The 57,671-nt window shown below is 37.5% G+C and carries 58 protein-coding genes, 1 tRNA gene and 1 other annotated feature (1 of these 60 running past the window's edge); of the genes, 57 read left to right on the top strand and 2 right to left on the bottom strand.

Annotated features, from left to right (window positions below):
- From tyrS to VPHSUH08_RS03670, 8 genes are all read left to right on the top strand, one after another.
- Window positions 1-1,131 carry the 3' portion of a tyrosine--tRNA ligase gene (gene tyrS, locus VPHSUH08_RS03705; protein WP_105086757.1) on the top strand. 78 nt of this gene lie to the left of the window's left edge, so only the last 1,131 of its 1,209 coding nucleotides appear in the window; its start codon lies beyond the left edge, outside the window; its stop codon occupies window positions 1,129-1,131.
- A gap of 234 nt (window positions 1,132-1,365) precedes the next feature.
- The gene (locus VPHSUH08_RS03700; protein ID WP_105086756.1) at window positions 1,366-1,983 is read left to right on the top strand and encodes a CoA pyrophosphatase; all 618 of its coding nucleotides are present in this window, start codon (window positions 1,366-1,368) and stop codon (window positions 1,981-1,983) included.
- Entirely contained in the window at window positions 1,980-2,222 is a 243-nt protein-coding gene (locus tag VPHSUH08_RS03695) for a Zn-dependent protease with chaperone function (protein WP_105086755.1), read from the top strand. Before VPHSUH08_RS03700 ends, VPHSUH08_RS03695 begins: the two co-directional genes overlap by 4 nt.
- Before the next feature lie 3 nt (window positions 2,223-2,225).
- Entirely contained in the window at window positions 2,226-2,672 is a 447-nt protein-coding gene (locus VPHSUH08_RS03690) for a hypothetical protein (RefSeq protein ID WP_008601144.1), read from the top strand.
- 175 nt (window positions 2,673-2,847) lie between these two features.
- Window positions 2,848-5,229 (top strand): phosphoenolpyruvate synthase, encoded by a 2,382-nt coding sequence (gene ppsA, locus VPHSUH08_RS03685; RefSeq protein ID WP_105086754.1) that lies wholly within the window; start codon window positions 2,848-2,850, stop codon window positions 5,227-5,229.
- A 98-nt stretch (window positions 5,230-5,327) separates the two neighbouring features.
- The gene (locus VPHSUH08_RS03680) at window positions 5,328-5,957 is read left to right on the top strand and encodes a helix-turn-helix transcriptional regulator (protein WP_233189877.1); all 630 of its coding nucleotides are present in this window, start codon (window positions 5,328-5,330) and stop codon (window positions 5,955-5,957) included.
- 10 nt (window positions 5,958-5,967) lie between these two features.
- On the top strand, window positions 5,968-6,789 hold the full coding sequence (locus VPHSUH08_RS03675; RefSeq protein WP_105086752.1) for a pyruvate, water dikinase regulatory protein: 822 nt from the start codon (window positions 5,968-5,970) through the stop codon (window positions 6,787-6,789).
- On the top strand, window positions 6,786-7,775 hold the full coding sequence (locus VPHSUH08_RS03670; protein ID WP_105086751.1) for a deoxyguanosinetriphosphate triphosphohydrolase: 990 nt from the start codon (window positions 6,786-6,788) through the stop codon (window positions 7,773-7,775). Before VPHSUH08_RS03675 ends, VPHSUH08_RS03670 begins: the two co-directional genes overlap by 4 nt.
- Before the next feature lie 85 nt (window positions 7,776-7,860).
- Here VPHSUH08_RS03670 and rpmB read toward each other — a convergent pair whose 3' ends face one another.
- The gene (gene rpmB / locus VPHSUH08_RS03665; protein WP_008601135.1) at window positions 7,861-8,049 is read right to left on the bottom strand and encodes a 50S ribosomal protein L28; all 189 of its coding nucleotides are present in this window, start codon (window positions 8,047-8,049) and stop codon (window positions 7,861-7,863) included.
- 223 nt (window positions 8,050-8,272) lie between these two features.
- Here rpmB and recG point away from each other — a divergent pair, with 223 nt between their 5' ends.
- The 32 genes from recG (at window position 8,273) to VPHSUH08_RS03505 (ending at window position 38,040) form a co-directional block, all read left to right on the top strand.
- A complete protein-coding gene (gene recG, locus VPHSUH08_RS03660) occupies window positions 8,273-10,315 on the top strand; it encodes an ATP-dependent DNA helicase RecG (RefSeq protein ID WP_105086750.1) in 2,043 nt (680 codons plus the stop codon).
- A gap of 132 nt (window positions 10,316-10,447) precedes the next feature.
- Entirely contained in the window at window positions 10,448-10,633 is a 186-nt protein-coding gene (locus VPHSUH08_RS03655; RefSeq protein ID WP_004696087.1) for a 4-oxalocrotonate tautomerase, read from the top strand.
- A 76-nt stretch (window positions 10,634-10,709) separates the two neighbouring features.
- A complete protein-coding gene (gene guaB, locus VPHSUH08_RS03650) occupies window positions 10,710-12,164 on the top strand; it encodes an IMP dehydrogenase (protein ID WP_004696085.1) in 1,455 nt (484 codons plus the stop codon).
- A gap of 15 nt (window positions 12,165-12,179) precedes the next feature.
- A complete protein-coding gene (locus tag VPHSUH08_RS03645; protein WP_101928340.1) occupies window positions 12,180-12,902 on the top strand; it encodes a WecB/TagA/CpsF family glycosyltransferase in 723 nt (240 codons plus the stop codon).
- Window positions 12,903-12,916: 14 nt separating this feature from the next.
- Window positions 12,917-13,558, top strand: coding sequence for a phosphatidylserine decarboxylase family protein (locus VPHSUH08_RS03640; RefSeq protein ID WP_004696080.1), 642 nt, complete (start codon window positions 12,917-12,919; stop codon window positions 13,556-13,558).
- Window positions 13,551-14,222, top strand: coding sequence for a CDP-diacylglycerol--serine O-phosphatidyltransferase (gene pssA / locus VPHSUH08_RS03635; RefSeq protein ID WP_105086749.1), 672 nt, complete (start codon window positions 13,551-13,553; stop codon window positions 14,220-14,222). The genes VPHSUH08_RS03640 and pssA overlap by 8 nt, the downstream gene beginning before the upstream one ends.
- Before the next feature lie 19 nt (window positions 14,223-14,241).
- Entirely contained in the window at window positions 14,242-15,504 is a 1,263-nt protein-coding gene (locus VPHSUH08_RS03630; RefSeq protein WP_004697272.1) for a glycosyltransferase family 2 protein, read from the top strand.
- 17 nt (window positions 15,505-15,521) lie between these two features.
- On the top strand, window positions 15,522-16,283 hold the full coding sequence (gene surE, locus VPHSUH08_RS03625; RefSeq protein ID WP_004697320.1) for a 5'/3'-nucleotidase SurE: 762 nt from the start codon (window positions 15,522-15,524) through the stop codon (window positions 16,281-16,283).
- Between the two features lie 54 nt (window positions 16,284-16,337).
- Window positions 16,338-16,421, top strand: a tRNA-Leu gene (locus tag VPHSUH08_RS03620).
- Window positions 16,422-16,515: 94 nt separating this feature from the next.
- Window positions 16,516-17,307 carry a hypothetical protein gene (locus tag VPHSUH08_RS03615; protein WP_105086748.1) on the top strand — a complete coding sequence of 264 codons (792 nt, stop codon included), beginning with the start codon at window positions 16,516-16,518 and terminating at the stop codon, window positions 17,305-17,307.
- 68 nt (window positions 17,308-17,375) lie between these two features.
- Entirely contained in the window at window positions 17,376-17,747 is a 372-nt protein-coding gene (acpS, locus tag VPHSUH08_RS03610; RefSeq protein WP_105086747.1) for a holo-ACP synthase, read from the top strand.
- Window position 17,748: 1 nt separating this feature from the next.
- Complete coding sequence (locus VPHSUH08_RS03605; RefSeq protein ID WP_105086746.1) at window positions 17,749-19,326, top strand: NAD(P)H-hydrate dehydratase; 1,578 nt, start codon at window positions 17,749-17,751, stop codon at window positions 19,324-19,326.
- Window positions 19,323-20,267, top strand: a complete 945-nt coding sequence (locus VPHSUH08_RS03600) for a ComEC/Rec2 family competence protein (RefSeq protein ID WP_105086745.1) — start codon at window positions 19,323-19,325, stop codon at window positions 20,265-20,267. The genes VPHSUH08_RS03605 and VPHSUH08_RS03600 overlap by 4 nt, the downstream gene beginning before the upstream one ends.
- Window positions 20,268-20,510: 243 nt before the next feature.
- Complete coding sequence (locus VPHSUH08_RS03595; protein ID WP_105086744.1) at window positions 20,511-21,608, top strand: N-acetylmuramoyl-L-alanine amidase; 1,098 nt, start codon at window positions 20,511-20,513, stop codon at window positions 21,606-21,608.
- Between the two features lie 3 nt (window positions 21,609-21,611).
- On the top strand, window positions 21,612-22,172 hold the full coding sequence (locus tag VPHSUH08_RS03590; RefSeq protein ID WP_105086743.1) for a GerMN domain-containing protein: 561 nt from the start codon (window positions 21,612-21,614) through the stop codon (window positions 22,170-22,172).
- 112 nt (window positions 22,173-22,284) lie between these two features.
- Complete coding sequence (gene thiL / locus VPHSUH08_RS03585; protein WP_105086742.1) at window positions 22,285-23,265, top strand: thiamine-phosphate kinase; 981 nt, start codon at window positions 22,285-22,287, stop codon at window positions 23,263-23,265.
- Window positions 23,255-23,749 (top strand): tRNA (adenosine(37)-N6)-threonylcarbamoyltransferase complex ATPase subunit type 1 TsaE, encoded by a 495-nt coding sequence (gene tsaE / locus VPHSUH08_RS03580; RefSeq protein WP_012864458.1) that lies wholly within the window; start codon window positions 23,255-23,257, stop codon window positions 23,747-23,749. The genes thiL and tsaE overlap by 11 nt, the downstream gene beginning before the upstream one ends.
- Window positions 23,733-24,491, top strand: coding sequence for a tRNA (adenosine(37)-N6)-threonylcarbamoyltransferase complex dimerization subunit type 1 TsaB (gene tsaB, locus VPHSUH08_RS03575; RefSeq protein WP_105086741.1), 759 nt, complete (start codon window positions 23,733-23,735; stop codon window positions 24,489-24,491). Before tsaE ends, tsaB begins: the two co-directional genes overlap by 17 nt.
- The gene (gene rimI, locus VPHSUH08_RS03570) at window positions 24,491-24,940 is read left to right on the top strand and encodes a ribosomal protein S18-alanine N-acetyltransferase (RefSeq protein ID WP_012864456.1); all 450 of its coding nucleotides are present in this window, start codon (window positions 24,491-24,493) and stop codon (window positions 24,938-24,940) included. Before tsaB ends, rimI begins: the two co-directional genes overlap by 1 nt.
- A complete protein-coding gene (tsaD, locus tag VPHSUH08_RS03565) occupies window positions 24,937-25,968 on the top strand; it encodes a tRNA (adenosine(37)-N6)-threonylcarbamoyltransferase complex transferase subunit TsaD (protein WP_105086740.1) in 1,032 nt (343 codons plus the stop codon). Before rimI ends, tsaD begins: the two co-directional genes overlap by 4 nt.
- A 2-nt stretch (window positions 25,969-25,970) precedes the next feature.
- Window positions 25,971-27,362, top strand: coding sequence for a sensor histidine kinase (locus VPHSUH08_RS03560; RefSeq protein WP_012864454.1), 1,392 nt, complete (start codon window positions 25,971-25,973; stop codon window positions 27,360-27,362).
- Window positions 27,363-27,941: an ANTAR domain-containing response regulator gene (locus tag VPHSUH08_RS03555; protein WP_012864453.1), complete on the top strand. Its 579-nt coding sequence runs from the start codon at window positions 27,363-27,365 to the stop codon at window positions 27,939-27,941.
- Between the two features lie 130 nt (window positions 27,942-28,071).
- Window positions 28,072-28,353, top strand: coding sequence for a co-chaperone GroES (groES, locus tag VPHSUH08_RS03550; RefSeq protein WP_004696047.1), 282 nt, complete (start codon window positions 28,072-28,074; stop codon window positions 28,351-28,353).
- 112 nt (window positions 28,354-28,465) lie between these two features.
- Window positions 28,466-30,091, top strand: coding sequence for a chaperonin GroEL (groL, locus tag VPHSUH08_RS03545; protein WP_105086739.1), 1,626 nt, complete (start codon window positions 28,466-28,468; stop codon window positions 30,089-30,091).
- A 333-nt stretch (window positions 30,092-30,424) separates the two neighbouring features.
- Window positions 30,425-30,841 (top strand): DoxX family protein, encoded by a 417-nt coding sequence (locus VPHSUH08_RS03540; RefSeq protein ID WP_004696040.1) that lies wholly within the window; start codon window positions 30,425-30,427, stop codon window positions 30,839-30,841.
- A 63-nt stretch (window positions 30,842-30,904) separates the two neighbouring features.
- Window positions 30,905-32,161: a diaminopimelate decarboxylase gene (locus VPHSUH08_RS03535; protein ID WP_105086738.1), complete on the top strand. Its 1,257-nt coding sequence runs from the start codon at window positions 30,905-30,907 to the stop codon at window positions 32,159-32,161.
- Window positions 32,162-32,455: 294 nt separating this feature from the next.
- A complete protein-coding gene (gene sufC / locus VPHSUH08_RS03530) occupies window positions 32,456-33,199 on the top strand; it encodes a Fe-S cluster assembly ATPase SufC (RefSeq protein WP_004696035.1) in 744 nt (247 codons plus the stop codon).
- A gap of 8 nt (window positions 33,200-33,207) precedes the next feature.
- The gene (gene sufB, locus VPHSUH08_RS03525) at window positions 33,208-34,617 is read left to right on the top strand and encodes a Fe-S cluster assembly protein SufB (protein ID WP_004696034.1); all 1,410 of its coding nucleotides are present in this window, start codon (window positions 33,208-33,210) and stop codon (window positions 34,615-34,617) included.
- A gap of 9 nt (window positions 34,618-34,626) precedes the next feature.
- A complete protein-coding gene (locus VPHSUH08_RS03520; RefSeq protein WP_004696032.1) occupies window positions 34,627-35,673 on the top strand; it encodes a SufD family Fe-S cluster assembly protein in 1,047 nt (348 codons plus the stop codon).
- Between the two features lie 12 nt (window positions 35,674-35,685).
- The gene (locus VPHSUH08_RS03515; protein ID WP_105086737.1) at window positions 35,686-36,915 is read left to right on the top strand and encodes a SufS family cysteine desulfurase; all 1,230 of its coding nucleotides are present in this window, start codon (window positions 35,686-35,688) and stop codon (window positions 36,913-36,915) included.
- Window positions 36,916-36,929: 14 nt separating this feature from the next.
- Window positions 36,930-37,355: a Fe-S cluster assembly sulfur transfer protein SufU gene (gene sufU / locus VPHSUH08_RS03510; protein WP_004696027.1), complete on the top strand. Its 426-nt coding sequence runs from the start codon at window positions 36,930-36,932 to the stop codon at window positions 37,353-37,355.
- Between the two features lies 1 nt (window position 37,356).
- The gene (locus VPHSUH08_RS03505) at window positions 37,357-38,040 is read left to right on the top strand and encodes an HAD hydrolase-like protein (RefSeq protein WP_105086736.1); all 684 of its coding nucleotides are present in this window, start codon (window positions 37,357-37,359) and stop codon (window positions 38,038-38,040) included.
- An 80-nt stretch (window positions 38,041-38,120) separates the two neighbouring features.
- On the opposite strand, the gene VPHSUH08_RS03500 is transcribed toward VPHSUH08_RS03505, so the two are convergent.
- Window positions 38,121-38,627, bottom strand: a complete 507-nt coding sequence (locus VPHSUH08_RS03500; protein WP_105086735.1) for an S-adenosylmethionine decarboxylase family protein — start codon at window positions 38,625-38,627, stop codon at window positions 38,121-38,123.
- 213 nt (window positions 38,628-38,840) lie between these two features.
- On the opposite strand from VPHSUH08_RS03500, the gene VPHSUH08_RS03495 reads away from it, so the two are divergent.
- The 17 genes from VPHSUH08_RS03495 (at window position 38,841) to smpB (ending at window position 57,615) form a co-directional block, all read left to right on the top strand.
- The gene (locus VPHSUH08_RS03495) at window positions 38,841-39,320 is read left to right on the top strand and encodes a CtsR family transcriptional regulator (protein ID WP_004696020.1); all 480 of its coding nucleotides are present in this window, start codon (window positions 38,841-38,843) and stop codon (window positions 39,318-39,320) included.
- A gap of 6 nt (window positions 39,321-39,326) precedes the next feature.
- On the top strand, window positions 39,327-39,866 hold the full coding sequence (locus tag VPHSUH08_RS03490) for a UvrB/UvrC motif-containing protein (protein ID WP_012864447.1): 540 nt from the start codon (window positions 39,327-39,329) through the stop codon (window positions 39,864-39,866).
- A 9-nt stretch (window positions 39,867-39,875) separates the two neighbouring features.
- Window positions 39,876-40,937 (top strand): protein arginine kinase, encoded by a 1,062-nt coding sequence (locus tag VPHSUH08_RS03485; protein ID WP_101928330.1) that lies wholly within the window; start codon window positions 39,876-39,878, stop codon window positions 40,935-40,937.
- 234 nt (window positions 40,938-41,171) lie between these two features.
- Window positions 41,172-43,619 (top strand): ATP-dependent Clp protease ATP-binding subunit, encoded by a 2,448-nt coding sequence (locus VPHSUH08_RS03480; protein WP_101928329.1) that lies wholly within the window; start codon window positions 41,172-41,174, stop codon window positions 43,617-43,619.
- A 163-nt stretch (window positions 43,620-43,782) separates the two neighbouring features.
- Complete coding sequence (gene radA / locus VPHSUH08_RS03475; RefSeq protein ID WP_105086734.1) at window positions 43,783-45,156, top strand: DNA repair protein RadA; 1,374 nt, start codon at window positions 43,783-43,785, stop codon at window positions 45,154-45,156.
- A 15-nt stretch (window positions 45,157-45,171) separates the two neighbouring features.
- Window positions 45,172-46,323 carry a PIN/TRAM domain-containing protein gene (locus tag VPHSUH08_RS03470; protein ID WP_004696009.1) on the top strand — a complete coding sequence of 384 codons (1,152 nt, stop codon included), beginning with the start codon at window positions 45,172-45,174 and terminating at the stop codon, window positions 46,321-46,323.
- Window positions 46,307-47,482 carry a 2-C-methyl-D-erythritol 4-phosphate cytidylyltransferase gene (ispD, locus tag VPHSUH08_RS03465; RefSeq protein ID WP_105086733.1) on the top strand — a complete coding sequence of 392 codons (1,176 nt, stop codon included), beginning with the start codon at window positions 46,307-46,309 and terminating at the stop codon, window positions 47,480-47,482. Before VPHSUH08_RS03470 ends, ispD begins: the two co-directional genes overlap by 17 nt.
- Window positions 47,483-47,484: 2 nt before the next feature.
- Window positions 47,485-48,954: a glutamate--tRNA ligase gene (gene gltX, locus VPHSUH08_RS03460; RefSeq protein WP_105086732.1), complete on the top strand. Its 1,470-nt coding sequence runs from the start codon at window positions 47,485-47,487 to the stop codon at window positions 48,952-48,954.
- A gap of 136 nt (window positions 48,955-49,090) precedes the next feature.
- Window positions 49,091-50,044 carry a bile acid:sodium symporter family protein gene (locus VPHSUH08_RS03455; protein ID WP_233189875.1) on the top strand — a complete coding sequence of 318 codons (954 nt, stop codon included), beginning with the start codon at window positions 49,091-49,093 and terminating at the stop codon, window positions 50,042-50,044.
- A gap of 240 nt (window positions 50,045-50,284) precedes the next feature.
- Window positions 50,285-50,491 (top strand) — a binding site (T-box leader).
- Between the two features lie 49 nt (window positions 50,492-50,540).
- Window positions 50,541-51,989 (top strand): cysteine--tRNA ligase, encoded by a 1,449-nt coding sequence (gene cysS, locus VPHSUH08_RS03450; RefSeq protein ID WP_105086730.1) that lies wholly within the window; start codon window positions 50,541-50,543, stop codon window positions 51,987-51,989.
- Window positions 51,979-52,455 carry a Mini-ribonuclease 3 gene (locus tag VPHSUH08_RS03445; RefSeq protein WP_105086729.1) on the top strand — a complete coding sequence of 159 codons (477 nt, stop codon included), beginning with the start codon at window positions 51,979-51,981 and terminating at the stop codon, window positions 52,453-52,455. The genes cysS and VPHSUH08_RS03445 overlap by 11 nt, the downstream gene beginning before the upstream one ends.
- 1 nt (window position 52,456) lies before the next feature.
- Window positions 52,457-53,188 (top strand): 23S rRNA (guanosine(2251)-2'-O)-methyltransferase RlmB, encoded by a 732-nt coding sequence (rlmB, locus tag VPHSUH08_RS03440; RefSeq protein WP_008601068.1) that lies wholly within the window; start codon window positions 52,457-52,459, stop codon window positions 53,186-53,188.
- A gap of 2 nt (window positions 53,189-53,190) precedes the next feature.
- Window positions 53,191-53,724 (top strand): NYN domain-containing protein, encoded by a 534-nt coding sequence (locus VPHSUH08_RS03435; protein WP_004695995.1) that lies wholly within the window; start codon window positions 53,191-53,193, stop codon window positions 53,722-53,724.
- 73 nt (window positions 53,725-53,797) lie between these two features.
- The gene (gene sigH, locus VPHSUH08_RS03430) at window positions 53,798-54,472 is read left to right on the top strand and encodes an RNA polymerase sporulation sigma factor SigH (protein WP_105086728.1); all 675 of its coding nucleotides are present in this window, start codon (window positions 53,798-53,800) and stop codon (window positions 54,470-54,472) included.
- Between the two features lie 5 nt (window positions 54,473-54,477).
- Complete coding sequence (gene secG / locus VPHSUH08_RS03425) at window positions 54,478-54,714, top strand: preprotein translocase subunit SecG (RefSeq protein WP_004695991.1); 237 nt, start codon at window positions 54,478-54,480, stop codon at window positions 54,712-54,714.
- A gap of 58 nt (window positions 54,715-54,772) precedes the next feature.
- Window positions 54,773-57,136, top strand: a complete 2,364-nt coding sequence (rnr, locus tag VPHSUH08_RS03420) for a ribonuclease R (RefSeq protein ID WP_105086727.1) — start codon at window positions 54,773-54,775, stop codon at window positions 57,134-57,136.
- 8 nt (window positions 57,137-57,144) lie between these two features.
- Window positions 57,145-57,615, top strand: a complete 471-nt coding sequence (gene smpB, locus VPHSUH08_RS03415; RefSeq protein ID WP_105086726.1) for an SsrA-binding protein SmpB — start codon at window positions 57,145-57,147, stop codon at window positions 57,613-57,615.
- Window positions 57,616-57,671: the final 56 nt, after the last annotated feature.

Below are 57,671 nucleotides of genomic sequence, written 5' to 3'. Positions count from 1 at the left end.
AAAATAGAGAAATCCATTAAGGAAAATAAACCACTAGTTGTAAAACTAGGTTTGGATCCAACGGCTCCAGATATTCATTTGGGACATACTGTTCCTCTTCGCAAGCTGCGTTTATTCCAAGAATTTGGTCATCAAGTAGTGATCGTCATCGGTGGCTTTACTGCTCGTATTGGTGATCCTACTGGTAAAAGTGTTACTCGCCCACCATTAACAAAAGAAGAAGTATTGAAAAATGCTGAAACTTATAAAACACAAATCTTCAAGGTATTAGACCCAGAAAAAACAATCGTTCGTGACAATAGCGAATGGTTAGAATCTATGAACTTTGCTGACGTACTTCGTTTGGCTAGCTCCTATACAGTTGCCCGTATGATGGAACGCGATGATTTCAGCAAACGCTTTAAAGAAGGTCGTCCTATTGGCGTGCATGAGTTTATGTACCCATTGATGCAAGGTCACGATTCTGTTGCATTACATGCAGACGTTGAATTTGGTGGCACAGACCAAACTTTCAACCTGTTGATGGGGCGTCATTTACAAGAGTTAGAAGGTCAAGAGCCACAAGTTGTTATTACAATGCCATTGCTTGAAGGACTTGACGGCATTCAAAAAATGAGTAAATCTTTGGGCAATTATATCGGTATTGATGAAGAACCTAAAGAAATGTATGGTAAAGCGATGTCCATTCCTGATGAATTGATGATGCGTTATTTCATGCTCGTTACAGATATGTCTATCGAAGAGCAAGAGGACATGGCAAAACGTCTAGAATCCGGAGAGTTACATCCACGTGATGCTAAAATGCAATTGGCTCGTACCATTGTTCGCTTGTACCATGGTGAAGAAGCTGCTCTCGAAGCGGAAGAAGAATTTAAACGGGTGTTCCAACAACGCGCCATGCCTACAGATATTCCTGAGTACGCTATGGATGCACCAACAGAACCAATCTTTGTACCACAATTCTGCACAGATGCTGGTTTAACCGCGTCCAATGGTGAAGCACGTCGATCCATTAAAGCAGGTGCTTTCAAAGTAAACGGTGAAAAATACACGGAAGAAAACCTTAAGCTAGAAGATGGCATGATCGTTCAAGTTGGGAAACGTAAATTTGTAAAAATTAAATTTAACTAATAAAAAACTGTGATGAGGTTTAGATTTCTCATCACAGTTTTTTCTGTCTATTTTGTTTATAAGATTATTTATCTACTGAACCTGTTGTTTGTGAAGCAAGAAATTGACTTACAAGTTAATGTATAATGAATATACAAAGACAATATAAATATAAAAATAAAATACAAATTTGATACATAAAAGATTTTTACAAATATTGTATAAAATAGATTATAACTTGTGTGAGGACCATTTATGGACAAGAAATTAAGTAACCTTTTATCACAACGAGAACATTCTGTTCTTACAGATATTGATGTTATTACAGCTGCAGTAGCCGTGCCTCTATTAGAAATCGATGGAGAAGATCATGTGGTGTTTACCGTGCGTAGTAATACATTGCGACGTCAACCCGGTGAAATCAGTTTCCCTGGTGGGCACTGTGAACCTAATGATAAAAGTGGTGCTCATGCAGCCATGCGTGAATGCTCTGAGGAACTTGGTATAGACTTAGATCAAATTGAACTGCTAGGAAATTTAGACTGTTTAGTATCTGCTATTGGTGTAAAACTATATGCGGTCGTCGTGCGCCTACATACAAGTGATTTAAAACCAAATTCTGATGAAGTAGGTGAGGTATTTACAGTTCCCTTACAATATCTATTAGATATGGAACCGACCGTAGGTCACCTAGACATTGGAACTAAGCCGTTAAAAGATTTTCCATTTCATCTATTAGAAGGATATAATATCGACTGGAAAATTAGACAAAACTATTCCGTCTATTTCTATCCCTATAAACAATACACCATATGGGGGCTTACTGGACGAGTATTGAAGAATTTTTTAGATATATATAGGGTGGTTAAATGAAACCTGAATTTTTTTCATGGTTATGGATTATATATGTAGCGTATGTATTATATAAGAGACATAGAGAAAACAATCATTTAGAAAAATCTATACTTATACTAGCTAGTATAAGTTTAATTATTGTTAGTGGTGGTTTTTCTTTATTAACTTATTATAATCTTTCGCCTGAATTGCAGCTTATGTTAAATATATTAATTATAATAGTATTGTTTATAATGAAAACATTATTTGGAGTGTAGCAGATGGAAATAATACAGTTGTTTGGTTATACAATGATTCCTATTTGTATTATCATTTCAATATTATTAATGATATATGGAAAGACTAGACATATTAAATATTTGGATCCAAAGGTACCATTAGGACGTTTATTCTATTTTTTCGGCAATGCATTTTCATTTATGTGTTGTATTTTATTAATTAGTTTTGGTAGTTATGTAATACAATCTAAAGATATTGCTGAAGGGATTAAATATTTAATCTTAGGTTATTCTTTTGGCATTTATGGATTTACATTCTTTTTTATGACTGGTATGAGAAGAGCCTATGATATAGGATTTCCATTTTGGGTATATCCAATTTTTATAGCTTTAATACTTTTAAGTCTTTTTATCAATGATACTATTTTTGAATTCTTGATACTTGGAATGTATCTATTTTTATTACAGCCAGGTAGAAATAACAATTAAGTAATAACTACATGTTAAAAGATGATTGCCTAGTATTAGGCAATCATCTTTTAGTTTTTTATCATTTTTATTTGTATAATAATCCTCATATAAATTGACAGATTTTAAATTAAGGTATACTATTTATGTGTAAAAGGTTTAATGTGTTGCACTAATTAATCTAGGAGGTTCTCACATGAATCGCGAAACAGCATACGTACTTTGGTTTGATGAATTACAACGTGAAGATGTTAATTTAGTAGGTGGCAAGTCTTCTTCTTTAGGGGAATTGACATCCTCCACTAATGTACCTGTACCTTATGGCTTTGCAACAACTGCCCATGGTTATCGTGAGTTTATGAAAGCTACAGGTTTGGAAGATAAAATCCGGGCTGAGCTTGATGCTTTAGATGATGTAGAAAATTCTGCATTATTGCGCGAAGTGTGTGCTAAGATTCGCCGCATGATTTGTCAGGAAGAAATGCCAAAAGACTTGGCAGATGCTATCCGTCATGCTTATGAAGAACTTGGTAAAAAAGTGAACGAAGAAAATCCATTTGTGGCTGTTCGTTCTAGTGCAACAGCAGAAGATTTGCCAGATGCAAGCTTCGCAGGCCAACAAGATACATATTTAAATGTACGCGGTGCTGACGTAATTATCGAAAAAGTAAAAGAATGCTACGCATCTACATTCACAGATCGTGCAACATATTATCGTGTAAAACAAGGCTTCGATCATATGACAGTAGCATTGAGTGCTGCAGTTCAAATGATGGTATTCTCTAAAGCAGCTGGCGTAATGTTTACTGTTGACCTTGTAACAGGCAATGATAACAATATTCTTATTGAAGGCTCTTGGGGTCTTGGTGAATATGTTGTACAAGGTACGGTTACACCAGATAATTTTCGTGTGGATAAAGAAAAGATGGAAATTACGGACCGTATGATTAACGATAAACATGTCCGCCTTGTTCGTAAAGCCGATGGTGACTGTGTTGAAGAAGTGGTTCCAGCTGACGAAGCAAAACAACAAGTTATTACAGATGCTCAAGTTTTGGAACTTGCAGAATATGCAAAAGCAATTGAAAAGCATTATGGTTGCTATATGGATATGGAATGGGGCGTAGATGAACGCAATGACAAGATTTGGATCTTGCAAGCTCGTCCAGAAACAGTTTGGTCCCGCAAAGAAAAATCAGAAACGTCCGAAAAAGCTAGCACATTAGATGCAGGTAATCGCGATATTATTGTAAAAGGTTTGCCAGCATCCCCTGGTAATGCAGCAGGTAAAGCTCACGTTATCATCAATCCCGAGGATATCGATGAGTTCAAAGAAGGCGAAATCCTTGTTACAGCTATGACAGCTCCTGATTGGGTGCCAGCCATGAAAAAGGCAAAAGCAATTGTTACTGACGCTGGTGGTATGACTTGTCATGCGTCTATCGTTAGCCGTGAGCTTGGTATTCCTTGTATCGTAGGTACTAAGAGTCGTAGTCATGAAGCGACTACCTCTATTAAAGATGGTCAAATGATTACCGTTGATGCTACAAATGGTATTGTATACGATGGCGTATTAGAAGATATCGTTAAAAAGCCTGAAGCTCAAGTTTCTACAGGGGTAGCAGCTGAATATGTACCTGTAACAGGCACTAAGATTTATATGAACTTAGGTGATCCTGATTTGGCTCAAAAATATGGTGTACTACCATGTGATGGCATTGGTCTCATGCGCGAAGAGTTCATTTGGACAACCTTTATTCATGAACATCCATTGCACCTTATCGAAACAGGGCGCAGTGACTTCGCTGTAAATACATTGGCGGAAGGTATGCGTAAAGTATGCCAAGCATTAGCCCCTCGCCAAGTAGTAGTTCGTTTGAGCGACTTCAAATCTAGTGAATACCGTGACCTTAAAGGTGGCGATAAATATGAACCACATGAATCTAGTGCATTACTTGGCTGGCGTGGCGCATCTCGCTACTATGATCCTAAGTACACACCTGCTTTCAAATTAGAATTAGAAGCAATCAAAAAAGTACGTAACGAATTTGGTTTTAAAAATCTACAAGTTATGATTCCATTCTGCCGTACTGTGGAAGAAGCTGAATTAGTAACTAACTTAATGGCTCAAGAAGGTCTTGCACGCAGCAAAGACTTTAAAGTATGGCTCATGGCTGAGATTCCATCCAATATCATCTTAGCTGATCAATTTAATAAATACGTAGATGGTTATTCTATCGGTTCTAACGATTTGACTATGCTTGTACTCGGTTGTGACCGCGATAACGAAACAGTTCAACATATCTATGATGAACGTAATTTAGCGGTTCGCAGAGCAATTCGTCACCTCATTGAGGTGGCCCATAAAGATGGTAAGACTGTATCTATCTGTGGCCAAGCGCCAAGCGTATACCCTGAACTTTGCGAATTCCTTGTGAAGAGCGGTATCGACTCCATTTCTGTTAACCCAGATGCAGTAGTTAATACTAAGAAAATGGTGGCTCAAATCGAACAACGAATTATGCTCGATGCTATGACTGGTCGTGGTCGTCAAGAATCTGACGAACTAATTTGGTAATAATATAGTTATAGTGAAAGAGGAGGCCTGTGGGTCTCCTCTTTTTCTGAATGGTAACTTAGGATATAATACAAACAGAGATGAAAGGGGGTTACCGTGTGAAACTGTCGAAACGACAAGAACAAATTGCTCAAATCGTTCGCGAAGAAGGTCCTGTAACAGGTAGTGCCATTGCTGAACATTTAGAGGTCACAAGATCTGCGTTGCGCTCAGATTTATCTGTATTGACCATGTTAGGTGTGTTAGATGCACGTCCAAACGTAGGCTATTACTATGTAGGACTTTCAAAGGAAACACAAACGGCTGAGCGATTAAAGTCATTTCTGGTAAGTGATGTATTATCTCAAGCAGTTGTGGTCAATGGGGATACGAGTTTGTATGATACAATTGTCACATTATTTACAGAGGATGTAGGTACCATATTAGTGTGTGATGGTTCATACCTAGTAGGTGTGGTATCTCGAAAAGATTTACTACGCGCCTCTATGGGACAAACAGATTCGCATACCATGCCTATATCTATGATTATGACCCCTGTAAGCAAGGTTATAGCGGTGGAGCCTACCGATACTTTGGTAGAGGCTGCACAGAAAATGATAGATTATGAAGTAGATTGTTTACCTGTCGTCGCTCGTGAGGATATAGGTAACAAGAAGCGTTTAAAGGTTGTGGGCCGTGTATCAAAAACGACGGTAGCAAAAGTATTTTTAGAATGTAGCACACACTGAGGTTGATAGAATGGCAGAAAAAATTATTTATGCAATATCGGATTCCCTGGGGGAAACTGCTGAGGCTGTAGCGAGAGCTACGGCGAGTCAATATGATAAGGAGCAAATTGAAATTGTCCGTGTTCCTTATATTGATAGTGAAAGCCAAATTGATGAGGTTATAGACGACGCAAAATGTGGAAATCATGTTATTTGCCATACCATTGTATCTGCGTCTTTACGTAAGTATTTACATGAGAAGGTGGCTGAATATAATATTCCGGCTGTGGATATCATGGGCCCTGTTCTCGATGCAGTTGGTACTATCGCGACTACTAAACCTCGCATGACAGCAGGTATGGTTCATAAGCTCGACCAAGAGTATTTTAAAAAGGTTGAAGCTATTGAGTTTGCCGTGAAATATGACGATGGTAAAAATCCATCTGGTTTTGAAAAGGCCGACATAGTTATTATTGGTGTATCTAGAACTAGTAAGACACCATTGTCCATGTTCTTGGCGTACAAAAAGATTAAAGCCGCAAATTTGCCACTAGTTCCAGAGGTACCGTTGCCAGAGGAATTATTCAAAATTCCGGCAAAAAAAATCGTGGGCCTTATTATAGATCCATATAAATTAAATAATATTCGTAGTGAACGTTTACGCGCTATCGGTCTTGAAGACGAAGCAAATTATGCATCTATTGAGCGTATTCAATCTGAATTGGATTATGCTAAGGCTATTATGCGTCGTTTGCACTGCCAAGTGTTAGATGTTTCTAATAAATCTATTGAAGAAACAGCTTCCCTTGTTATGCAATTGATTGATAAAAATCGCGCGTCGGAGGGTAAATGAATATACGTGAACAAATAGAGGAGAGGGAGGCTTTGCTTCTGTCTCCCTATGCAGCTAAAAGCCGCGATGCAATCCGTGATATAGCAGAAAAGCCTGATCCACTTAGAACTGCGTTTCAACGCGATCGGGATCGCATCATTCATAGTAAATGTTTTAGACGGTTAAAGCATAAGACACAGGTATATATTGCGCCAGGTGACCATTATCGGACACGCATGACTCATACCCTTGAGGTAGGTCAAATCGGTCGTACTGTGGCTCGTGCATTACGTTTAAATGAAGATCTTGTGGAAGCTATTGCCATGGGCCATGATGTGGGGCATACACCATTTGGTCATGTAGGTGAATATGCATTGCGAGATATGGTAGGGCACTTTAATCATAATGAGCAAAGCTTGCGCATGGTTGAAGTATTAGAAAGACATGGTGATCATCAAGGTCTCAATTTAACCACCGTTGTTCGAGATGGCATCGTAGGTCATACAGGGGCTACAATTCCTGTAACTTTAGAGGGTCAAATTATTCGTATTGTAGACCGTATTGCGTATTTGTGCCATGATTTTGATGATGCACAGCGAGCAGGTATGTTGACGGCAGAGGTGTTGCCTTTTGAAGTGCGCGAACATTTTGGTATGACTCCATCCAGTATGATTACTGCAATGGTAGAGGATATGGTACGCGAATCCTTGGATAAGCCAGCTATATCTATGTCTGCTGATGTGGAAATGACGATGAATCTATTCCGTCAATTTATGTTTAAACATGTATATTTGGCACCAGCTTTAATTCCGGATCGCAAAAAGGCATCCCATGTGGTAAAAAATCTATTTACTCACTTCATGGAACACCCTGATGATATGGAAGGTTGTGAAATAGGTAAAGCGTTTTACTCTACACGTGATGTAGTTGATTATGTAGCAGGCTTAACAGATCAATATGCTATTAAGTTATTTAAGCAATATTATATTCCAAATATTACATTATAAATAACAAAAAAAGCAGTTAGTTCAAAATGAACTAACTGCTTTTTTTGGGGCTCTAGAACCCCAAAGAGTACATGTACTTTTTATTTTACGCGCGTGTAACTTTATTAGAACGAAGGCAACGAGTGCATACGTTTACTTTTTTAGTAGCACCGTCTACAACCGCCCGTACTCTTTGAATGTTCGGTTTCCAAGTTTTTCTTGTGCGAATGTGAGAATGACTCACGTTCATACCGCTAGATGTGGATTTACCACATACTTCGCAAAGGTTTGCCATAGTTTCCACCTCCAAGCTTAATCTATAACATAACAAAAGTATATTATCATAAAGAATAGCTTAAAGCAAGTATTTTTGTCGTATATATTGCTCTTTTTATGAAATATACTACAATATAAGGTATACTATATATCATATTCTAAGATATAAATGGACTTTTACACAAGGATATACAAAAATTGGATATATCTCATGTGTTTATCGTATATTTAAAGGAGTTTTTATGGATGAACGATTGACGACTATAAAGGGAATTGGTCCTGGTCGCGAGAAACAATTGCATAAATTGGGAATTACCAATGTTACATCCTTATTGACTTACTTTCCCAGAACCTATGAAGACCGGCGTACGATTTATAGAATTAGTGATTTAAAATCAGGTATGACAGGTGGTGTCGTAGGTACTGTTATTGCTGTACAAGAGAAACGCCCTCGCCCTCGATTGTCTATTTTAGAGGTAGTCATTGCAGATGGCACAGGACCTTTGAAGATTGTTTTGTTCAATCAAGGGTATAAAAAGAACTTTTACAAAAAAGGACAGCGTATATATGCATATGGTAAGGCTGAGTTTCAATATGGTTCCATGCAAATGAATACACCGCAAATGGAAAACTTAGGAGACGGTGGTGAACCAGATCGAGGTATCGTTCCTATTTACGCACTTGCTGATGGGGTATCTCAGTTTGTGGTTCGTTCATCTGTACGTAATTGGTTCGCGGCTAACCATGAATTACCAGAGATTTTACCTGTGGAGGTTCGTGAAGATCATCATTATATGAGTCGCTATGATGCTTTTAAGATGATGCATTTCCCAGACTCCTCAGAGCTCTATGAAAAGGCTCGTTATCAATTGGCTTATGAAGAGTTGTTCGTCATGCAAGCTGGCCTAGCTTTGTTGCGAAATAAAGAACAATGCCATAGAGGGCCTAAAATGGGACCAAATGGGGAACTAATGGCTCAGTGTATAGAGAATTTACCGTTTTCCTTAACAGGTGATCAACAACGAGCGTTAGAGGATATTCGTATTGATATGGAAGATGAACGACCTATGCAACGTTTGTTGCAGGGAGATGTAGGCTCTGGTAAAACTATTGTGGCTACCTTGAGTTTATTAAAAGCTATTGAAAATGGGTATCAGGGGGCATTGATGGCCCCTACGGAGATTCTAGCGGCTCAACATTACGAAGGGATACGAACTGTATGTGCTAATTTAGGTATTACCATAGAATTATTAACGGGATCCTCTACGAAAAAAGAGAAAGAATGCATCTATGAGGGCTTAGCAGATGGCAGAATCCAAATGATTATTGGAACGCATGCCCTTATCCAAGAGGGGGTTAATTTCCATAATTTAGGCCTTGTTATCATTGATGAGCAACATCGCTTTGGTGTAGATCAACGGGCGAGATTGCAACAGAAGGGAACATATCCTCATGTACTTATCATGACGGCTACACCAATCCCTCGTACCATGACATTATCCGTATATGGAGATTTAGCAGTATCTTTAATTAAAGAAATGCCACCAGGTCGAAAACCTGTTAAAACATATGCTGTAGATAGTTCTTATAAAGAGAGATTACGCACTTTCTTTGGTAAGGAAATGGCGGAAGGGCGTCAGGTCTATGTGGTGTGCCCTCTTGTAGAAGAATCCGAAAAATTAGACTTGCAAGCTGCTGAGGAATTGTATCTAGAATTAAAAGAGTACTTTTATAAGACCTATGAAGTGGGCCTCGTTCACGGTCGTATGAAGCCAAGTGAAAAAGATGAAGTGATGAATGCCTTCCATAGGGGTGAAATTTCATTACTTGTTTCTACAACAGTTATCGAAGTGGGGGTTAATGTGCCAAATGCGACCATTATGTGCGTTGAAGGGGCAGAGCGATTTGGTCTGTCTCAGCTACATCAGCTGAGGGGACGTGTAGGCCGTGGTGCTCATCAGTCCTATTGCATTCTTGTTAGTGATTCTAAAAATGATGTAAGTCAAGAGCGTTTAAAGTTGATGGAACAAATCCAGGATGGATTTGAGCTTGCAGAGCAAGATTTATTGATTCGTGGTTCAGGACAATTGTTTGGATTAGCTCAATCAGGACTACCTGATTTGCGTGTTGCTAATATCATCAAAGATATTGAGATTTTAGTAAAGGCTCGCAAGGATGTGCTAGATTTTGCAAATCAATTCGGAATAGAAAAATTAGAATCTATCATGAAAGAAGAATTAGAAAAAAGATTTGGTGAAAAATTTCTAAGAATATTGTATAATTAAGAGGTAGGATTAATAAGTATATAAGCATCGATAATATTAGATTTTATCTGGCTTTTTTCCTTGTTTATATGTCCTTCATACCGTATAATAGAACAAACAATTTATTTCATTTTTTCATCTATGGAGGTTAATATGCCAATTATTCATGTAGAGCTCGTCGAAGGGCGTACAAAAGAACAAAAGAAACAATTAGGTGAAGCAATTACAAAGGCTGCGGTTGATATCGTAAATGTTCCTGCTGATGCAGTAAAAGTTATCTTCGTAGATATGAAAAAAGACGATTATATGGAAGGCGGCATTTTGCGGTCTGAACGCTAAGGCTACGACTGACCGCCTAGTCCATAGGGACTAGGCGGGTCGTAGTTTTGTTTTATTATACGGAAAGGAAAGAAATATGAGAGACGATAAATTCGGTATGCGTGGACTAACTTTTGATGATGTATTATTAATACCAGCAGCTTCGGATATACTGCCTAATCAAGTAGAGTTAAAAACTCAATTAACTCGTGACATTACATTAAATATTCCTATGATTAGTTCTGGGATGGATACGGTTACTGAATCACGGATGGCGATTGCTATGGCTCGTGAAGGAGGTCTTGGCGTTATCCACAAAAATATGTCTATTGAAGAGCAAGCTCATGAAGTTGACAAGGTAAAACGCTCTGAACACGGTGTTATCGTTGATCCTATTTTCTTAAGCCCTCAAAATTTACTATCCGATGCAGCAGAACTTATGGAAAAATATAAAATTTCTGGTGTACCTATCACAGAACATGGTAAACTAGTAGGGATCATTACAAATCGCGATATGCGTTTTGAAACTGATTTAAGCCGACAAATTGGGGAATGTATGACAAAAGATTCCCTAGTTACTGCACCGGAAGGTACATCTCTTGAAGCGGCGAAAGCTATCTTAAGCGAACATCGTATTGAAAAATTACCTCTTGTAGATGGCGACGGTAACTTAAAAGGCTTAATTACGATTAAAGATATTGAAAAAGCGACTAAATATCCAAATGCAGCAAAGGATGGTAGTGGCCGATTATTAGTTGGTGCTGCAGTAGGTGTTTCTCAAGATTTGTATGATAGACTTGATGCGCTTGTATCTGCTAAAGCTGACGTAATTATTGTTGATACTGCCCATGGGCATTCTGCAGGTGTTCTTCGAACGTTGAAGGACATTAAACAAGCGTATCCTCACATTCCTGTAATTGCAGGTAATGTGGCAACTGCAGCAGGCACTGAGGCTCTTATCGAAGCTGGAGCTGATGCAGTTAAGGTTGGTATAGGACCTGGTTCTATTTGTACAACTCGTGTTATTGCTGGCATTGGGGTACCTCAAATTACAGCAGTCTATGAGTCTGCTCAAGTGGGGCGTCGTTATGGAGTTCCTATCATTGCTGATGGGGGTATTAAATATTCTGGAGATATTGCTAAAGCTATTGCGGCTGGTGCTAATGTAGTTATGATGGGTAATATTTTAGCGGGTACTGATGAAAGCCCTGGAGAAACAGTGATTTATCAAGGCCGTTCTTATAAAGTATATCGAGGCATGGGTAGTCTAGGGGCTATGAAACTCGGTAGTAAAGATCGATATTTCCAAACAGAAGCTAAGAAATTAGTTCCTGAAGGTATAGAAGGTCGTGTACCATATAAAGGTATGCTGGCCGATACAATTTTCCAAATGGTTGGTGGTTTGCGTGCAAGTATGGGGTATTGTGGATGTCATAACATCCAAGAAATGATTGAAAACACTCAATTCATTCAAATTACAGCGGCTGGTTTGAAAGAAAGTCATCCGCATGATGTAAGCATTACCGTTGAAGCACCAAATTATAGTGGTTGATAATGGAGTATTACATTGAATAAACGTATTTCTGTTTTATCTGTGCCTATCGATTGTGTCACAATGGATGAGGCAGTCCAACGTATTTTACAATTAACTGAACAGCCGGGGCTACATTTAGTAGCAACGGCTAATGCAGAAATGGTTATGTTGGCTAATGAAAATCCTACATTGCACTCCATATTGAATAATGCTAGTCTCGTCGTTCCCGATGGGGCTGGCATTTTGTGGGCTGCAGAGCGTCAAGGAGAACATGTGCCTGAACGCGTAACAGGTGTAGACGTAACTATGGAATTGTTTAAAGTTGCGGCGACTCATCAAATTCCTGTATACTGCTTGGGGGCGGCACCTGGTGTTGCTCAACGAGCGATTGATAATGTATCTGCTCAGGTAGGTGCATTAAATATAGCAGGAATTCATGACGGATTCTTTGATAGTGCAGAGGAACAAGAAATCATTAAATCTATAGCTGAATCTAAGGCAAAATTGGTATTTGTTGCCTTAGGTGTGCCAAAGCAAGAACAATGGATTGCAGAAAAGTTGAGTCACCTCGATGGCGTAGTTGCCATTGGAATTGGTGGTTCCTTTGATGTCTTGGCAGGTAATATTCCTCGGGCCCCAGAATGGATGCAACGAAATCGACTTGAATGGTTGTATCGATTATATTTAGAACCTCAACGGATTGGCCGTATGTTGGCTATTCCAAAGTTTATGTGGACCGTTATTAGAAATAAATAGAGGAGTGTTGAATCGTGCCTACAGGACCAATAATTAAGGAAGGGTTTCCTCTGATAGGAGCTATGCTCATTATCACTGTGGTGTTAGGATATTTAGGACATTATGTAATTGCGATTATTTCATTTATTCTGGCATTATTTTTCGTTAATTTCTTTAGAAATCCTAAACGTGTAATCCCTCAAGATCCAGATTTGATTTTATCCCCAGCGGACGGTAAAATCATGGATATTTCTGATGTATACGAAGATATTTACTTACATAAAGAGTGTAAAAAAGTAACTATTTTCTTATCTGTTTTTGACGTGCATGCTAATCGTGCGCCTATTGATGGTAAAATTACGTACCGTCACTATACGATGGGTAGTTTCCTACCAGCATTCAAAGATGATGTAGGTTTTGAAAATGAACGTCATACTATTTGTATTGAAAATGATCGTACTTCCGTATTAGTAACGCAAATTGCGGGCCTTTTAGCAAGACGTATCGTATCTTGGACAGACCTAGATAGTGTACTTGAACGCGGTCAGTTGTACGGGATGATTAAGTTCGGTTCCTGTACTGAGCTCTATATGGATAAGGATGTAGAGTTGTTCGTTGAAAAAGGTCAACATATTACAGGCGGTGATACTGTTATCGGGAGGTTACGACATGAATAAATCTATTATTCCAAATTTATTTACTAGTGCAAATTTAGCATTTGGTGTTCTTGGTATTACGTTGTCTGCTACAAATAATACCTTCTGCGCAGCTATATGTATATTATTGTCTCTAGTAGCAGATGGATTAGATGGGCGTGTAGCAAGAGCTTTAGGAGTTGCAGGACCAATGGGCCGGGAACTTGATTCTCTGTCTGATGTAGTGGGATTTGGTGTAGCGCCTGCGTATATGCTTTATATGAAAGAATTATATGGTTTAGGATGGATTGCATATGTGCCACTATTAGCCTTTGCAGTGCTTGGTGCATTTCGTTTAGCGCGATTTAATATTAAAACTGACGAAGTTCATGGCTATTTTGAAGGTTTACCAATTCCAGCCGCTGGATGTTTAGCGGCGACTTACGTATTGTGTGGCGTATCGGTACCTCAATTTGTGTTGGTAGTTTGTATGATTGGTATAGGTCTCCTTATGGTTAGTGAAGTTAAATATCCCGATTTTAAAGGTAAAAGTGAGATTTATATCAATAAACTTTCTATTGTACTCACAGCCATATTTGTTATAGCTTGTCTCGTGTATGATTGGCATACATGGGCCGTTATGATTTTTGCTGGCTATGTAATGTTTGGGCTTATTAACGGGGCTTTAAATATAGTACGTAAATAGATGTGTGGAGGAGAATAGTATGAATTACCTACTGGATCTATTACTGATTCCTATGCAGGTAATAATCGTAATTTATACGGTTTATTATTTTATACTCGCTGTCGTAGGTATGTGGCGATCGCGAGTACATAAAAATTATACCCCTAAAAATTCCTTTGCCATCGTTGTATGCGCTCATAATGAGGAAGCTGTTGTTGGTGAGTTAGTTAAAAACTTACGTGGCCTAGATTATCCTGATGATCTATACGATATTTTTGTAGTTGCCGATAACTGTACAGATAAGACTGCGGAAGTAGCAAGTGCTGCTGGCGCTAATGTACATGTACGTGAAAATAAACAAGAAATAGGTAAAGGTTATGCCATGGGGTGGATGTTTGATCGGGTAGAACAAATGGATCGGAAATATGATGCATTCCTGATTTTTGATGCCGATAATTTAGTACATCCTCAATTTATGTTAGAAATGAATGATCATCTTGAAAAAGGTGAGTCTGTAATTCAAGGTTACTTGAACTCTAAAAATCCAACTGACTCTTGGGTAGCCGGTACGTTCTCTATCGCCTTTTGGATGGTTAACCATATGTGGCATTTAGCAAAATATCGTCTTGGATTATCTACGGCTTTAGGTGGTACAGGCATGTGTATTCGTACATCTATTATTCGCGAATACGGTTGGGATTGCAATAGCTTAACCGAAGATATGGAATTTTCCATGAAACTATTGACTCATGGTATCCGTACTTGTTGGGGGCATGATGCTATCGTATACGATGAAAAGGTTACGACTATGATGGCTTCTTGCAGACAACGTTTACGATGGGCTCAGGGGCAATTTGACTGTGCGGGTCGATATATTCCTAAATTATTTGCTATTGGTATCAAAACAGGGAATATTATGATTTTGGATGGTATATTCCAAGTGAGTCAACCTTATTTCTTATTGTTGACAACCGTATACTTGGTGTTATCCTACATCAATGCGTATACTCCAATTTATACAAATATTTTGTATCAAATTATGCCTATGTCTGTATGGACAATTATAGGTGTTGGTCAATATCTATTCCCATTAATTGTATTGTTGAAAATCAAGGTACCACCAAAGATTTGGTTCTACTATTTACTATATCCATTATTTGTTTACTCTTGGATTCCAGTAAATATTTTAGGGTGGTTCCGCCGTCATAATAAGGTATGGTCTCATACAGTCCATACGAGAGCTGTGGGCTTAGATGATGTTAAATTAACACGTATGGGCAATATGAATAAGAATGAAAAATAGAATCTGTAGGAGTGACTATGCATATTTTAATGTGTAATGACGATGGCATTTTAGCAGATGGTTTACGTCATCTTGCATCGTATTTAAGTCAATATTATAGAATTACCGTTGTAGCACCTGCTAATGAGCAAAGTGCTAAATCCCATGCATTGACGACCGAGGTTCCATTGAAATTAGATGCTTGCAATGGCGAGGATGAAAATCCTCGCCTTTATGCTCTAACGGGAACGCCGTCCGATTGCATGAAGTTCGGTCTCAGTTATTTATTGACTGATGATATGCCAGATCTTGTAATTTCTGGAATTAATCATGGATTTAATTTAGGCTCTGATGTATTGTATTCCGGCACTGTTTCGGCAGCTATGGAAAGTGGTTTTTACGGTATTCCCGGTTTAGCATTATCTGTTGAGAGATATTCTGTTGAACGGGGAGACGAGATGCATCCATTTATACATGAATTGATTGAGAAAATTTATGTGGCGGGTCAGTTTAGCGGTTTACTAAATGTGAACTTCCCATTACGTGGCACATGTGATTGGGATCATTTTAAAATGGTGAGCCAAGGCTTACAAACCTACAGTAATATTATCGAAGCTCGCATTAATTCAAGAGGACAGGATTATTATTGGTTAGCTGGCGAGCTAGACTATGGTGCTGAAAGTGTTCCTACAGATGTAGAATTTGCCCGTAAAGGCTATATTACAGGTGTCGCACTTACATGGAAACAACAATGTGATACGGATATGAAAAGGGTTCAAAATATTTTAGATGAAATATAAAAAATATGTTGACATTGCTTAGGGATGTCTGTATAATAACAAATGTTCCGATACGCCGGAGTGGCGGAATGGCAGACGCACTTGACTCAAAATCAAGCGGGTAACACCGTGTGGGTTCAAGTCCCACCTCCGGCACCAACATTAGGCGGTAAGACTTTTGTCTTACCGCCTATTTTTATATTTATGAATTTATATACTATAATATACATTATTAATTTCGTGAGGTGACAGTATGGATCAAGGTATAATTGATTATATTACAAATATTTTTGATATTCCTAAACTTACTCAACAGGTTAGCGCTGTACAGATGCCATTGCCATTATCTCGCTTGGCAGAAATACCATTAGATGGATCTGTAAATCAGTGCCAAGGATTTTGTTATAATTCCAAAAAAGACGTTTTTGCTTTAGCTTGTATTAATTCAGATAATACGAAGCAAATTATTTATGAAATTAATCCAAAAACTTTTACTGTTGTTGCAAAATATGAGTATAGTTATAAAAGTTTATTAGGTCATATGAATACCTTAACTTATAATTCTGTCAATAATCGTTACTATACAACAAATGCTGTTGTAAATGGATATAACCTTACTCCTATTGAAGCGGATAGCATGATTGTTGAAGCACCGATTAAACTAAAAGAGAAAGTTTTTAATTTTGCATATGATAAAGTACGCAATGAATATGTATCAATTGTGCCTTTAACAAACTCTGAACGGACAATTAATTATTACGACTCCAATTTTAATCGTATTCGTTCTTATAAAATTGATGCTAATCATACAAACTTAAATAATAACGGTGCTTACGCAACTAATGGAAATACTTTATTTACGACGTTGACAACCTTTGTATACGTCGATGAAGAGGGAGTTGTTAAAAATATTAGCCCTTATGCTTCTGGAATGGAAGTAGAAGACATGGATTGTCGAAATGGTCAAATGTATATGGCGGTCAATCGCAAAGGTAAAGTTGAAATTTATAGTTTGTCTAGCCTACCATTTTCGGTAAATGTCTAGATACTACCTATGTTTTAATCCCCTTTATGAGTGTATAATAATAGTATTAGAGTATTTTAGGAGCTATTATGAAATTAGGGAATGATATTATAGAGATTGACCGTATACGTCAAGCTATAGAGAAATCAAGTTCATTTAAAGTGCGCGTTTATACGATTCATGAGATTGAATATTGTAAAAGTCGGAATAAAGGATGCTACGAATCCTTTGCAGGTATATATGCTGCAAAAGAGGCTTTTATTAAAGCTTTAGGTATAGGGATGAGGTATGGATCATGGCAAGATATAGAGATTTATCATGATGAATGGGGCGCACCCTTAATTCGTTTACAAGATACTTTCAAAGATATTTACGAAACATCAGGTTATACTGATATTCATGTATCGATTAGTCATTGCAAGGATTATGCAATGAGTACAGTTATACTTGAAGGAGCATAAGATGAATATTTTAACTACAGAAGATGCTCGATTTATAGATCGAGAGGTTCCTAAGCAATTAGGAATTTCTTTAGAAATCCTCATGGAAAATGCTGGACGTGGTATCGTAGATGCCTTATGGGGAGAGTACGATTTATTTTCCCTGAATAATGGCCGTTCCATAAATAGTTTTGTTTTATTTATATGTGGTACGGGTAATAATGGGGCAGATGGCCTTGTAGCGGCTCGCCATTTGATGGAGCAAGGCGTACCAGCACAAATTGTACTAGTAGGAGATATAAACAAGTGTAGTGATCTTTTTGCAGTGCAAATTGAGCGCTGCAAAGCTATGGGCTGTAGCATCGATATGTATGATGAATTCAATGATTGGTCCAACGTAGCCATCGCTGTGGAAGGCATCATGGGAACGGGCTTTACTGGAAGGTTAAGAGAGGTGACCATCGATATATTGAATGATATTGATACTATGCGTAGTCAGTATAATTTTGATTTGTGGGCTATTGATGTACCTGCAGGTTTGGATGCTACTACTGGTCATGTAGCAGAAGGCACACTGACCTATGATTATACTGTTACTTTTGGAGCTATCAAACAAGGTTTGTTATTATATCCCGGAAAGGCTGTAGGAGGAACCGCTGTGGTTGCTCCATTGGGTGCTCCTTGGCAGCAGGTACTGGGTGAACGTGTTAGAACTATAACCATTGATTCTGATTTAGCAGAAAAAATTATCAACTATCGTACTCCAATGGCGCATAAAGGTGTCAATGGAAACACTTTAATTATTGGTGGTTCAAATGATATGATAGGAGCCCCTATTTTGGCTGCTGAAGCGGCAGTTCATAGTGGTGCTGGTAAAGTAACATTAGCTGTACCCAAAATAATTAAACAGATTGTACAAAGCCGTGTCATACCTGAGGTGATGGTTACTTCCACAGAGACTAATAAAGAACTTTTTGATTGTCGTCAAGTTGTTGCTATGGGACCTGGTTTAGGTCGCACCCGTGAAATCTGTGATTTAGTGGATCATATCTTAGATGCTTACGAAGGAGCATTAGTACTAGATGCTGATGCTTTGTATGCAGTGGGACATGTTGGTTGTGTTAATAAAGATGCTTTGCGAGATGGTGATATTGAGTCTGCATATACAGTGGAAAGAGAACTTCCATATTGTGTTATGACACCGCATTTAGGTGAATTTAGTAGACTTATTGATTTACCTATTAAATGGATTGAGCGTCATTATATCACGTTGGCTAGAGAATTTGCTAAGGCTCATCAAGTTATTCTTGTACTAAAAGGAATTCCTTCAATTGTGGCATTCCCTGATGGAACGGTGTATGTAAATACTATCGGTAATGCGGGCATGGGTACTGGCGGTATGGGAGATGTGCTGACTGGTGTAATTGCTGGTTTTATAAGTCAGGGTTATTCACTACAAGATAGTGCTATTCTCGGTGTTTATGTACATAGTCGTAGTGCAGATATTCTGAATGAAACAAAGAGTTGGGGTTATACTCCGAGTGATGTCAGTGCTTCTTTAGGCTTCGTGGTTAGTGAATTATTGGGAGATTATGAATGACAAATAGAATACAACGCTTTATAGCTTTCTTGTTGGTATTATGTATTCCTATCTTCGCCATTGCAGGCTGCACAAATAATGATGTAGCAAACGCAGCAAATCGAGTAACTACTAACGCTAATGGGACTTACTCAATCGATACTAAAACGACTACCCCTGAAGGTAAGCTAGATGTATATATGCTAGATATTGGTCAGGGGGATGCTATATTACTTAAGGTAGGCGATGAGTATAGCATGATCGATACTGGTGACATAGAACATCGTGAAAATATTGTAGCTCAACTTAAAACTATGGGTGTAACAAAGCTAAAAAATATTATTATCACGCATCCTCATGCTGATCATATGGGTGGTTTCTATGCTATTGCAAAGGCTATGCCTATTGAACATGTATATGATGATGGTATTGCCGTTGATAATAATATGTACAAAACTTATGAAAAGTGGATTGAGAAAAATAAAATTCAACGAACTACTTTGAGAAATGGAGATGTAGTTGATTTTGGACATGGTGCTGTCTTTGTAGTATATGCTCCTTGGGTTGAACCTTTAACTGATAAAAAAGGGGAGACAGATCTTAATAATAATTCTATTGTAGGTAAATTAATCTTTGGTAAATTTTCTATGCTCTTCACGGGTGATGCTGAATGGCAAGAAGAGAAAAAACTTATAAAAGAGCAGAATTCCAGATTGTTTGCTCGTATTCTTAAGGTAGGTCATCACGGTTCACGTACAAGTAGCTCTGAAGATTTTTTGAAATCTATTAAGCCTGAAAGTGCATTAATTTCAAATGGCATGTATAATAAGTATGGTCATCCTCACGATGTGACATTACGACGCTTGCAGGAAAATAATATTGCTATTTACCGTACAGATACGATGGGACGTATTCATATTAGTACGGATGGGAATAAATGGCAAATTACAACTGAACGTTAGTTTTGATTGCTTATACAAAAAATAATTTTATGAAACTGTTTTTGTGTATTCTGAATAAGGTCTTTATATAGTAATATGTGTAATCGGCATACTAATCTTCATGTTTGTATGAAATAATCTATTTATAATCTAACATTAGTTTATGGATAGATTGGAACGATGAGATTTTGATAGATAAAAATATCATCGACTCATCTCTATGGTTTGGACACTATGTATGTCAGTTAGATTGGAGTGAATGTATTGCGTAAACTATTTTTAATGTGCCTTGCAGTCTTGATGGCGATACCTTTATTATTGACTCAAGCAAAGGCAGCTAATTTGGAAGATGCTCGATGGGTGACTAGAACAGATGCACCTGTACCATATGTTCGTATTGTTATGGACTTATCGGCACCTATAAAGGCATCTGCATCAATTAGCAAAGATGGGAAAACTACGACTGTTACTTTAAAGAATACAAAGCTAAAGACGGCTAAAGAGAACATTTCTATGGACTCAGCTATTGCTAGCTCTGCTAAACTTTCACAAGATGGCAGAGACGTTAAAGTAACAATCAAGACACCTTCATCTATTGATACTAGTGATGTAAAGGTTTTTTCCTTGAAAAAAGATACGGTTAATAAGAAACCGTATCGTATCGTTGTTGATGTTCAGAAAAAAGGTGCTGTAGCTAAGCCTGCTTACTATGGTAAAAAGCCATCTCAATCTGCACATCCAGCAAAAAATGTACCTACAGGATCTGGTAAATACTCTACTAGTGGCGGTTTATCTGGCAAAACAATTACTATTGACCCAGGACATGGTGGTAGTGATTCTGGTGCTATTGGACCTCACGGTGTACAAGAGAAAAACATTACACTACCAATTTCTATGTATTTGAAAAAATCTTTAGAAAATCGTGGTGCTAAAGTACTTTTGACTCGTACTACCGATGTAGATGTATATGGTCCTAATGCAAGTGGTGTTGATGAATTGGGGGCTCGTGTTAACGTGGCTAACCGTAGTAATTCTGATGTTCTTGTGAGCGTTCATATCAACGCATTTAATAATCCTAGCGTTGGTGGTATTGCAACATATTACTATAGCAAAACTGGTAACGATGCTCGATTAGCACAAAAGGTACAATCTCAAATTGCTAACACACCTGGTTTCAATGGTGATCGTGGCATTCAAGAGGGTAACTTATACGTGTTGAGACATTCTAATATGCCTGCAATTCTTGTAGAGCTTGGTTTTATCTCTAACCCTAATGAGGAACGTGTGCTACAATCTCCTCAAACTCAAGAAGACTTTGCTAACCGCATTGCAAATGGTATTGCTAATTACTTTGGAGGTTAATCGATGAAATTACGTAAACAAGTTCTATCGATTCTCTGTGTAGGTATGCTGGCATTTGTAGTGGGTTGTACACATGAACAAGCTCCTACAACAGGTAAAAGTGAACCTACGCAAGAGACGAAAGTCAATAAGGATGCAGAAACAAGTAAAGTATCTCAAGAAAAGGTTAAGATGGCCTTCTTTGTTCCTACGGAGGATGGTTCTGGGGTAAAACAAACTACCGTTGAGATAGAGGCGAATAAAGTTACGCCTAAAGCAGCTCTTTTAGCGATGTTAAATGTTGATAGAGCACAAAAATATCCAGTCTTCTCTAAGGATATTGAAATTACATCTGTTACTGTAAAAGATGGTATTGCTTCTGTTGAAGTAAATGATGCATTCGTAAAGGGTAATGGCGGAGACTTAACTGTTAAGTTACAAATGGCTGCTATTGTAAATACATTGACATCCTTTGATAATATTAATGGTGTTCTATTCGTCAATAATGGTAAAAAGGTGCCAACTGTAGGTTCCTTTGATACTAAAGAACCTGTTAAGAGAATGACGAATCTAATTAAAAAATAATTCTTTTAAGGACATTTATAGCAGATAGTTGATATATCAACTATCTGCTATTTTTGTTGTCTTTTATATATGTTACAATACAATAAGTAATAATCGGAAATTAGGTGATCAGATGCAATTAAAAGATGTAGGGGAATTTAATTTCATTCGTCAAATTCAAGATAACACGATTTATAATCCTAATACTGTAGTGTACGGTATTGGTGATGATTGTGCTATTTATAAAGCAGATCAAAATACAGAGCAATTGATAAGCACTGACACAATGGTGGAAGGTGTTCATTTTAACTTTCACTATATGATGCCCTATGATGTAGGGTATCGCCTTATGACGGCTAATTTAAGTGATGTTGCGGCTATGGGTGGTATACCTAGACAAATTGTATTATCTGTAGCCGCACCAGACCATGTTGATACAGTCATTCTTGATGAAATTTATAGGGGAATTAAAGATCAGTGTATGAGATATCAACTCAATATATTGGGTGGAGATACGGTACGTACGGAAGGCCCCATGGTTTGGACTGTAACAATTATCGGAGAGGTTCCTAAAGGCACTGCGGTTATGCGAAGTGGTGCGAAAGTAGGAGATGTTGTAGGTGTTACAAACTATGTAGGTTATGCAGCTACAGGTTTAGGAGCATTATCTTATAATTTAGTAGGCTATGATATGACCAAAGTGGGGCATCAACGTCCTGAACCACAGATTGAATTGGGGCAAAAATTGCGACGACTTGGTATTCATAGTATGAATGATATTAGCGATGGACTAGGTAGTGAATTGAATGAAATCGCTGTAGCTAGTAATGTTTCCATTGTATTTGAAGAACAAGCAATCCCTTTACACGAGGAGACTTACGAATTAGCTAAGCATTTACAAACTAATCCAGTAGATTATGCTTTGTATGGTGGAGAAGACTTTCAGTTAGTCTTTACAGCGCCAAAATCACTACTTTCGGAATTGGAAAAGCTAGCAGGCATTACGTTGATTGGGGAAGTTTTATCTGGCCCTCCTCGGGTTCAAATGGTAACACTTGATAAAACGATTAAGACCATAGAAGCGAAAGGATATAATCATTTTCATGAAGGATAAGGTACAGGTTCATTTAAAGACTCATACAGTAGAAGACACACAACAATTTGGCCAATTATTAGGCGAATGGGTTAAACATAATGGGCATCCTCTTTGTATAGCACTCATTGGTGACTTGGGGACAGGAAAAACACATTTGTCGCAAGGCATTGCAAAGGGCTTTGGAGTTACTGAAGAAATTACAAGTCCCACCTTTGCCATCATGAATACCTATGATGTGAATAGAACTCATTTATATCATTTTGACGTATATCGCTTGGAAGATATTAGTGAACTGGAAAATATTGGATTTTATGAATATACAGAAGACTGCGTATCCATTGTAGAATGGGCAGATAAATTCGTTCATGAATTGCCTGATGAAACGCTATGGATTCATTTAACACGTATTGATGATACAAGTCGTTCCATTACATTAACTAGTGATTACCTTACAACGGGTGATTTAGTAGAAATAGGAGGCCCATATGTGGTTGGGGATTGAGACGAGCTCTCTCGTGTCGAGTGTGGCTTTAATAGATGAAAGTTGCCTAATTGGGGAATTGACCATTCAAGCTGGATTGACTCATTCTGAGCAGTTGGTACCTCATATTGATATGCTATTACGAGCTTCTCAAGTTGAAAAAAGTGAATTAAAAGGTATTATGGTTAGCATTGGACCTGGTTCTTTTACAGGCTTACGTATTGGTATGGGGACAGCTAAAGCTATGGCTTATGCCTTACAAATTCCTTTATATGGCGTAATGACCATGGACAGTTTAGCTCGTAATGTAGCTTATACGGACCGCACGATTTGTACCGTTATCGATGCTCAGAAAAAACATGTCTATGCAGGTATCTACAAATATGATGGTAATGAATTGGTCTGCAAAGAGGAGCCTTTTGTCATTGCTGCTAATGATTTATTAGATCGACTCCGAGCCTCTGAAGAATATGTAGTGTTCCTTGGGGATGGCGTTAAGCGAATAGAGAAGCTACTAGATGAAAGTGATACAAATTTAACGATTTTAGATATATCGCAACGTATTCCAAAAGCTAGTTCTCTATTACTAGCTGGCCGTAGATTGGTAGGCTCTGAAGAGAGTTCTGACCCTATGGATATGGTTCCTTATTATATTCGACGATCAGAAGCAGAAGTGTTATGGGAAGAACGCCATAAAAATAATCCTGAAATGTTGAAACAAAATCCTACAGTTGTAGTTACTGAGGCAGCAGGAGTCGAATAATGGAGATTCGTTTGGCTACAATAGATGATGCTCAAGCTATCTATGCTATTGAACAACAGTCTTTTTCTGTTCCTTGGAGTTTAGAATCTGTTCTCGTTGAGTTAGAAGGGGCATCAAATAAATTATATATGGTAATTTGTGAGGAGAACAAAATTGTTGGATATGCAGGTGCTTGGCTTGTATACGATGAAGGTCAAATTACGAATATCGCCATTATTCCTTCCGCACGAGGTAAGGGATACGGATCAAAACTTACAAAACAATTAATAGATGAATGTCTTATGAGAGGTATGAAAGAAATTTTCTTAGAGGTGCGCATATCTAATCTTGCAGCATTGGCTATGTATAGAAATTTAGGATTTTCTGTAAAAGGAATTCGTAAAGATTATTATTCAGAGCCTACGGAAGATGCTTATATTATGTCTCTCGTTTCAGAGGAAATAGAATGAGTATATACACATTAGCCTTGGAAAGTAGTTGTGACGAAACCTCTGCTTCTGTCCTTAAGGACGGGCGCACTGTTTTGTCTAATGTTATTTCAAGCCAAGTGCCAATACATAGAAAATTTGGTGGCGTTGTACCTGAAATTGCATCACGTCATCATATAGAACAAGTGATACCCGTAATAGACCAAGCATTACGTGATGCAAATGTGACTTTACAAGATATCAATCATATTGGTGTTACGTATGGTCCCGGTCTTGTAGGGGCCTTATTAGTTGGTGTAGCTGCTGCAAAAGGGTTATCCTTTGCTACCGGGATACCCTTGGTGCCAGTGCACCATATGGAAGGTCATATTTTTGCAAACTTTTTAGCTAATCCAGAACTGGAGCCTCCATTTTTAAGTCTCGTTGTCTCTGGTGGTCATACCATGTTAGTACATGTAAAAGGATATGAAGAATTTGATGTTCTTGGTCAAACACGAGATGACGCAGCTGGCGAGGCTTTTGATAAGATTGCACGGGTCATGGGATTCCCTTATCCAGGGGGCCCTCATATCGATGCCCTTGCCACTGAAGGGAATCCAGAGGCTATTGAATTTCCAAAGGCTTTAAGTGAACCAGGTAATTTTGAATTTAGCTTTAGTGGTTTAAAGTCTGCCGTTTTAAACTATTTAAATAGTAAGCAACAAAAGAATGAACCTATCAATCAATCTGATGTGGCTGCATCATTCCAGAAGGCCATCGTTGATGTGTTGGTAGAAAAGACGAAAGATGCCGCACATACTTTAGGTGAAAGTCGTATTACTATTGCTGGTGGTGTATCAGCCAATAAAGGATTACAAAAGGCTTTAGAAGCTATGTGTGTAGAAGAAGGTTTTACTTATTACAAACCACATAAAATTTTGTCTACTGACAATGCGGCCATGATTGGATGCCGAGCTTATTATATGGCGCAGGCCGGTAAATTTGGCGATTTAACATTGAATGCAAAGCCTAGTGTTGAAATTGGATACGTATCTTGGAAAGAGGATTAATCGTGGATATTGGTCAAGATATTTTAAATAGAACACCATTAGGACCATTACAAACCTCATTACTTGAGCATATTAGTAAACTCATATCCTTTGGCGAGTCTTTAACTCGTCAAAGGATACAGATTTTTACACCCCTACTAGAGACAGGACAAGGTGAGAGATCACAACAATGTGCAGATATGCTATGCATAGAACGCAGTGATCAAGGGATTACTACACGTCAATTAAAAGGCAGTCATACGTGGCATACTATGATGAAAGATGGTCAGCCACTTATCGGGTTAGATGACGAGCAGCGTCAACATGTCTTTCCTATCGTAGACAACGGAGGTCGTATTATTGGGGGGATATCTTTTACATTATCACCATCTATTAAGGCAGAACAATATGAGCAAGAATACGTTTTGTCTGATACGATGCAACGTCTTATGCTGACAGCTACTGATGAACAAATATTGTCTTACGAACCCATGTCCTATTTTGATGGTTTAATTATTTTCGACGACACTTATAAAATACTGTATGCTAACGATGCAGCTATGAAGTTAGTAGATATATTAGGCTTTGACCGTCGCTTGGTTGGTTCATCAATTTTTAGCAGTACCTTAAAGATGTCCGCTATACAGCAGGTATTATCAGATAGAAATATACTTACAAATGAAGAAATCTATCAAGATATGGTAATTCGTCAGCATATGATTCCTATTGCTATGGGGCGCAATGAAACGAGGTGCTTTTTAGTTCTTCATGATTGTACTCGTGAAAGTAAACAGCAACAAGAATTATTAGTTAAAAATTCCATTATCAAAGAGGTTCATCACCGTGTAAAAAATAACTTACAAACAGTAGCAGGTTTATTGCGCATGGAGGCGAGACGCTCTAGCTTGCCAGAGGTAAAACAAGCACTCCAAGAGGGAATTAATCGCATCGAGAGTATGGCTCTAGTTCACGATATAGTATCTCATTACGATGAGGATTATATCGGTATACGATCGATTTATGATGAATTATGTCGATTGTTGCGTATGAGTATGGTGCGACAAGACCAAGAGGTTACTTTTATTTACAGTGGCGAAGACATATTAATCTCCTCGCATATGGCAAGTTATGTATCTCTTATTATTAATGAGTTGATTACAAATAGCTTAGAACATGGGTTAGACGGTAGAAATGGTCAAATTCATTTGACTGTAACGGATATAAACGGGAGTATCGAACTAATCTTTTGGGATAATGGTAAAGGATTGCCTAGCAATTTTTCTTTCACATCTAATAAACGTTTAGGTCTAACTATTATTAATAATTTAGTGGCCCACGAGTTGAAAGGTAGTTTATCCATAGAAAATACTGGTACAGGTGTATTGGTGACGATACATATGAAGAAGGAGGCATAAATGCGCGTTTTAATCGTGGATGATGAATCTCTAATACGTATGGACTTACGGGATATTATTGAGTCTTGTGGTCATGAAGTCGTTGCAGAAGGTACAAATGGTGTTGAAGCTTTAGAACTTTGTAAAAAACATAAGCCAGATATTATATTGATGGATGTTAAAATGCCAGAATTAGATGGTATTGAGGCGGCACGTCAAATTGGCTTTCACCATGAAGCACCTGTAGTATTATTAACAAGTTATAGCCAGCAAGATTTAATCGATAAGGCTCGAGATTCTGGTGTATATGGCTATTTAATTAAACCAGTACGGGAGGAACAGTTAGTTCCTTCCTTAGAGATGGCTTTAGGTCGCTATAAAAGTGATGCTCAGTTGCGCGAAAAGATGGCTGAGCTAGAACAGTCATTAGAAGATCGTAAAATCATTCAAAAGGGAACTGGTATATTAATGGAACTATATTCTATATCTGAAGCGGAAGCGTATAATCGCATTCGCACCTTAAGTATGAATAAACAAATATCTATTATAGAAACATGTAATCTCATCATTAAACAGTCTAATAAGTCAAATAACATCTAAAAAGTCAAAAAATCAAAATTAGTACTTGCAATTATTTTAACTTCGGTTATAATAATACTTGTAATTAGCACTCAATGAGTTAGAGTGCTAATAAATTATGGAGATTAACTAGAAAAAGGAGTGACATTATATGTTAAAACCATTAGCTGACCGCGTTCTTATCCGTCTAGAAGCAAAAGAAGAAAAAACTAAAAGTGGTATCTTCCTTCCTGATACAGCAAAAGAAAAACCTCAAGAAGGTGTAGTTGTAGCTGTAGGTGCTGGTAAAGTATATGACAATGGTCAACGTGTAGCTCCAGAAGTTAAAGTTGGCGACACTGTTATGTTCGCAAAATATGCTGGTAGCGAATTAGAAATTGATGGTGCTACTCATTTGATTATTAGCGAACGCGATATTTTAGCAGTATTATAATCGCTAATTTATAGTCTACATGACTATAAAAACTGATGATACATCCTATATTGCCTAAGGGTATATATATTTCGTTACATTGGATAGTGTTACTATTTAGGAGGTAATACATATGGCAAAAGAAATCTTGTTTAATGAAGAAGCTCGTCGTGCTTTAGGTCGTGGCGTAGATCAATTAGCAAATGCTGTAAAAGTTACATTAGGTCCAAAAGGTCGTAATGTTGTGTTGGATAAAAAATTTGGTTCCCCAACAATTACAAATGATGGTGTAACTATTGCTCGCGATATCGAACTTCCAGATCCATTTGAAAACATGGGTGCTCAGTTGGTAAAAGAAGTTGCTACTAAAACTAACGACGTAGCAGGTGATGGTACTACTACTGCCACAGTATTGGCACAAGCTATGATTCAAGAAGGTATGCGCAATGTAGCAGCTGGTGCTAACCCAATGATTTTGAAAAAAGGTATTGAAACAGCAGTAAAAACTTTAGTTGAAGAAATCAAAAAACGCTCTATTAAAGTTTCTGGTAAAGCTGAAATTGCTCAAGTTGCAAGTGTATCTGCTGCTGACGAAGAAATCGGTGGTTTGATTGCTGAAGCTATGGAAAAGGTTGGTAATGACGGTGTTATTACTGTTGAAGAATCCAAAGGTTTGCAAACTGCATTAAATGTAGTAGAAGGTATGCAATTTGATCGTGGTTACATTTCCCCTTACATGGTAACTGACCCTGATCGTATGGAAGCTGTTATGGATAACCCATATATCTTGATTACTGATCGTAAAATCAGTGCTATCGCAGATATGTTGCCAACACTTGAAAAAGTAGTAAAAGTAGGCAAAGAACTTCTTATTATCGCTGAAGATGTAGAAGGGGAAGCGTTGGCTACATTAGTAGTAAACCGTTTGCGTGGTACATTCAAAGCTGTAGCCGTTAAAGCTCCTGGCTTCGGTGATCGTCGTAAAGCTATGCTTGAAGATATCGCTATCTTAACAGGCGGTACTGTTATTACTGAAGATATGGGTCGTAAGCTTGATTCTGTAGAGCTTGAAGATCTTGGTACAGCTCGTCAAGTTCGCATCACTAAAGATGAAACTACAATCATCGATGGCGCAGGTGATAAAGATGTAATTGCTAAACGCGTTAATCAAATCCGTGCACAAGTTGAAGAAACATCTTCTGATTTCGACCGTGAAAAATTACAAGAACGTCTAGCTAAATTGTCCGGTGGTGTTGCAGTTATCGAAGTAGGTGCTGCTACAGAAGTTGAAATGAAAGATAAGAAACTTCGCATTGAAGATGCATTGAATGCGACTCGTGCAGCTGTTGAAGAAGGTATTGTAGCTGGTGGTGGTACTACATTTATCGATATCATCCCTGCATTGAATACATTGGAAGCTACTGGTGACGTTCAAACTGGTATTAACCTTGTAAAACGCGCTGTAGAAGAACCACTTCGTCAAATCGCATACAACGCAGGTCTCGAAGGTTCTGTAGTAGTAGAAAAAGTTAAAAATACTGAAGCTGGTGTAGGTTTCAATGCCTTGACTGAAGAATACATCGATATGGTTAAAGCTGGTATTGTTGACCCTGCAAAAGTTACTCGTTCTGCTCTTCAAAATGCCGCATCTATCGCATCTCTTGTATTAACTACTGAAACAATCGTAGCTGATAAGGTAGATGAAAATGCAGCAGTTCCTGCAATGCCTCCAATGGGTGGTATGAGCGGTATGATGTAATCAGCTGCTTAGAATTAATTTTATAAGAAATATAATAATCCTAATGAATTGAGAATTACATTTTTCATATTCATTAGGATTATTTTTTACTGATAAATTAATCTATTGTAAGGGTGTAATATTTTAAATAAGATATTATTATATTCAAGCTGACCAGATTTAAAGTGACTAGATTATGTTGATTACATCGATAAAATTGATTTTGTATACAATGTATGATATAATTCTATAGAATTTAATAGTGAGTCTTATTGACATAGTTATTCTCTAATAGTATAATTAATGTATCGAATTTATTCGATTTGTTATATTTGAATTGAAAGAAGGATCACTATGTTGAACTTTATTTTTAAAAGTAAACCTAATTATGTAAATTTTGGCTTATTGATTTATCGCCTTGCATTGGGCATTTCCATGTTTTATCATGGTTATTTAAAATGGCTTAGCGGAGCTGAAGGGCTCTACAAAGTAGGGACTATGTTAGCACCTTTAGGTGTATCCGGTGGTTATGAGATGCTAGGCACTATGGCAGCACTTGCAGAAATGATTGGTGGTATTCTCATTGCAGTAGGATTATTTACACGTATTGGTGCTATTCTAGTTGTAGGTACTTTAGCAACTGCGACTATTGTGAGTTTGAATGGTAGTTTCTTTAGCTGGGACTACCCATCTCAATTAGGCTTTGGTGCACTTATGTTATTCTTTGCTGGTGCTGGTCGCTTTAGTTTAGATAAAGCTTTATTTAAATAATTAGGAAATTAGAATAAAAGACTCATCGGCTGATGAGTCTTTTATTTATGTAGAAAGGTTATCATGAACAAAAAAACAGTTCCATTCACGTCAGAACAATTAGAAAATATTATTGCTCAGTATCCAACTCCATTCCATATTTATGATGAAGAAGGAATTATTGAGAATATGAAATCTTTCATCAATGCATTCTCTTGGAATAAGGGATTTAAGCAATATTTTGCAGTTAAAGCAACTCCAAATCCGTATATCATGCGTTTGTTACAAAAGCTCGGGATTGGCGCAGACTGTTCTTCCTTAGCGGAACTACTTTTATGTGAAAAAGTGGGTATTACGGGCCATGATATTATGTTCACATCTAATGATACACCATATGTGGAGTATAAAAAAGCACTTGAAATGGGTGCAATCATCAATCTTGATGATATTACACATATCGAATATTTAGAAAAAAATCATGGCTCTTTGCCAGATACATTCTGCGTGCGTTATAATCCGGGTTCTTTAAAGGAAGGGGGCAATACAATTATTGGCCTTCCTGAAGAAGCTAAATATGGTATGACACGCGAACAAATATTTGAAGCGTATAAACAATTACAAGCTAAAGGTGTAAAACACTTTGGTATTCATACAATGGTTGTTTCTAACGAACTTGATATTGACGGTTTAGTTGGTACAGCAGAGCTTTGCTTTAATCTTGCTGTAGATATTAAAAAAGAACTTGGTATCACTATTGAATTTATTGATTTAGGTGGAGGTGTAGGTGTAGCTTATAAACCAGAACAAACACCAGTAGACTTCCGCGTATTAAGCAAGGGTGTAGAAGAAGCGTATAATCGGATTTTAGTAGCTAATGGACTTATTGATGTAGCATTGGCTTATGAATGTGGGCGTATGGTAACAGGTCCATTTGGTTACCTTGTTTCTACTGCTATTCATAAAAAAGATATTTATCGTCATTACATCGGTTTAGATGCTTGTATGGCAAATCTTATGCGTCCGGCGTTGTATGGCTCTTATCATCATATTACCGTAATGGGGAAAGAAAATGCTCCCAAGGATCATGTATATGATGTAACAGGCTCCTTATGTGAAAATAATGATAAATTTGCTATTCAACGAGAGCTGCCAAAAATTGATATTGGAGATCGTGTCATCATTCACGATGCTGGTGCACATGGACATTCTATGGGTTTCAATTATAATGGTAAATTACGTTCTGCAGAGTTATTGCTACATAAAGATGGCTCTGTTACACAAATTCGTCGTGCTGAAACATACGATGATTTATTTGGAACTCTTGATTTTTCAAACCTATAATTTAATATTGAGAATCGAATAGGATGAGAATTAATATTAATAAAAACCTATCAATATATGTAATACTTGATATTCTTTTAATTCCTGTATATTTTAGTAGGAATATCTTGCTATCATTTAGATAAGAATGTATAATGAGTGTAGATTGTTATGCACATACTTGCTAAGTTGGCGAGAATTACGGCGGTATTCACGTTAGTGCGTACCGCCTTTTTATATGTGTCAGTATATACGTTTTATATATAACGAGTGTATGTTTCTTATGGTTACATACAAATAAAAGGAGTGAACATTTTGGCTGAATTACTTCAGATAAAAGATTTAAAGGTATCTGTTGAAGAGAAACAAATCTTGAAAGGTATTGATTTAACAATTAATAAAGGTGAAATTCATGTTGTGATGGGGACAAATGGTGCTGGTAAATCTACACTTGCTAATGCAATCATGGGTAACTCTACATATACAGTAGATAGTGGTTCTATCATTTTTGATGGTAAGGATATTACGGAAGATGCAGTAAACGATCGTGCAAAAGCGGGTATTTTTATGTCCTTCCAAAATCCAATTTCTATTCCTGGTATTACTGTAGAAAACTTCATTCGTACAGCTAAATCCACAATTACTGGTGAAAATGTACGTGCATTATCTTTCAAAAAAGAATTGAAAGAAAAAATGGATGAATTGTCCTTTGATTTATCTTATGCGCAACGTTATGTAAATGAAGGCTTCTCTGGTGGTGAACGCAAGAAGAATGAAATTCTTCAAATGTCCATTTTGAATCCTAAATTGGCTATTCTTGATGAAACTGATTCTGGCCTTGACGTAGATGCGGTTCGTATCGTATCTGAAGGTGTACAACGTTTCCATAACGAAGAAAATGCTGTATTAATCATTACTCATCATAACCAAATCTTGCAAAAACTAAAACCAGACTATGTTCATGTGTTGATCAATGGCAAGATTGTTAAAACTGGTGATGCTTCTCTTGTACGTGAAATCGAAGAAAAAGGTTATGACGCATACAAAGCATTAGCATAGGAGGCATAATGGAAGAAAGAAAGAAAACCCAAGTTGCGGATATGGACCGTGGCGTCTATGATATAAAGAACGAATTTGAATATTCTTATATCTCTGATGCCGGTTTAACAGAAGATATTATCCGTGAGATTTGGTCTAATAAAAATGAACCAGAATGGATGCTCGATTTCCGTTTAAAGTCTTTGGAAATCTATAATCGCATGGGCATTCCGAATTGGATTCCTGATATCTCGGGCTTAGATATGGCAAATATTCATACATATGTTAAGCCTAAAGTAGATATGAAAGAAAACTGGGATGAAGTTCCAGAAGAAATTAAAAGTACTTTTGATCGCTTAGGTATTCCAGAAGCGGAAAAAACATCTCTAGCTGGTGTTGGTGCTCAATATGATTCTGAGGTTGTTTACCACAGTATTCAAGAAGATCTTGTTAAGCAAGGTGTTATCTATACTGATATCGAAACAGCATTACATGAACATGAAGAAATCGTAAAAAAATACTGGATGACATTAATTCCACCTACAGACCATAAATGGGCTGCCCTTCATGGTGCCGTTTGGTCTGGTGGTTCCTTCGTATACGTTCCTGCCGGTGTACAAGTAGAGATTCCATTGCAATCTTACTTCCGTTTGAATGCACCAGGTGCTGGTCAGTTCGAACATACGATGATTATCGTAGAAGAAGGGGCTAAATTGCACTTTATCGAAGGTTGTTCTGCTCCTAAGTATGATGTGTCTAACCTTCATGCAGGCGCTGTTGAACTGTTCGTTAAAGATAATGCTACATTGCGTTATTCTACAATTGAAAACTGGTCTAAAAACATGTACAACCTTAACACAAAACGTTGTGTAGTAGGTAAAAATGGTACAATTGAGTGGGTATCTGGTTCCTTTGGCTCCAAAGTTTCTTGTTTGTACCCAATGAGTATTCTCAACGGTGAAGGTGCACATGCTGAATTTACAGGTGTAACATTCGCAGGTGAAGGACAATTCCTCGATACAGGTTGTAAAGTGGTACATAATGCACCATATACAACAAGTAATGTAAACTCTAAATCCATTTCTAAATCCGGTGGCGCTGCAATTTATCGTGGCCTTTTGAAGATTGGCCCTAAAGCTGAACATTCCAAAGCAACAGTTTCTTGTGAATCCTTGATGCTTGATGCTGAGTCTCAATCTGATACAATTCCGGCTATTATCGTAGAAAATGACAATGTGGATTTAGGTCATGAAGCTAAAATCGGTCGTATTTCCGACGAAGCAATTTTCTATCTTATGACTCGTGGTATTAGCGAAGAAGAAGCTCGTGCGATGTTAGTTCGTGGTTTCGTAGAGCCAATCTCTAAAGAATTGCCACTTGAATATGCAGTAGAAATGAACAATCTAATCAATCTTGAATTAGAAGGTTCTATCGGTTAAGGAGGAATTATGAGCGAATTACTATTTAATGAACTCCCTAGACCGACATTCAGATGGTTGCGCGTTAATCATACTGTAAGCTCTCTAGCTGGAGAAGATACAGCGGTACAATCCATCGCTGTGGAAGCTAATAAAGATATACTTTCACCATTACCTGTTGGTACAGCATTACTAGATGGTAATTATGAAGGTGCTAATAAAGAAGCTGTTCATGTATTAGTTGAAAAAGCGGAAGGCTATGCTATCAATGTGCCTCCTAAGGCGAAAGAAGTTGTAGGCATCCGCATTGATGCTAATGCTCGTGTGGCAAACCGTTTCCAATTTATCGTTGGTGAAGGTGCTGAGCTAGAAGTACAATTCTATGTAACTGGTTCTGGCGATGCATTGACAAATGTTAGCTATTTAAACGAATACGATGTGAAAGAAGCTGGTAAGGTTGTAGTAAAAAAGGTAAATCTTTTGCCTGAACATGTACAACATATCGAGCATCGATACACTAAATTAGAAGAAAAAGCAGATGTAGAATACATCAATATTGAAATTGGTGGCAGTGAAAACATCTTGAATTACTATCATGATTTAGTAGGTCAAGAATCCCGTATGGTTCATGACATTGCTTATCTTGGTAATAAAGAGCAAAAATTTGATATTTCTATGGTTATGAGTCATGGTGGTAAAAAATCATTTAGTGATATTCATACCTTAGGTGCTCTTAGCGGCAATTCTAAAAAATCCTTTAGAGGGACCCTTGATTTCCTTAATGGAGCAACAGCTTCTGAAGGTGCGGAAGAAGATACTTGCTTATTGTTAGATCCAACTGTAAAATCTGTTTCGTTACCACTTTTATTGTGTAAAGAAGATAATGTAGTTGGTAATCATGCAGCAAGTGCAGGCCAAATTGATCATAATAAATTGTTCTATATCATGAGCCGTGGCTTTAGTGAGGTAGAGGCAAAACATATCATTGTTGAATCTATGATTCGACCTATTATTGATCGCATTGGTGATGAAACGATTGAAGAAGCAGCGTTAGCAGCTGTACGTAATAAAATTTAAAGAGGCGTTTTTATGAGACCAATTGCAGAAGCATACAAAGACTTTCCTATATTACATAAAGAGCATAATGGGCATCGTGTTATCTATTTAGATAGCGGTGCTACTGCTCAAATTCCACAGTCCGTAATTGACCGTGTTGTGGAACATATGACACAACGTAATGGTAACCCACATCGTGGTTCTCATATTTTAGCCATTGAAGCATCTGAAGACTATGAAAATGCGCGGGATCGCGTAGTTGAATTTATCAATGCTCGCGAACGAGAAGAGGTTATATTTACACGTAATAGTACGGAGTCAATGAACTTGATTGCCCACAGCTATGGCCTTCATAATGTGAAAAAAGGTGACAAGATTGTCATTACTGTTGCTGAACATCATGCGAATCTTGTAACATGGCAATATGTGGCAGAACAGACGGGGGCAACCTTAGAATACATGTATCTTGATGAACATGGGCACTTAAAAGATGGTGAAATCAATAAAATTGATGAAAAGACTAAAATTGTTGCTTTCGCTCATGTTAGTAACGTGCTTGGTATGGAATTCCCAGTAAAAGAATTAACTGAGAAGGCTCACTCTGTAAGTGCTATTGTTGTTCTAGACGGTGCTCAATCTACACCTCATAAAAAAATTGACGTACAAGCATTGGATTGCGATTTTTTCGTATTCTCTGGCCATAAAATGTGTGCATCTCAAGGGATTGGTGTACTATACGGTAAACGTGATTTATTAGAAACTATGCCTCCATTCCTATTGGGTGGCGATATGATTGAGTATGTAAAAGAGCAAACTGCTACATTCAATGAGCTTCCATATAAGTTTGAGGCAGGTACTCCAAATGCTGATGGTGCCGTTTCCTTGCATGCAGCTATTGACTATTTGGAATCCTTTGGAATGGATGCTATAGAAGCCTATGAAGAGGAGTTAGTAGCTTATATTCTTCCTAAGATTGTTGAATTGCCACATGTCCATGTTATTGGTTCTCAAAATCCTAAGGAAAAACATGGCGTTATTGCGTTCACTGTAGATGATGTACATCCTCATGACGTAGCTACAATTTTGGATTCTAAGGGAATCTGCGTTCGTTCCGGTCACCATTGTGCACAACCATTAGGTGCGTTCTACAATGTATCTGCATCTACTCGTTTAAGTATGTACTTATACACTCGCAAGGAAGATTTAGACGCATTCCTTGAAGTATTAAAGACTGTTCGTTCAGTAATGGGTTTTAAAGATTAGGAGAATTACCACTAATGGAAATGGATCAATTATATACGGAACTTATTTTGGAACATAACCAAGATAAACGTAATAAGCATGAATTATCTGAATTTACAAATTCTGAACATGGACATAACCCTAGTTGTGGTGATGATCTAACATTACAACTCAATGTAGTAGATGGTATCATTAAAGATGCTGCATATACAGGTTCTGGTTGTGCTATTAGCCAAGCATCTGCATCTATGATGATTGATATCATTAAAGGCAAATCTGTTGAAGAAGCGCTTCGTTTGGTAGAAATTTTCTTAGGTATGATTAAAAAAGAAATTACCGATGAAAATGAGTTAGAAGAATTGGAAGATGCTATGGCATTACAAAATATTTCTAATATGCCAGCACGTGTGAAATGTGCAGTTCTTGCATGGCATACATTGAAAGAGGCTTTAAAGAAATAATATGAAGAAAACGATATTATTTGATTTAGATGGAACCTTAACTGACTCTCAAGAAGGTATTCTTAAAAGCATTAAATTTGCATTGGAACATTTCGGTTATACTGTACCTGATGAAGAAACATTACAATTGTTCTTAGGACCACCATTGGTAGATGCTTTCCAAGAATATTGTGGTCTGACCTTTGAGCAAGCGGAAGAAACATACTTTAAATTCCGTGAACGTTATGGTACCATTGGTAAATTTGAAAATATTGTATATCCGAATATTGTAGACTTATTGGCTAAATGCAAAACTGAACAATATACTATAGCTGTAGCTACTGCAAAACCAGAACATTATGCTAAAGATATTCTTGATCACTTTGAATTGACACCATACTTTGATGTTATTGTTGGTGCTAATTACGAAGCGGGATTGTTACACAAAAAAGAAATTCTTGAAAAAGCTCTCACGCTATGTGGTAACCCATTAACTGATGAAAATGGTCGTCGATTGACATTCATGGTTGGAGATCGTAAGTACGATGTAGAAGCAGCTAATGAACTTGGCTGTATCTCCATCGGTGTTACCTATGGTTACGGTACAGAATCTGAGTTAAAAGAAGCGGATGCTGAATATATCTGTGATGATGTTGATGAAATTGCTGATGTTCTCAATCTTGAAGAAATGATGGTTCGTAGATAAGCTATATAAATAGAATTACATATCAACCCAAATAAAAAGCTAGAGGAACTCCTCTAGCTTTTTTGCATTTTCATTTTATGTTATTTTTTTAGGCCACTCTTTTTAGCTAATGTTTTGATAACCTTAGCACTTTGTTTTTTCAACTTCCCTCCTGTTTGTTTGAGTTGGATGCGTGTACGAGAAACACGACCACGTGTAGTAATCTTAGTTTTGCGACGTGGCTTCATATCACGTTCGTTACCAAAGTCGCCACGTTGCACACTTGTTGCCTTTACTTTTTCAGCTCTAAAAGATTTACGTAAGGCTTTCATAATTAATGTAAGCGGTAATGTTTGCTCGAAGGAATACAAATCAACTGCTACATAACCAAGTGCAGGATATGTGTGCAATGTAAAGTGAAAACCTGGTGCGACAGAAAGGAGGGCGATTTCCTCGTCCATAACCTGACAACTGATTTCATCTACATCAAGTTCAGCTAAGTCAAATGCGGTTGCTACACTTTCCTGTACAGCTGTAGCGGATGAAATTGCGTCTTCATCGCAGGAATATAAATCAATTAACAGTTCTTGTCCTAATGCTTCTGCCATAACAACACCTTCCTTCAGAAAATAATATCTCATTTATTATACATAGATTTAAGCATTAAGTCCAATTATATGAGAATACATTAAAAGTCAAACGTTATTTTTATGAAATTTGACTTTTATGTTGACTAAGGTCAAAAAGTCAAATATAATAAAGTTATGCTAAAGAACAAATAGTCAAAACTATAGTAAATAAACTTTAAAGGGGTGTTTTTTATGAGTATGATAGCTGATAAAATAGAAAAATTTATATTAGACCGTATGCGTGAAGAACAAGAAAAGCTAATTTTAAAGCGTAATGAATTGGCTGATGAATTAGATTGTGCGCCATCCCAAATTAGTTACGTGTTAAGTACGCGTTTTTCTAATGAGCGCGGTTTTGATGTTGAGTCAAGACGTGGCTTGGGTGGATATATTCGAATCAAAAAAATTAACCCAGAAAGTTCAGATTCTTTACCTGCTGTTACAACTTATCGGATTTATGAAGGTCCAAATACGGTAGAACGATTAATTGATATGCGAGATGTAGATCAATCATTATTTCAATTATTACAATCTGAAAAGATTACCCGTCGTGAAGCTCAATTGATGCATAATTCTTTTGCTACATTAATTGAAAATGTAGACGTAGAAGAACGTAATGATGCTGTTCGTCAATTATATGCATCAATGGTGGACACTTTACGGAAGGAGTGATGATTTGTGTTATGTGATCATTGCCATAAAAATGAAGCTACTATCCATATGACTAATATCATAAATAATCAAAAGACTGAGCAACATCTTTGCAGTGCTTGTGCCACCGAGTTACAACAAGCTGGGAAATTATCTCCTTATAGTTCTTTTATGAATGATATGTGGGATAATAACTTTTTTACTAATGATTTTTTTAAGAATATGGTGTATCCAGATAACTTATTAAAAGCTCATCAATCTAAGAGATGCCCTCAGTGTGGTATTACTTATGATGAATTCAATCGGGTAGGTAAGTTTGGCTGTGGTCAATGTTATGAGACTTTTAATAGTGAAATAAATCCATTATTAGAACGAATACAAGGTAGTTCTGAGTATGAAGGGGCTATACCTAGTCGTGGTACTAATGTATTTAAAGCAAAGTATGAAGTAAAGCAATTGCGCCGTCAATTAGATACAGCTATTCAAGCTGAAAACTTTGAAGAAGCCGCAATTTTGAGAGATAAAATTAAAAATCTAGAAGTTATCATCGATGGTGATAATGAATAGGAGGTTCTTATGTTAGATACTATATTGGACTCTCCGCTAAGTCAGTGGCTGTGTCAGGATACAGAGGCGACAGACCACATTGTAATTTCAAGTCGTATACGATTGGCGAGAAATTTTGATGATATATTGTTTACGAATCGTGAAGATACAGTTTCCTTAGAAAAAGTGAATACAATCTCTCGAGGCCTATTGCCAATATTAAAAAAGGCTGATGAGCATCAATATACAAATATTAGCCTTGAGCAATTAAGTCAACGTGAACGTGCTGTCTTAGTTGAAAAACATTTAATGAGTCCTGCTTTAGAGGAAAAATTACTGTATCGTAATTTGATCGTATCTGATGATGCTTCTATCGCAATTATGGTAAATGAAGAAGATCATTTACGTATTCAATCTATGGCTCCAGGACTTAAATTGCAACAAGCTTATAATCATGCAGTTCAAATTGATAAAGCTATCGAAGCAAAATACCCTTATGCCTTTGATGAGCGATTTGGTTATTTAACTGCTTGCCCCACTAATGTGGGTACAGGTTTACGGGCCTCTGTTATGTTACACTTACCCGCATTGACGTTATCTGGTCGTATTACGAGACTCATTCGTAACATAATACAATTAGGTTACTCTGTACGAGGGTTGTATGGGGAAGGTTCCGAAGCTTTAGGTTGTATTTACCAGATTTCTAATCAACGAACGATGGGTATTAGTGAAGAAGCAACTATTGAGCAATTGATTAAAATCGTAGAAGGAATTATTGCAGAAGAACGAAAGTCTCGGCAATCTTTATTACACAATGATAAAGAAGGTTTGGAAGATATACTTTGGCGATCCTATGGAGTTTTACAATATGCACGACGTGTAAGCGGTAAAGAGGCACTTAGTAAGATTAGTGATATTCAATTAGGTGTAGATTTAGAAATATTACCATTCTGGGGGAAAGATACTTTTAATGAGCTTGTTGCTATAACTAGACCAAACTTCCTCTCTAAATACTTAGGTAGTGAAAATTTGACAGATACCGATCGCGACAGCTATCGTGCAAAGGTGATACGTCAAAAAATTTCAAATTAATATAAGTACATAAATAATTAATGCATGATTATTTATTTTGTATAGATTGATTTATATAATTTTCTTAGTTTACTGTTAAGAGATTTGTAAAAAATAGTAAATATTAATACTAGATAGCATAATAGATTAATAGAGTTTAATAATATTTTTGATATTCCAATGGTTATTTCACCATTGTTTACATATATTTGAAAAGAAATAATTACAATTTACATAGATAGATGAGGTGATATTATGATGCAACGGTTTACAGACGATGCACAGCGCGTTCTTTCGTTAGCTCAAGAGGCTGCTTTGGAGTTAGGACATGACTATGTCGGTACTGAACACGTACTCATAGGCCTTACAAAGGTTAAAAATGGTGTAGCAGCTAAAGCTTTAGAAGAGCTTGGCCTTGTTACAGAAGATATTTTTGAAGCTGTAGAAGAACATGTAGGACGTGGTAATAAAAAGGCAACGTCAATATATATGACACCTCGCGTTAAGCATGTGCTTGAGCTTGCCATTCAAGTAGCAAATCACATGAATCACAACTACGTTGGTACTGAGCATATTCTATTGGGCCTACTTAGCGATGGTAGCGGTGTTGCTGTTGCTATTCTACGAGCTATGAATATACGTAGTAATGACGTAGTAGGAGCAATTCGTAGTATTCTTGGCTCGAATAAAGGTAGCAATAATGGTGGTCAAGAGGGAATAAATAGCAATAATGATTTAGGTGAGCTGTCAGATTTTGCAACTGACCTTAATGAGTCTGCTAAACAAGGTAAGATTGATCCTGTAATTGGCCGCGATACGGAGATTCAACGAGTCATTCAAATTCTCAGCCGTAGAACTAAAAATAATCCTGTTCTTATTGGTGAACCAGGTGTAGGTAAAACAGCTATTGCCGAAGGCTTGGCACAGCGTATTGTGACTGGTAATGTACCGGAGATTTTACGTAATAAACGCATTATTTCTCTTAGTATTGGTTCTATGTTAGCGGGTGCCAAGTACCGTGGTGAATTTGAAGAACGGTTGAAAAAAGCCATTGATGAAGTACAACAACATGATGATATGATTATCTTTATAGATGAAATTCATACATTGGTTGGGGCAGGTGCTACTGAAGGCGCTATGGATGCAGCTAATATCTTAAAGCCTGCTTTGGCACGAGGTGAATTCCAAGTTATCGGTGCCACAACACTTGATGAATATAAGAAACATATAGAAAAAGATGCTGCTTTAGAGCGTCGTTTTCAACCCGTTCAAGTAGGAGAGCCTAACGAAGAGGATGCTCTTGAAATTTTAAAGGGATTAAGAGATCGGTATGAAGCTTTCCATAAGGCTAAGATTACAGATGAGGCATTAACAGCAGCTGTGTCTTTATCTAGCCGATATATTACAGATCGATTCTTACCTGATAAGGCTATCGATGTAGTCGATGAAGCTGCATCTAAGGTTCGTATGAAAGTATTTTCTGCCGCACCTGATGTTAAAGCATTAGAGGATCGCCTCAATACAGTTAAGAAAGAAAAAGAAGCGGCTGTTACGTCTCAAGATTTTGAAAAGGCTGCAAAGCTTCGCGATGAAGAACAATCACTATTAAAAGAAATTGGTGATAAAAAATCTATCGCTAAAGAAAAAAGCGATCAAAAGTTAATAGTAACAGAGGAAGACATAGCTGCTGTAGTAGCGCAATGGACAGGCATTCCAGTGGCTAAAATTGCAGAAGAAGAGTCTGCAACCTTACTACATTTGGAAGAAGAACTTCATAAACGTGTAGTAGGTCAAGATGAGGCTGTTACTGCTGTAGCTAAAGCTGTACGCCGTGCAAGGGCTGGATTAAAAGACCCAAAACGGCCTATTGGTTCATTCTTGTTCCTTGGGCCAACTGGTGTAGGGAAAACTGAGCTAGCAAGAGCGCTTGCATCCTCCTTGTTCGGCGATGAATCTGCTATAATTCGACTTGATATGTCTGAATATATGGAAAAACATACTGTGTCTCGCTTAGTCGGTGCCCCTCCAGGTTACGTAGGCTATGAAGAAGGTGGCCAATTAACAGATGCGGTACGTCGCAAACCATATAGCGTTATCCTCCTCGATGAAGTGGAAAAGGCACATGCAGATTTCTTTAATATTTTGTTACAAGTTCTTGATGATGGTCGTCTTACTGATAGTCAAGGAAGAACTGTAGATTTCAGAAATACAGTTATTATTATGACAAGTAACTTAGGTGCTAAAGCTTTACATAAAAACTCTCCAGAACTTGGTTTCTTAGCGGCTAAAAAATCTGATTTCAATGTAGATGAAAATAAAAAAATTGAGTTTAAAGAGGCTAAGAAGTCAGTAATGGATGCGGTGAAACGTCATTTTAGACCTGAGTTTTTAAACCGTATTGATGAAATGATTGTATTCCATCCATTAACAGGAGAGGACTTAAAAGAAATTGTAACCATTTTAATGAGTGATGTCACAAAACGCCTTGGAGAACGTGATTTACAATTAGAAATAACTCCTGAGGCTATGAAATTTCTCGTTAAGGAGGGCTCTGATTTCACAATGGGGGCTCGACCATTAAAACGTGCTATTCAACGTTTAATTGAGGACCCAGTGTCGGATCTTATTTTGAAAGGAGATGCAAAAGAAGGCAAAATTATTAAAGCAGATGCAAAGGATAATGATCTTGTTGTATCAATATGATAAAAATACAAATTATACAGTTGATGACTACCTTTCATATAAAAAATATAAGTTAAATGGTATACTATAGAATGATGATAGTTAACCATGTAGTAAAATTATGCATAAAAGGTCATGAATGGTTATCATTCATGGCCTTTCTTTTTAAAAGTTTTGAGGTATTATGGCAAAAGCAAAATCAGTATTCTTTTGTCAAAATTGTGGGGCTGAATCCTCTAAATGGATGGGCCGTTGTCCACAATGTGGAGAATGGAATACATTAGTTGAAGAAATAATTAAAGAAACTAAACATAGTCGAACACCTTCTCGAGGTGTTGGAAATCAAACGGCGAAGCCTACTGCCTTGCCAGATATCGAAATCTCTTCTATTGCACGCGTATCTACAACCTTTGGTGAAATTGACCGTGTATTAGGTGGGGGTATAGTGCCGGGTGCTCTAATGCTTTTAGGTGGTGATCCTGGTATTGGTAAATCTACTCTGTTACTACAGGTTTCTCAGAAAGTAGCCGATACAGTAGGAGCAGTTCTTTATGCATCTGGTGAAGAGTCTCAGTTACAACTTAAACTTCGAGCAGAACGACTGCATATTAATACTGAACGGTTACAAGTTATTGCAGATACTGATCTAGATCATATATTGGAGCAAGCTGAAGCAATGACTCCTTCCTTACTAGTCATTGACTCTATACAAACTATGTATACTGGAGATATAGATGCTGCGCCAGGCAGTGTTAGTCAAGTTCGTGAATGCACATCTCGCCTACTTCGCTTCTGTAAAGAACGAAATATACCTACTGTAATCATTGGTCATGTAACAAAGGAAGGCAACATTGCAGGGCCTCGTATGTTAGAGCATATGGTAGATGTAGTGCTTTACTTTGAAGGGGAGCGTTCCTATCAATTCCGTATATTACGGTCTATTAAAAACCGTTTTGGATCTACATCAGAAACAGGCATTTTTGCCATGGTAGAGGAAGGGTTACAGGAATTGTCCAATCCGTCTGCTTCTCTTTTAGCCGAGCGTTCCGATGAAGAAAGCGGCAGTGCCGTCATGATTTACCTTGAAGGGGTTCGTCCCATCTTAGTAGAGGTACAAAGCTTGGTAGTTACTACGGCCTTTGGTATGCCACGACGCACGGCGATAGGTTACGATCTCAATCGATTAATCGTATTATTGGCTGTTTTAGAAAAACGCTGTGGCTTTACATTAGGTAATAAAGATGTATATGTAAATGTTATCGGTGGTCTCAAGGTAAATGAACCGGCTTGTGATTTATCTATGGCGGTTGCTATAGTATCAAACTTAAAAAATCGTATCGTGCCAACAGATATGGTTATCTTAGGTGAAGTAGGCTTAACTGGTAATGTTCGCAGTATTCCTCGCATTGAACAGCGTATTAATGAAGCTAAGAAATTAGGTTTTAAAAAGTTTATTATTCCTGAAAGCAACTATAAACAAATCAAGGATAATGATAGTTCTATCAAAATTAAAGGTGTCAAATCTATACAAGAGGCGATGCAACTCGTATTTTCATAATTAGGAGGTGATTTCATGATTTATCGGATTTTACGCTATGTAATAGCCATTTTAGTAGGTACAGCAGCCTACGTGGGAATGGATAGCTTAGCACCTATTATTGACCCGTATTTGGTTTCTCAATTTGAATCTTTTGGGGACATGTCATTAACAATTGCACGCATTGCAGTATTAATCGTAGGTACTCTATTAGGCCTTGTTATTGGTTATCTGATTTCATCATTTATTTTGAAACAAGGTTTAGTAATTGCTAAAAGATTAGAGCGTATTCTTACTCATATTCCAAATCAAGAATTGATTGCAGGCACCATCGGTTTATTATTCGGCCTTATTATTGCAAATCTAATTGGTGTTGCATTCAATCAAGTACCTATTATAGGACCTTATATTCCTATAATTTTGAGTGCTATTTTTGGATATAGTGGACTTAAAATCATGGCTCGTAAAGGCCCCGAAATGTATAATAATTACGTACAACAATGGGGAGGAGATAGCACTAAAAAAACAAGTCGTTTTAAAATGTTTTCAACTCATAAATTAGATAAATCCTCTAGTACGCCAAAATTACTAGATACTTCAGTTATCATTGATGGTCGTATCAAAGAACTATGTGCTACGGGTTTTATTGAAGGTCCTCTTATGGTGCCACTATTTGTATTAAATGAGTTACAGGTAATTTCTGACTCTGCGGATGCTACGAAACGCAACCGTGGTCGACGTGGCCTTGATATTTTGAAGGATATGCAAGATGCCAATAAGGTTGCTATAGAGGTCGTTGAAGATGATTATGATGATCTTGTAGAGGTTGATTCAAAACTTATGCGACTTGCTTTAGATAAGCAATGGAAGTTGATGACAAATGACTTTAACTTGAATAAGGTGGCTCGTGTACAAGGTATAGAAGTACTTAACCTCAATGAATTGGCAAATGTATTAAAACCTGCTCTAATCGCTGGAGAATGGATTCGCGTTCAAATCATGAAAGAAGGTAAGGAAGTACACCAAGGTGTGGCTTATCTCGATGATGGCACGATGATTGTCGTAGAGGATGGTAAGCCTTATGTTGGTCAAAATGTAGAGGTTATGGTTACATCTATATTACAAACGAGTGCTGGTCGTATGATCTTTGCTCGTGTAGATGGAGGACAAAATGGGCAAGGCAATTAGTTGTATCGTTCTCGCTGCAGGTGCTGGTCGCCGTATGGGATACAAAGAAAATAAGATATTTATTCCTTTAGGAGGATATTCTATTATTCAACGTACCATACAGAATGTAGAAAAGATTGAAGGTTTAAAAGAAATTATTCTTGTTGTAGCTGAAGGCGAACAAGAATATATGTCTAACCATATTCAAGGGTTGGATTTGCATATTCCTGTAAAGATAGTACTTGGTGGAAGAGAACGTCAACATTCTGTGGCATATGGACTCAAAGCTGTATCAGAAGATAGTAATATTGTGCTGGTTCATGATGGAGCGCGTCCATTAGCATCTAGGGAACTGTTTGATGCTGTTGTTAGGGCTGCAATAGAATATGGAGCTGCTACTGTAGGTGTCCCTGCTACGGATACGATTAAACGGGTTAATACAGAGCATACTGTAATAGAAACATTAAAACGCAGTGAATTATACCAAATTCAAACGCCACAAGGCTTTCAAAAAGAACTATTTAAAGCGGCCCATCAAAAGGCTCATGATAAAAAATATTTAGGCACTGATGATGTGTCCCTCGTTGAGTATTTAGGGCAGCCTGTACATATAGTAGATGGAGATTACTGTAATATTAAAGTGACTACACCTAATGATATTGTTGTAGCAAAACGATATTTAGGAATTGAGGATAAGTGTATGCGCGTTGGATTTGGTTATGATATTCATCAATTAAAAGCAGGTCGTCCTTGTATCTTAGGTGGTGTTCAAATCGAATCTGACCTTGGCCCTGATGGCCATTCCGATGCGGATGTTCTCATCCATGCCTTGATGGATGCCCTGTTGGGAGCTGCAGGTTTACGGGATATTGGATACTATTTTCCGCCTGAAGATGACCAGTATAAAGGGATTTCTAGTATGCTTTTACTAGAAAAAGTAAATTTCTTATTGAAAGAACGTGGGTTACAAGCCTATAATATTGATATTATGGTTATTTCTGAGACACCTAAATTAAAACCTCATATTGATATGATGAAGGCTAATTTACAGTCTATTTTAGAGATATCATTAGATCGCATTAGTATTAAAGCGACAACAAATGAAATGCTCGGGGCTATTGGACGCCGCGAAGGCATTGCTGCACAAGCTGTCGTTTCTGTATATGAAGGAGAGATTTAATCATGAGTTCCATGAAAGTTCGTTTTGCTCCAAGCCCTACGGGTCCATTCCATATTGGTGGTGCTCGTTCTGCTTTATTTAACTGGTTATTAGCACGTAAGGAAAAAGGCACATTTGTATTGCGCATTGAAGATACAGATTTAGCTCGTTCTACACGTGAAAGTGAAGAGAATATTAAAGCTTCCTTACAATGGCTTGGCATGAACTGGGATGAAGGCATTGATGTAGGTGGTAATAATGGTCCTTACCGTCAAACAGAACGTCTTGATTTATATAAAGAAGTAACACAACGCTTATTGGATGAAGGTAAAGCTTATGAGTGTTACTGCACACCTGAAGAGTTAGATGCGGTGCGTCAAGATCAAATGGATCGTGGGGAAACACCAAAATACAACGGTCATTGTGAACACTTAGATGAAGAGACAAAGGCTAAATACATTGCTGAAGGTCGTAAACCTACAATTCGTTTGCGTGTACCGTTGAATAAAACTTACGCTTTTGATGATATGGTACGTGGGCATGTATCCTTTGAATCTAATGGCGTTGGTGATTTTGTAATTGTAAAATCTGATGGCATTCCTGTATATAACTTTGCTGTAGTAATGGACGATCATATGATGGGGATTACTCACGTTATTCGTGCAGAGGAACATTTATCCAATACACCTCGTCAAATGGCTATTTATGAAGCTTTAGGTTGGGAGGTCCCTAAGTTTGGTCATATTTCTTTGATTCTTGGTAAAGATTACAAGAAAATGTCCAAACGTCATGGTGCTACCTCTGTTGAACAATATAAACAATTAGGCTACTTGCCAGAAGCACTTGTAAACTTCTTGGCACTTCTTGGTTGGGCTCCTGAAGGTGAAGAAGAATTCTTCACACAAGATGAATTAATTCAGGCTTTCTCTATGGATCGGGTAGCGAAAAATCCTGCTGTGTTTGATATTGATAAATTGAACCATATAAATTTCCACTACATGAAGAATTTGAGCGATGAAGAATTATTCCACCTTTGTTTGCCGCATTTGAAAGAGGTTGGTTTAGCTCCAGATAGCTTGAATCAAGCTGATATTGATTGGTTGACATTATTATGCTCTACATTCCGTGATCATATTAGCTATGGTGCTCAAATCAAAGATCATGTAGGCTTGTTTATGGGCGAAACAGTATTCCTTGAAGAGGGGCATGAAGAAGAATTGTGTGCTGTATTGAATGAAGAAACAGCTTCAACAGTTCTCGGCGCTTTCCGGAATGCATTGGCTGAACTTGATGAAATTACACCTGAAGTTGTAAAAGCAACAATCAAGGCCGTAATGAAAGAAACCTCTTTAAAAGGTAAATTCGTATTTATGCCAATTCGTGTAGCTTTAACAGGTCAAATGCATGGTCCAGATTTGAATAATATTGTCACATTACTTGGTAAAGAAAAGTGCTTACATCGTTTAGATAATGTAGGTGCATTAACAAAATAAATTTGATCAATTAATCAAAGGAGTTCACGTAACAGGTGTTATGTGAACTCCTTTTGTATGTGTTGTTAATATTCTATAGAAATGCTATAATAATCGGCGTATTAAATTTTGATTTATTATGAAAGCGAGTGTTTTTATGAGTGTTATTCGTTCTATTAATCACTTATTCAATAGTTATCTATCCTGGATAGTACTATTGATGGCTGTTTTAGCATATATGCTACCTGCAGTATTTTCTTGGATGACTCCTTATATTGCTTACATGCTACAGTTTGTTATGTTTGCGATGGGGTTAACATTAACGGCTCAAGTCTTTATTGATGTATTTAAGCAACCAATGAAGGTTATTCTCGTATCCGTAATCCAATTCTTATGGATGCCATTGGCAGGTTTCTTAGTAGCCTTAGCATTTAATTTTCCTCCAGAAGTTGGGATTGGTTTTATCTTGTTGGGTGCATGTCCTGGTGGTACTGCTTCTAATGTAATGACCTTCCTTGCAAATGGTAATGTTCCCTTATCCGTATCAGCAACAACTGTATCCACATTATTGGCACCTATTTTAACGCCTTTATTTGTCGTATTATATGCTGGTGCAACATCTTCTATTGAAATTCAATTTATGCCAATGTTTATATCCATTGTAAAAATTGTGTTAGTACCAATTATTTTGGGGATTGTATTGAATTACTTTATTGGCGCAAAAATTGAACCTGTAAAATCTGTATGTCCAACCATTGCAGCTATCGCGGTATTGCTTATCTTGGCAGCTGTAACTGCAGTTAACCAAAAGCAAATTGCCGAAACCGGTTTCATTATTTTTGTAGCGTGTTTAGTACAAAATTTGAGTGGTTATGTTGTGACATACTTGGTATGTAAAGCCCTCAGTATTGATGTGTCTTCTCGTCGTGCTATGCAAATCGAAGTGGCTATGCAAAATTCTGCATTATCCGTATCTTTAGCACTAAAACACTTTACACCACAAGCTGCGGTAGCAGGTGCAGTATTCTCCATCATTCATAACTTTACAGGATCTATCTTTGCTGGAATTTGCCGTAAACATGATGATCAAGAAAAATTGGAAAATGCTTAATATTAATTGATTTGATGTAATGACATTATTATTACTTGTGTGCTATAAAAGCTATTGTTATGAATGATAATAGTAATTTAATATTCTGATTATATATCCTCATCTTTCAAATTAAGCTATTTAAAATACCTATGTATGATATGTGAATAGCTGCTTATGAAAGATGGGGATTTTTCTTGTAAATATTGACATTCTATAGCTTTATTGGTAAAATATTTTTATATATAAATATAGATTATTTTAATAGCTGAGACTGAAAGAAGTACTCTACAACTAACTTTTTAGCGAGAACCGATGGTGGGAGGGTTCATGGATAGGTAGACGAAATGCATTCACGAGCTGACACTCCGATTATAGGTAGGTTTGTCCGGTGACGCGCCGTTATGCGATGAGTGGGTACCACTGCTGGTGCCTAACAGAGTGGAACCGCGGACCATCGTCTCTGTATGAGATGAGAGGTCTTTTTTATTTTACAAAAATGGAGGCATCGGTAACGATGAGAGAAATTACTATTTATAATACTATGACGCGCCAAAAAGAGGTTTTTAATCCTGTAACACCAGGTGAGGCGAAAATGTACGTATGTGGTGTCACACCATACAATCATCCTCATATTGGCAATGCTCGTCCTTTCGTGACTTGGGATGTAATTCGTCGCTATATGAAACATGTAGGCTATAAAGTAACCTATGTACAAAACTTTACTGATGTGGATGATAAAATCATCAACACTTCTAATGGTGAAGGCGTCTCTTGGGATACCATTGCAAATCGTTATATTGATAGTTATTTTGAAGTAATGGATGCATTAGGTGTACAACGGGCTGATATGTATCCACGTGTATCTACGCATATTGATGATATCATTGCTATGATTAAAACATTGATTGACAAGGGCTACGCCTATGAACTCGATGGCGATGTATATTATAGTGTGGAGAAATTTGAACATTACGGTGAGTTATCTGGTCGTACATTAGACGATATGGAGGCAGGCGCACGTATTGAAGTAGATGGTCGTAAGAAGAATCCTATGGACTTTGCTTTGTGGAAAGCAGCAAAACCTGGTGAACCTTATTGGGAAAGCCCATGGGGGAATGGTCGTCCAGGCTGGCACATTGAATGTTCTGCTATGAGCCAAAAATATTTAGGCACAGAATTTGACTTCCACGGTGGTGGTAGCGATTTGATTTTCCCTCATCATGAAAATGAAATTGCTCAATCAGAAGGTTGCTCTGGTCAACATCCAGCAGTGCGCTACTGGTTGCACAATGGTTTTATCACTATTAACTCTGAAAAAATGTCTAAGTCCTTGAATAATTTCTTCTTGGTAAAAGATATTTTAGAACAATATAGTCCTGATGCATTGCGTTATTTCTTATTGAGCACGCATTACCGTAGCCCATTAGATTTCTCTGATGAGCGTCTAGAAGAAGCTAATAAATCTTTGGAACGGTTAAGCACAGCTATTGAAAACCTTCTTTACCTTGAAAAATGTGAGCCAGGCTCATGTGATGAAGCTCAACGCTTATTAGAAAAAGCGAAAGCATACGAAGAAGAATTTGAGGATGCTATGAGTGATGACTTCAACACGGCTTTAGCAACATCTAGTATGTTCGGTCTTGCAAAAGAAATTAATATCTACTATCAAGCTGTAACAAGTAGAGAAGGCGTTGTTTGCCAAGAGGCAATTGCTGAAGTGAAACGAATATTCAAATTTATGACAGATGTTATTGGTGTTCTCGAAAAAGCTTGGGAAGGCAACACGGGCGCCAATGCTGCTGAATACGAAGAATTAATGCAAGTTATTCTTTCTGTACGTCAAGCTTGTCGCGAACAGAAACAATGGGCATTAGCTGATTGTATCCGCGATCGATTAGCTGAGATTGGTATTACCATTGAGGACTCTCCTCAAGGTGCACGGTGGAAAAAACGTGAAGTTTAAACAATTTCAATTCTTAAAGAATGAAGCGATAAAAAAACTAACGGCTCTTGAAGAAGAGCCGCTTCGTTTGCGCAAACGAACAATAGAGGAGTGCTTAAGTGCTGATGCAGTTATGCTAGCATATATCGGTGATGCAGTATACTCCATGTATGTGCGTGAACGCGTGGTACAAATGAATATTACAAAAGTACAGATTTTACATACTATCGTTACTGAATTTATTTGCGCTAAATCACAGGCGAAAGTATTGCTAGAAATAGAAAATACTTTCACAGAAGAGGAACAAGCTATTGCACGCCGTGCTAGAAATAGTAATGTAAACGTGCCTAAAAGTAGTACTGTTCAAGAATATCGCAGTAGTACGGCCTTTGAAGCAGTACTAGGATTTCTTTATGAAACGCGCCAAGAAGACCGCTTACAGCATATCTTGGGGCAAGCCTTTTCTATAACTTTACGAGGTATGTAGTATGGATAATTATATTGTAGGTCGCAATGCGGTTAAAGAAGCCCTTAAAAGTGGCCGTTCTATTCAACGTATTCTGGTCAGTGAAGATAAGGTAAAAACAGGGTTAGCTGATATTGTAGGTCTTGCTAAATCTCAAGGAATTGAAGTTAGACCAACACCTATAAAACAAATGAATAAGTACGATTTGGAAGTACCTCATCAAGGTGTTATAGCTCTTGTATCGGCCGTTCAATTTAAGGAGTTGGGTGAGGTATTACAAGAAACGACTCATGAGGTTCCTTTGTTGATCTTAACGGATGGTGTTGAAGATCCACATAATATGGGAGCCATCATTCGTACAGCTGAATGTGTGGGAGCGACGGCTGTACTTATTCCTAAACGACATAATGCGCCCATTAATGCTACTGTTGCGAAGACCTCTGCTGGTGCTATTGAACAAATTCCACTTGTACAAGTTGGCAATGTAGCACAAACCATAAAACAACTTCAAAAACAAGGGTTTTGGGTGATGGGAGCCCACATGGAAGGTGACCGCACTTTGTACGAGGCTGACATGACAATTCCAACCGTTATCGTCATTGGTAATGAAGGTAAGGGGATTAGTCGCGTTGTAAAAGAAGCTTGTGATTTCCTTGTAACAATTCCTATGTATGGAAATTTGAATTCTTTGAATGCATCTGTTGCAGCTGCAGTTCTTATGTATGAGGCGGTACGTCAACGCCAGGCGAAATAATCATGCTAAAAGATATCTTAATTGTAGACGGCTATAATGTTATTTTTGCTTGGACTCATTTGAAGAAATTGGCTCATGAGTCCTTAGAACATGCGAGGATGGAGCTTCGAGATAGATTGTTGAACTATGGTAAATTTAAGGGTTACGAAGTAATCCTTGTATTTGATGGTAAGTATACAAAATCTGGAGGCTCCATTGAATCCATTACAAGTGGATTTATCGAAGTGTATACTGAGGATGGAGAAACGGCGGATTCCTTTATTGAACGAGAGGTATTTTTACGTAAAGGTAAATATACTAATGTATATGTTGTGACCTCCGATGGAGCAGAGCAAAATCAAATTCTAGGCTCTGGCGGGTTGCGTATTCCTGCTCGTGAGTTGCAAAATATGATTCGTATAGCTAAGGAAGAAGAACGACTTCAATATGCTCATGAACATAGACGTGATCAATTTTCAGTGCGTCGTAATGAAGTGGGAGGTTTATTATCTCCTGAAGTTGCTGAAAAGCTTGAGAAATTGCGTCGAGGTCATTGATAGTTGAAAATCATATACCGTTCCAGTATAATAAATATATTGGTTTTTCTCGCTCAATTGTAAGGAGGAGCTTATGAAAATGATTCATACACGCAAGTCCGATTACAATTTCAAGGAAATGACCGATGAGCAAGTTGTGGTCATAGCTCAGGAAGAGCAAAATGAGTTTGCAATCGATTATATTGTTAATAAATATAAGAACTTTGTAAGAGCTAAGGCTCGCTCCTATTTTTTGGTAGGTGCCGACCGAGAGGATATCATCCAAGAAGGGATGATTGGACTCTATAAGGCAACGCGAGATTTTAAACATGATAAATTAGCGTCTTTTAGAGCCTTTGCGGAACTTTGTATAACTAGACAAATTATTACAGCTATTAAATCGGCTACAAGACAAAAACATGCGCCTTTGAACTCCTATATATCCTTAAATAAACCGGTGTATACAGAGGACTCTGAGCGTACATTGATTGAAATGCTATCTTCAACAAAGATTACAAATCCTGAAGACCTCATTATCAGTCAAGAGGAACTAGATGATATTGAGCGCAATATTGGTCATATTTTAAGTGATCTCGAATGGGAAGTCTTGGAAGGATACCTTGATGGACGTTCCTATCAAGAAATGGCTGAGGTCACAGATCGTAGTGTTAAATCTATTGATAATGCACTACAAAGGGTAAAACGTAAATTAGAGAAGTATTTAGAACATCGTGTATTGAGCTCGCATCGAGCATCACAGGAAGGATGACAGTCGTGACAAATTTCTTAATGATTGTAGAAGTAATCGTATCTATTTTATTAATTGTAGTAGTTGTTGCACAAAATAGCAAAAATGCAGGCATGGGCGGTGCTGTTTCTGGTGCGGCAGACTCTTCTTTTGGTGGTAAGCAACGCGGTTTAGATGCTTTCTTATCTAAATGTACGATTATATTGGGGATTATCTTTGCTGTGTTGAGCTTAGTATTAGGGGCAATGATTAATCAATTCTAATGATGAAAGCCTGCTTTGCAGGCTTTTTCTTTTTTCATCCTAATAAGGGGGTGCAGACTTGAAGAAGAAGGTATTGGACTTTTATAAATCTATACAACCACATGCATACCATATTGAGGATGCAGCAATGGATAATCGTATTCGAGGTGGCAAAGATCTTGAAATATTTATTCGATCTGCGAAAATGCTCGCCCGTGAAGGCATATTAACTTCATCTCGATCAGATGTATACCGATATGAAGATCAACAGCATGAAGAATATGAAGGTATCTACAAAGGATATCGTAAATCTTATGGATTTGTTATTATGCTGGATGATGAAGATATTTATGTAGCAGAACAAAATAAAGGAACTGCTATGCATAATGATAAGGTACGTGTTCGCATTGTACCATCAGATTATACAAAGCATAAACGTGAAGGCATCATCGTTGATGTTATTGAGCGTGCTAATGAAACCATAGTTGGTACTTACGACAGACAACAACACTTTGGCTTTGTTGTACCAGATGATGAACGTATTGGAACAGATATTTTTGTAGATTTAAAAGATACTTTAGATGCTCGGAGTGGAGCTAAGGTACTAGTAAAAATTACAAAATGGCCTGAAGGCAATAAAAAACCTGAAGGGATTATTACAGAAATTCTAGGTTATAAGGGGGATGTAGGCCTAGATATTAACTGTATTATGGCTAATCATAAGATTCCTTTTGCATTCCCTAAAGAGGTAATTGAGGCAAGTGAGAAGATAGATACTATTGTTCATGAAGATCCGAAGCGGTGGGATCTTAGAGACTTACAAATGGTAACTATCGATGGAGAAGATGCAAAAGATCTTGACGATGCTGTAAGTGGTCGTAAATTACCAAATGGTAATTATGAGCTAGGTGTACACATTGCGGATGTTAGTCATTATGTTACTTCAGGCCAGCCTATTGATAATGAAGCATACAAGCGGGGGACTTCAGTTTACTTAGTGGACCGCGTAGTACCAATGTTACCAGAGGTATTATCGAATGGTATTTGTAGTTTAAATGCACATGAGGACCGCTATGCTATGACGTGCATGATGGAGATTGATGATTCGGGTACAGTTGTTAATTATCGTATTCGTCCGTCTATTATCCACGTAGGACGTCGTTGTAGCTATAAGGAAGTTTATAAAGCGCTTGAAGAAAATATCATTCCTGACGATTTAGTAGATTTTATACCTATGCTTCGCGATTTAGCAGAGATTTCAAAGATTTTAAATCGGATGCGTCGTCGTAGAGGGGCATTAGACTTTGATTTTCCTGAGTATAAGGTATTACTTGACCTCGACGGTACGCCGTTGCGTATTGTAAAACGCGACCGAACTATGGCAGAGCGTCTTATCGAAGAATGTATGCTAATTGCCAATGAAACGGTAGCAACACATTTGAGAGATACTGAACGTACATCGGTATATCGTATTCATGAAAATCCAAGTGAAGAGAAATTAGATTTATTCCAAAAGGTATTAAATTATTTAGGTCAAAATCTCGTCATCAGTGCTGATGGCGTAACGCCACGAGATTTCCAAAAAATTCTTGATGTGGTGAAGGGACAGGATATAGAGCAAGTGGCTCAAATTATGACCTTACGCTCCATGCAGCAAGCAAAATATAGCATAGAAAATGTTGGCCATTTTGGTTTAGCGTCTACATGCTATACGCATTTCACATCTCCCATTAGACGGTATCCGGACTTGATGGTGCATCGTCTTTTAAAAGCGGATATGCATTGGAAAGGTGGATACTCTAAACGAGATGTAGATGAAGCCTTCTTGGCAGGTGCTGTGGAACATTCTTCCATACAAGAACAAGTAGCAACCGAAGCGGAACGTGAAACTACAGATCTTAAGAAGACTCAATACATGGTTCCCTTTGTAGGTGAAGTTTTTGAAGGTACTATTGCGAGCATAACATCCTTTGGTATGTTTGTAGAATTAGAGAATGGTATCGACGGTCTTGTGCATATTAGCATGATGAACGACGATTATTATTTCTTTGAAGAAGAACATTTTGTTCTTGTTGGTAAGCGGACAGGTAAAACCTATCATTTAGGTGAAAAGGTTACTGTTACACTTGTAAAAGCCGATGTAGAAAAGAAACAAATCGACTTTGTTCTTGGTGAAGTAGATAATCTGATAGCTATCCAAGAACAATTGAGCAATGGTTCTGACTATGCTACTAGTCGTGATGGTTTTGGAAATCTAAAGGGGCGAAAGTTATCCCGAAAAAACGGTAGAAAGACTTCTAAACGAGATGATTCAAAAGCTGGATGTTCTAGATATGATGCTTTCAGCAAAAAATCTAAAAAAGGCAAATCGAGTCGCAAGAAGTCGAATAAAGCTACAAAACGTAGTCAATCCAAAAAATCTAAAAGTAAACGTAAACGATAGAGGGAAATATGGCAAAGAAAACTAGCCCGTCGCTTATTGCTGATAATCGTAAGGCGCGTCATGATTTTCATATTCATGAAACCTATGAAGCTGGCATTGCTTTAACAGGAACAGAAATAAAATCTATCCGCCAAGGTAAGCTTAATCTTAAAGATAGCTTTTGTCGTATAGATAAAGGGGAAATCTTGTTGTATGGCGTTCATATTAGCCCATATGAACAAGGAAATCGCTTTAACCATGAACCAGAGCGGACACGTAAGTTGTTGATGCATAAATCTGAAATCAAAAAGTTACATGCCCAAGTTAAGGAGAAGGGGTTTTCTTTAGTACCACTTAACTTTCATTTCAGTCACGGTTATGTAAAGGTTACCGTAGGTTTAGTAACTGGTAAGAAATTATATGATAAGCGCCAAGATATGGCAGAACGTGATGCTAAGCGCGATATTGCTAAGCGAATTAAAGAACAACAAAAATATTAAGAATTATAAGGAATCAAGTCTATATGGCTTGGTTCTTTTTTTTTTTTTTTTTTTTG

It is taken from the genome of Veillonella sp. S13054-11 (assembly GCF_002959795.1).
Classification (GTDB): Bacteria; Bacillota; Negativicutes; order Veillonellales; family Veillonellaceae; genus Veillonella; species Veillonella parvula_E.
The sequence above is the reverse complement of the archived record's forward strand: the minus strand, read 5'-3'. Positions and strand labels throughout refer to the sequence as shown.

Excerpts from the sequence above, each read along its gene's own strand:
- VPHSUH08_RS03700 (WP_105086756.1), top strand. The coding sequence starts at position 1,366 with ATGGACAAGAAATTAAGTAACCTTTTATCACAACGAGAACATTCTGTT.
- VPHSUH08_RS03695 (WP_105086755.1), top strand. The coding sequence starts at position 1,980 with ATGAAACCTGAATTTTTTTCATGGTTATGGATTATATATGTAGCGTAT.
- VPHSUH08_RS03690 (WP_008601144.1), top strand. The coding sequence starts at position 2,226 with ATGGAAATAATACAGTTGTTTGGTTATACAATGATTCCTATTTGTATT.
- ppsA (WP_105086754.1), top strand. The coding sequence starts at position 2,848 with ATGAATCGCGAAACAGCATACGTACTTTGGTTTGATGAATTACAACGT.
- VPHSUH08_RS03675 (WP_105086752.1), top strand. The coding sequence starts at position 5,968 with ATGGCAGAAAAAATTATTTATGCAATATCGGATTCCCTGGGGGAAACT.
- VPHSUH08_RS03670 (WP_105086751.1), top strand. The coding sequence starts at position 6,786 with ATGAATATACGTGAACAAATAGAGGAGAGGGAGGCTTTGCTTCTGTCT.
- rpmB (WP_008601135.1), bottom strand. The coding sequence starts at position 8,049 with ATGGCAAACCTTTGCGAAGTATGTGGTAAATCCACATCTAGCGGTATG.
- recG (WP_105086750.1), top strand. The coding sequence starts at position 8,273 with ATGGATGAACGATTGACGACTATAAAGGGAATTGGTCCTGGTCGCGAG.
- VPHSUH08_RS03655 (WP_004696087.1), top strand. The coding sequence starts at position 10,448 with ATGCCAATTATTCATGTAGAGCTCGTCGAAGGGCGTACAAAAGAACAA.
- guaB (WP_004696085.1), top strand. The coding sequence starts at position 10,710 with ATGAGAGACGATAAATTCGGTATGCGTGGACTAACTTTTGATGATGTA.
- pssA (WP_105086749.1), top strand. The coding sequence starts at position 13,551 with ATGAATAAATCTATTATTCCAAATTTATTTACTAGTGCAAATTTAGCA.
- VPHSUH08_RS03630 (WP_004697272.1), top strand. The coding sequence starts at position 14,242 with ATGAATTACCTACTGGATCTATTACTGATTCCTATGCAGGTAATAATC.
- surE (WP_004697320.1), top strand. The coding sequence starts at position 15,522 with ATGCATATTTTAATGTGTAATGACGATGGCATTTTAGCAGATGGTTTA.
- VPHSUH08_RS03615 (WP_105086748.1), top strand. The coding sequence starts at position 16,516 with ATGGATCAAGGTATAATTGATTATATTACAAATATTTTTGATATTCCT.
- acpS (WP_105086747.1), top strand. The coding sequence starts at position 17,376 with ATGAAATTAGGGAATGATATTATAGAGATTGACCGTATACGTCAAGCT.
- VPHSUH08_RS03605 (WP_105086746.1), top strand. The coding sequence starts at position 17,749 with ATGAATATTTTAACTACAGAAGATGCTCGATTTATAGATCGAGAGGTT.
- VPHSUH08_RS03600 (WP_105086745.1), top strand. The coding sequence starts at position 19,323 with ATGACAAATAGAATACAACGCTTTATAGCTTTCTTGTTGGTATTATGT.
- VPHSUH08_RS03590 (WP_105086743.1), top strand. The coding sequence starts at position 21,612 with ATGAAATTACGTAAACAAGTTCTATCGATTCTCTGTGTAGGTATGCTG.
- thiL (WP_105086742.1), top strand. The coding sequence starts at position 22,285 with ATGCAATTAAAAGATGTAGGGGAATTTAATTTCATTCGTCAAATTCAA.
- tsaE (WP_012864458.1), top strand. The coding sequence starts at position 23,255 with ATGAAGGATAAGGTACAGGTTCATTTAAAGACTCATACAGTAGAAGAC.
- tsaB (WP_105086741.1), top strand. The coding sequence starts at position 23,733 with ATGTGGTTGGGGATTGAGACGAGCTCTCTCGTGTCGAGTGTGGCTTTA.
- rimI (WP_012864456.1), top strand. The coding sequence starts at position 24,491 with ATGGAGATTCGTTTGGCTACAATAGATGATGCTCAAGCTATCTATGCT.
- tsaD (WP_105086740.1), top strand. The coding sequence starts at position 24,937 with ATGAGTATATACACATTAGCCTTGGAAAGTAGTTGTGACGAAACCTCT.
- VPHSUH08_RS03555 (WP_012864453.1), top strand. The coding sequence starts at position 27,363 with ATGCGCGTTTTAATCGTGGATGATGAATCTCTAATACGTATGGACTTA.
- groES (WP_004696047.1), top strand. The coding sequence starts at position 28,072 with ATGTTAAAACCATTAGCTGACCGCGTTCTTATCCGTCTAGAAGCAAAA.
- groL (WP_105086739.1), top strand. The coding sequence starts at position 28,466 with ATGGCAAAAGAAATCTTGTTTAATGAAGAAGCTCGTCGTGCTTTAGGT.
- VPHSUH08_RS03540 (WP_004696040.1), top strand. The coding sequence starts at position 30,425 with ATGTTGAACTTTATTTTTAAAAGTAAACCTAATTATGTAAATTTTGGC.
- VPHSUH08_RS03535 (WP_105086738.1), top strand. The coding sequence starts at position 30,905 with ATGAACAAAAAAACAGTTCCATTCACGTCAGAACAATTAGAAAATATT.
- sufB (WP_004696034.1), top strand. The coding sequence starts at position 33,208 with ATGGAAGAAAGAAAGAAAACCCAAGTTGCGGATATGGACCGTGGCGTC.
- VPHSUH08_RS03520 (WP_004696032.1), top strand. The coding sequence starts at position 34,627 with ATGAGCGAATTACTATTTAATGAACTCCCTAGACCGACATTCAGATGG.
- VPHSUH08_RS03515 (WP_105086737.1), top strand. The coding sequence starts at position 35,686 with ATGAGACCAATTGCAGAAGCATACAAAGACTTTCCTATATTACATAAA.
- sufU (WP_004696027.1), top strand. The coding sequence starts at position 36,930 with ATGGAAATGGATCAATTATATACGGAACTTATTTTGGAACATAACCAA.
- VPHSUH08_RS03505 (WP_105086736.1), top strand. The coding sequence starts at position 37,357 with ATGAAGAAAACGATATTATTTGATTTAGATGGAACCTTAACTGACTCT.
- VPHSUH08_RS03500 (WP_105086735.1), bottom strand. The coding sequence starts at position 38,627 with ATGGCAGAAGCATTAGGACAAGAACTGTTAATTGATTTATATTCCTGC.
- VPHSUH08_RS03495 (WP_004696020.1), top strand. The coding sequence starts at position 38,841 with ATGAGTATGATAGCTGATAAAATAGAAAAATTTATATTAGACCGTATG.
- VPHSUH08_RS03485 (WP_101928330.1), top strand. The coding sequence starts at position 39,876 with ATGTTAGATACTATATTGGACTCTCCGCTAAGTCAGTGGCTGTGTCAG.
- VPHSUH08_RS03480 (WP_101928329.1), top strand. The coding sequence starts at position 41,172 with ATGATGCAACGGTTTACAGACGATGCACAGCGCGTTCTTTCGTTAGCT.
- radA (WP_105086734.1), top strand. The coding sequence starts at position 43,783 with ATGGCAAAAGCAAAATCAGTATTCTTTTGTCAAAATTGTGGGGCTGAA.
- VPHSUH08_RS03470 (WP_004696009.1), top strand. The coding sequence starts at position 45,172 with ATGATTTATCGGATTTTACGCTATGTAATAGCCATTTTAGTAGGTACA.
- ispD (WP_105086733.1), top strand. The coding sequence starts at position 46,307 with ATGGGCAAGGCAATTAGTTGTATCGTTCTCGCTGCAGGTGCTGGTCGC.
- gltX (WP_105086732.1), top strand. The coding sequence starts at position 47,485 with ATGAGTTCCATGAAAGTTCGTTTTGCTCCAAGCCCTACGGGTCCATTC.
- VPHSUH08_RS03455 (WP_233189875.1), top strand. The coding sequence starts at position 49,091 with ATGAGTGTTATTCGTTCTATTAATCACTTATTCAATAGTTATCTATCC.
- cysS (WP_105086730.1), top strand. The coding sequence starts at position 50,541 with ATGAGAGAAATTACTATTTATAATACTATGACGCGCCAAAAAGAGGTT.
- rlmB (WP_008601068.1), top strand. The coding sequence starts at position 52,457 with ATGGATAATTATATTGTAGGTCGCAATGCGGTTAAAGAAGCCCTTAAA.
- VPHSUH08_RS03435 (WP_004695995.1), top strand. The coding sequence starts at position 53,191 with ATGCTAAAAGATATCTTAATTGTAGACGGCTATAATGTTATTTTTGCT.
- sigH (WP_105086728.1), top strand. The coding sequence starts at position 53,798 with ATGAAAATGATTCATACACGCAAGTCCGATTACAATTTCAAGGAAATG.
- smpB (WP_105086726.1), top strand. The coding sequence starts at position 57,145 with ATGGCAAAGAAAACTAGCCCGTCGCTTATTGCTGATAATCGTAAGGCG.